At 72.1% G+C, this 45,463-nt stretch carries 33 protein-coding genes and 2 pseudogenes (1 of these 35 running past the window's edge); 22 read left to right on the forward strand and 13 right to left on the reverse strand.

Annotation, left to right across the window (positions count from 1 at the left end):
- A protein-coding gene (gene hflX, locus ACIRPP_RS29345; RefSeq protein ID WP_403648932.1) for a GTPase HflX crosses the window boundary here: on the forward strand, nucleotides 1–1,284 show its 3' portion. Its footprint begins 210 nt before the window's first position; the window shows 1,284 of its 1,494 coding nt (coding positions 211–1,494); its start codon lies beyond the left edge, outside the window; its stop codon occupies nucleotides 1,282–1,284.
- A 79-nt stretch (nucleotides 1,285–1,363) separates the two neighbouring features.
- Here hflX and ACIRPP_RS29350 read toward each other — a convergent pair whose 3' ends face one another.
- Nucleotides 1,364–2,575, reverse strand: coding sequence for a trypsin-like serine peptidase (locus ACIRPP_RS29350; protein WP_403648935.1), 1,212 nt, complete (start codon nucleotides 2,573–2,575; stop codon nucleotides 1,364–1,366).
- 185 nt (nucleotides 2,576–2,760) lie between these two features.
- Nucleotides 2,761–3,981 carry a trypsin-like serine peptidase gene (locus tag ACIRPP_RS29355; protein ID WP_403648939.1) on the reverse strand — a complete coding sequence of 407 codons (1,221 nt, stop codon included), beginning with the start codon at nucleotides 3,979–3,981 and terminating at the stop codon, nucleotides 2,761–2,763.
- 362 nt (nucleotides 3,982–4,343) lie between these two features.
- Here ACIRPP_RS29355 and ACIRPP_RS29360 point away from each other — a divergent pair, with 362 nt between their 5' ends.
- Complete coding sequence (locus tag ACIRPP_RS29360) at nucleotides 4,344–6,416, forward strand: ATP-dependent DNA helicase (RefSeq protein ID WP_403648942.1); 2,073 nt, start codon at nucleotides 4,344–4,346, stop codon at nucleotides 6,414–6,416.
- A gap of 230 nt (nucleotides 6,417–6,646) precedes the next feature.
- Here ACIRPP_RS29360 and lexA read toward each other — a convergent pair whose 3' ends face one another.
- Entirely contained in the window at nucleotides 6,647–7,426 is a 780-nt protein-coding gene (gene lexA, locus ACIRPP_RS29365) for a transcriptional repressor LexA (protein ID WP_164333153.1), read from the reverse strand.
- Nucleotides 7,427–8,032: 606 nt separating this feature from the next.
- Here lexA and nrdR point away from each other — a divergent pair.
- Both nrdR and ACIRPP_RS29375 read left to right on the forward strand, forming a co-directional pair.
- Nucleotides 8,033–8,608 carry a transcriptional regulator NrdR gene (gene nrdR, locus ACIRPP_RS29370; protein WP_403648945.1) on the forward strand — a complete coding sequence of 192 codons (576 nt, stop codon included), beginning with the start codon at nucleotides 8,033–8,035 and terminating at the stop codon, nucleotides 8,606–8,608.
- 167 nt (nucleotides 8,609–8,775) lie between these two features.
- A complete protein-coding gene (locus ACIRPP_RS29375; RefSeq protein ID WP_403648948.1) occupies nucleotides 8,776–11,676 on the forward strand; it encodes a vitamin B12-dependent ribonucleotide reductase in 2,901 nt (966 codons plus the stop codon).
- Between the two features lie 136 nt (nucleotides 11,677–11,812).
- Here the strand turns inward: ACIRPP_RS29375 and ACIRPP_RS29380 are convergent, their stop codons facing one another.
- Nucleotides 11,813–12,343, reverse strand: coding sequence for a TerD family protein (locus ACIRPP_RS29380; protein ID WP_403648951.1), 531 nt, complete (start codon nucleotides 12,341–12,343; stop codon nucleotides 11,813–11,815).
- 165 nt (nucleotides 12,344–12,508) lie between these two features.
- On the opposite strand from ACIRPP_RS29380, the gene ACIRPP_RS29385 reads away from it, so the two are divergent.
- From ACIRPP_RS29385 to ACIRPP_RS29395, 3 genes are all read left to right on the forward strand, one after another.
- A complete protein-coding gene (locus ACIRPP_RS29385) occupies nucleotides 12,509–13,114 on the forward strand; it encodes a YdbC family protein (protein WP_403648955.1) in 606 nt (201 codons plus the stop codon).
- A 129-nt stretch (nucleotides 13,115–13,243) separates the two neighbouring features.
- The gene (locus ACIRPP_RS29390; RefSeq protein ID WP_164333158.1) at nucleotides 13,244–13,903 is read left to right on the forward strand and encodes a histidine phosphatase family protein; all 660 of its coding nucleotides are present in this window, start codon (nucleotides 13,244–13,246) and stop codon (nucleotides 13,901–13,903) included.
- A 12-nt stretch (nucleotides 13,904–13,915) separates the two neighbouring features.
- Nucleotides 13,916–14,827, forward strand: a complete 912-nt coding sequence (locus ACIRPP_RS29395; RefSeq protein ID WP_403648958.1) for an ADP-ribosylglycohydrolase family protein — start codon at nucleotides 13,916–13,918, stop codon at nucleotides 14,825–14,827.
- A gap of 386 nt (nucleotides 14,828–15,213) precedes the next feature.
- Here ACIRPP_RS29395 and ACIRPP_RS29400 read toward each other — a convergent pair whose 3' ends face one another.
- Entirely contained in the window at nucleotides 15,214–16,761 is a 1,548-nt protein-coding gene (locus ACIRPP_RS29400; protein WP_403648961.1) for an MFS transporter, read from the reverse strand.
- A gap of 188 nt (nucleotides 16,762–16,949) precedes the next feature.
- Between ACIRPP_RS29400 and ACIRPP_RS29405 the strand changes: the two genes are divergently transcribed.
- From ACIRPP_RS29405 to ACIRPP_RS29415, 3 genes are all read left to right on the forward strand, one after another.
- Nucleotides 16,950–17,573 carry a TetR/AcrR family transcriptional regulator gene (locus ACIRPP_RS29405; protein WP_403648963.1) on the forward strand — a complete coding sequence of 208 codons (624 nt, stop codon included), beginning with the start codon at nucleotides 16,950–16,952 and terminating at the stop codon, nucleotides 17,571–17,573.
- 81 nt (nucleotides 17,574–17,654) lie between these two features.
- Nucleotides 17,655–18,356, forward strand: coding sequence for a ribonuclease HII (locus tag ACIRPP_RS29410; protein ID WP_164348344.1), 702 nt, complete (start codon nucleotides 17,655–17,657; stop codon nucleotides 18,354–18,356).
- A 68-nt stretch (nucleotides 18,357–18,424) separates the two neighbouring features.
- The gene (locus tag ACIRPP_RS29415) at nucleotides 18,425–19,054 is read left to right on the forward strand and encodes a hypothetical protein (protein ID WP_403648966.1); all 630 of its coding nucleotides are present in this window, start codon (nucleotides 18,425–18,427) and stop codon (nucleotides 19,052–19,054) included.
- A gap of 273 nt (nucleotides 19,055–19,327) precedes the next feature.
- Here the strand turns inward: ACIRPP_RS29415 and ACIRPP_RS29420 are convergent, their stop codons facing one another.
- Entirely contained in the window at nucleotides 19,328–19,942 is a 615-nt protein-coding gene (locus ACIRPP_RS29420) for a hypothetical protein (RefSeq protein WP_403648968.1), read from the reverse strand.
- 366 nt (nucleotides 19,943–20,308) lie between these two features.
- Nucleotides 20,309–22,474 (reverse strand): RecQ family ATP-dependent DNA helicase, encoded by a 2,166-nt coding sequence (locus ACIRPP_RS29425; RefSeq protein WP_403648970.1) that lies wholly within the window; start codon nucleotides 22,472–22,474, stop codon nucleotides 20,309–20,311.
- 197 nt (nucleotides 22,475–22,671) lie between these two features.
- On the opposite strand from ACIRPP_RS29425, the gene ACIRPP_RS29430 reads away from it, so the two are divergent.
- The 7 genes and pseudogenes from ACIRPP_RS29430 to ACIRPP_RS29460 all read left to right on the forward strand — a co-directional run bounded on the left by ACIRPP_RS29430 (nucleotide 22,672) and on the right by ACIRPP_RS29460 (nucleotide 32,641).
- Nucleotides 22,672–24,615, forward strand: a complete 1,944-nt coding sequence (locus ACIRPP_RS29430) for a DUF4192 domain-containing protein (protein WP_403648973.1) — start codon at nucleotides 22,672–22,674, stop codon at nucleotides 24,613–24,615.
- Nucleotides 24,616–25,199: 584 nt separating this feature from the next.
- Nucleotides 25,200–25,604 (forward strand): annotated as a pseudogene (locus ACIRPP_RS29435) (glycogen debranching protein); the annotation flags it as partial.
- A 130-nt stretch (nucleotides 25,605–25,734) separates the two neighbouring features.
- Nucleotides 25,735–26,493, forward strand: a complete 759-nt coding sequence (locus ACIRPP_RS29440; protein WP_403648976.1) for an NUDIX domain-containing protein — start codon at nucleotides 25,735–25,737, stop codon at nucleotides 26,491–26,493.
- Between the two features lie 94 nt (nucleotides 26,494–26,587).
- Nucleotides 26,588–28,672 carry an ATP-binding cassette domain-containing protein gene (locus ACIRPP_RS29445; RefSeq protein ID WP_403648979.1) on the forward strand — a complete coding sequence of 695 codons (2,085 nt, stop codon included), beginning with the start codon at nucleotides 26,588–26,590 and terminating at the stop codon, nucleotides 28,670–28,672.
- A gap of 163 nt (nucleotides 28,673–28,835) precedes the next feature.
- Complete coding sequence (locus tag ACIRPP_RS29450; protein ID WP_403648982.1) at nucleotides 28,836–29,726, forward strand: FadR/GntR family transcriptional regulator; 891 nt, start codon at nucleotides 28,836–28,838, stop codon at nucleotides 29,724–29,726.
- Nucleotides 29,727–30,128: 402 nt separating this feature from the next.
- On the forward strand, nucleotides 30,129–31,664 hold the full coding sequence (locus ACIRPP_RS29455) for an RNA polymerase sigma factor (RefSeq protein WP_403648985.1): 1,536 nt from the start codon (nucleotides 30,129–30,131) through the stop codon (nucleotides 31,662–31,664).
- Between the two features lie 149 nt (nucleotides 31,665–31,813).
- A complete protein-coding gene (locus tag ACIRPP_RS29460; RefSeq protein ID WP_403648988.1) occupies nucleotides 31,814–32,641 on the forward strand; it encodes a S1 family peptidase in 828 nt (275 codons plus the stop codon).
- A gap of 667 nt (nucleotides 32,642–33,308) precedes the next feature.
- Here the strand turns inward: ACIRPP_RS29460 and ACIRPP_RS29465 are convergent.
- A complete protein-coding gene (locus tag ACIRPP_RS29465) occupies nucleotides 33,309–33,539 on the reverse strand; it encodes a hypothetical protein (RefSeq protein WP_164336075.1) in 231 nt (76 codons plus the stop codon).
- A 441-nt stretch (nucleotides 33,540–33,980) separates the two neighbouring features.
- Between ACIRPP_RS29465 and ACIRPP_RS29470 the strand changes: the two genes are divergently transcribed.
- The 4 genes from ACIRPP_RS29470 (at nucleotide 33,981) to ACIRPP_RS29485 (ending at nucleotide 38,820) form a co-directional block, all read left to right on the forward strand.
- Nucleotides 33,981–36,104 (forward strand): type IIA DNA topoisomerase subunit B, encoded by a 2,124-nt coding sequence (locus ACIRPP_RS29470; RefSeq protein ID WP_403648991.1) that lies wholly within the window; start codon nucleotides 33,981–33,983, stop codon nucleotides 36,102–36,104.
- A 136-nt stretch (nucleotides 36,105–36,240) separates the two neighbouring features.
- Entirely contained in the window at nucleotides 36,241–36,522 is a 282-nt protein-coding gene (locus ACIRPP_RS29475) for a MarR family winged helix-turn-helix transcriptional regulator (protein WP_403648994.1), read from the forward strand.
- A gap of 154 nt (nucleotides 36,523–36,676) precedes the next feature.
- On the forward strand, nucleotides 36,677–37,228 hold the full coding sequence (locus tag ACIRPP_RS29480; protein WP_403648997.1) for a DUF485 domain-containing protein: 552 nt from the start codon (nucleotides 36,677–36,679) through the stop codon (nucleotides 37,226–37,228).
- Nucleotides 37,225–38,820 carry a cation acetate symporter gene (locus tag ACIRPP_RS29485; RefSeq protein WP_403649000.1) on the forward strand — a complete coding sequence of 532 codons (1,596 nt, stop codon included), beginning with the start codon at nucleotides 37,225–37,227 and terminating at the stop codon, nucleotides 38,818–38,820. The genes ACIRPP_RS29480 and ACIRPP_RS29485 overlap by 4 nt, the downstream gene beginning before the upstream one ends.
- Before the next feature lie 102 nt (nucleotides 38,821–38,922).
- On the opposite strand, the gene ACIRPP_RS29490 is transcribed toward ACIRPP_RS29485, so the two are convergent.
- The 5 genes and pseudogenes from ACIRPP_RS29490 to ACIRPP_RS29510 form a co-directional block, all read right to left on the reverse strand.
- Nucleotides 38,923–39,603: a response regulator gene (locus tag ACIRPP_RS29490; RefSeq protein WP_403649003.1), complete on the reverse strand. Its 681-nt coding sequence runs from the start codon at nucleotides 39,601–39,603 to the stop codon at nucleotides 38,923–38,925.
- Nucleotides 39,600–41,274 (reverse strand): annotated as a pseudogene (locus ACIRPP_RS29495) (ATP-binding protein). Before ACIRPP_RS29495 ends, ACIRPP_RS29490 begins: the two are co-directional and overlap by 4 nt.
- A 187-nt stretch (nucleotides 41,275–41,461) precedes the next feature.
- A complete protein-coding gene (locus ACIRPP_RS29500) occupies nucleotides 41,462–42,400 on the reverse strand; it encodes a sucrase ferredoxin (RefSeq protein WP_403649006.1) in 939 nt (312 codons plus the stop codon).
- 114 nt (nucleotides 42,401–42,514) lie between these two features.
- On the reverse strand, nucleotides 42,515–42,754 hold the full coding sequence (locus ACIRPP_RS29505) for a hypothetical protein (RefSeq protein WP_343242779.1): 240 nt from the start codon (nucleotides 42,752–42,754) through the stop codon (nucleotides 42,515–42,517).
- A 398-nt stretch (nucleotides 42,755–43,152) separates the two neighbouring features.
- A complete protein-coding gene (locus ACIRPP_RS29510; RefSeq protein WP_403649011.1) occupies nucleotides 43,153–43,737 on the reverse strand; it encodes a DUF6082 family protein in 585 nt (194 codons plus the stop codon).
- 317 nt (nucleotides 43,738–44,054) lie between these two features.
- On the opposite strand from ACIRPP_RS29510, the gene ACIRPP_RS29515 reads away from it, so the two are divergent.
- Nucleotides 44,055–45,167 (forward strand): CobW family GTP-binding protein, encoded by a 1,113-nt coding sequence (locus tag ACIRPP_RS29515; protein ID WP_403649014.1) that lies wholly within the window; start codon nucleotides 44,055–44,057, stop codon nucleotides 45,165–45,167.
- The last annotated feature ends 296 nt before the right edge of the window (nucleotides 45,168–45,463 follow it).

The following is a 45,463-nucleotide window of genomic DNA, read 5'->3' on the forward strand; positions in this document are numbered from 1 at the left end:
GTCGAGTACCGGCAGCTCCGCCTGGAGCGGGTCGTGCTCGTCGGTGTGTGGACCACGGGCACCGCACGGGAGGCGGAGAACTCCCTCGCGGAACTCGCCGCCCTCGCCGAGACGGCGGGCGCTCTCGTGCTCGACGGTGTGATCCAGCGCCGCGACAAGCCCGACGCGTCCACCTACATCGGTTCGGGCAAGGCCGAGGAACTGCGCGACGTCGTGCTCGAGACGGGCGCGGACACCGTCATCTGCGACGGTGAGCTCAGCCCCGGCCAGCTCATCCACCTCGAGGACGTCGTCAAGGTCAAGGTCATCGACCGCACGGCGCTCATCCTCGACATCTTCGCCCAGCACGCCAAGTCCCGGGAGGGCAAGGCGCAGGTCTCGCTCGCGCAGATGCAGTACATGCTGCCGCGGCTGCGCGGCTGGGGTCAGTCGCTGTCCCGCCAGATGGGCGGCGGCAAGGGCGGCGGCCTCGCCACCCGTGGTCCCGGTGAGACCAAGATCGAGACGGACCGGCGCCGCATCCGCGAGAAGATGGCGAAGATGCGCCGGGAGATCGCGGAGATGAAGACCGGCCGCGAGATCAAGCGGCAGGAACGCAAGCGCCACAAGGTGCCCTCGGTCGCCATCGCCGGCTACACCAACGCGGGCAAGTCCTCCCTGCTCAACCGTCTCACCGGAGCGGGCGTGCTGGTGGAGAACCAGCTGTTCGCGACGCTCGACCCGACCGTGCGCCGGGCCGAGACTCCGAGCGGACGGCTGTACACGCTGGCCGACACCGTCGGCTTCGTCCGGCACCTGCCCCACCACCTGGTCGAGGCGTTCCGCTCCACGATGGAGGAGGTCGGCGAGTCCGATCTGATCCTGCACGTGGTGGACGGTGCGCACCCCGCTCCGGAGGAGCAGCTGGCGGCCGTGCGCGAGGTGATCCGTGACGTCGGAGCCACCGACGTGCCCGAGATCGTCGTGATCAACAAGGCGGACGCCGCCGACCCGCTCACGCTCCAGCGGCTGCTGCGGGTGGAGAAGCGCTCCATCGCCGTCTCGGCCCGCACCGGCCAGGGCATCGAGCAGCTGCTGGCGCTCATCGACACCGAGCTGCCCCGCCCCTCGGTGGAGATCGAGGCGCTCGTGCCGTACACGCACGGCAAGCTGGTGGCCCGCGCCCACGACGAGGGCGAGGTGATCTCCGAGGAGCACACCCCGGAGGGCACCCTGCTCAAGCTGCGGGTGCACGAGGAGCTCGCGGCCGAACTCACGCCGTACGTGCCGGCTCCGGCCGGCTGACCCACCGGGCACACGCGAAGGCCCGCTCCCCGTCCTGCGGGGAGCGGGCCTTCGCCGTGTCAGGGGCCGGCGGTGCGGATCAGCTGCCGCCGTGGGTCCGGCTCATGCTCTGGTACAGCGCCTCGGCGTCCCGGCCGAGCTGCGGTCCCGCCAGCCAGGTGTTGTCGGTCGGGCCGATCGAGGTGTTGGAGACCAGCACCGTCCGGCCGTCACGGACCCGGAACCATCCGCCGCCCGAGGAACCGCCGGTCATGGTGCAGCCGATCCGGTACATCGTCGGCAGGTTCGCGGCGAGGGAGAACCGGCCCGGTGCGTCCAGGCACTTGAACATCCGCAGGCCGTTGTAGGGCGGCGCGGCCGGGTAGCCCCACGCCCCCATGCTGCCCGCCGCGGCGGCCGACGGCGCGGAGAAGTCCACCTCCAGGGCGGCGCCGACGGTCTCCTCCAGGGACTTGCCGCCCTGTTCCGGCTGTACGTGCAGCACGGCGTAGTCGTACGGCGCGCCGGCGCCGCCCGACTCCGATCCGCCCTGGATCCAGCCGTTGGAGGTCGCGGCCCAGTCGGCCCACCAGTTGCCGTAGGGGGCGATCTCGGACGGATTCGCGCCGCTCAGCTCGCTCTCGGACTTCCCCAGGTCGTTGTAGGCCGGGACGAAGACCAGGTTGCGGTACCAGCCGCCGTCGGCGCCGGCGTGCACACAGTGTCCTGCCGTCCACACCAGATTCGACTTGCCCGGGTGGTTGACGTCCTTGACGACCGTCCCGGAGCAGACGCTCGGGCCGTCGGGGGTGTCGAAGAAGACCTTGCCCACGGGGGCCGCGTGATCGTGGTACGGCGTCTTCTCGGCCTGCGCCCGGACCGGCGCGGGCTCCGGGTCACTGACGCCCTCGGCGGCCCGGGCGTCCTGGGTCGAGACGGTCTTGTCCGCCTCCTCCGCCGCGCGCATCCGCTCCGGCTCCCACAGGCCCTCGATCACCGGGTTGACGAAGTCCTCGGCCTCACTGAACCACTTGTCCCGGTCCCAGTCCTGCCAGCCGCCGTCCCTCCACCGGTCGACGTCGATGCCGTGCTCCTTGAGCCGGTCCGTGAGGTCGGACGGGAGGGACACCTTGCCGTCGGCGTCGTCCGCCGCCCGGGACGCGCCCGGACCGGCCCTGCCGCCCGCCTCGTCGCCGGACGAGCCGCCGCACGCGGTCGCCGTCAGGGCCAGAGCGGCGACCAGCCCGGCGGCGGCCAGGACGGTGCGCCGGCGCCCCGGCCCCCGGAACGCGGACATACGGAATGAACTCATGATGCGTGGACCCCCCGTTGAGACCGATGAATGCCGTGCCGATGCGTGCGGTGCCCGGGCCGGCGGGCCGCCGGTGCGTCCGCCGGAGCGGGCCGGGCGCGCGCGGGCTCAGTGCGCCGCGCGCGCCGTACCGCCCGTACCTGCCGTGCCCGCGTGCGCCGCGGCACGCGGGCACGGCAGCCGGGTCACTGCCCGGCGAACTTCTCGCTGACCGCGTCGTAGATGCCCTTGGCCTCATCACCCAGCCGCGGACCGGCCAGCCAGCCGGACGTCACCGGGCCGATGGAGGTGTTGGACACCAGCGCGGGCTTGCCGTCCGAACCGGTCGCGACCCAGCCGCCACCGGACGAACCGGCGGTCATGCTGCACCCGATGCGGTACATCGTCGGGTCCGACGCCTCGATGGACAGCCGTCCCGGCCGGTCCTGGCAGCGGTACAGCGTCTGGCCGTCGTACGGCGGCGCGGCCGGGTAGCCGATCGCGGTCACGCTCTTCATCTGCGGCACCGCGGGGGCCTTGAAGTCCACCGGCAGCGCCGAACCGACCGTCTCCTCCAGCGACTTGCCGTTGCCGCCCTTCTCCGGCGTCACATGGATCACGGCGAAGTCGTGCGCGGCACCGTCACCACCCGTGGAGCCGCCCTGCTCGATCCACTGGTCCGAGGTCTGGGCCCAGTCGCCCCACCAGACGCCGTACGGGGCGACCTCCTCCTTGGCGGCGCCCTCCAGCTCCTTGGTCGGCATGCCCGCGTCGTTGTAGGACGGCACGAACGCGATGTTGCGGTACCAGCCGCCCTTCTTGCCGGCGTGCACGCAGTGGCCGGCGGTCCACACCATGTTGGACTTGCCCGGGTTGGCCGGGTCCTTGACCACCGTCGCCGAGCACACCATCGTGCCCTCGGGGGAGTCGAAGAAGACCTTGCCCGCCGTGGGGGCGTTGGCGTGGTAGGACGGCGGCACGGCCTCCGCCTGCACCGGCTGCGGCGTCGGGTCGGTCACGCCCTGGTCACCGTCGAGGTCGCCCTCGTCGACCCCCTGGTCGGGCTCCTCCGCGTCCCGCATGCGGTCCGGGTCCCAGAGGTCCTCGATGATCGGGTTGATGAAGTCGTTGGCCTCGCGCAGCCAGTCGTCCTTGCTCCAGTCCTTCCAGGCGCCGTCCCGCCACTTGTCGACGTCGATCCCGTGTTCCTTCAGCCGGTCCCGGATGTCGTCCGGGATCCGCAGCTTGCCGTCGTCCGACGCGGCGGTCGCCGAGGGCTCGGCGCTCGCGTCCGCGTCCCCCGAGTCGCAGGCGGTGGCGGTGAGGACGAGCGCCGCCGCGAGCGCCACCGCGGACAGGACGGGGGAGGTTCTGCGGCGCGGCCTCCCCCCTCCGCGGACGGTGGACGACGGCCGTATGGATCGCATGATCTGATTCCCCCTGGTGTGGACGAACGTGGCGCGCAGGCCGTGTGCCCGGCCCCGGACCCGGACGGGCCCCGGCCGGACCGACGGTCCTGGGACGGCACCACACACTATGCGGTTGCTGTGGGGGACTTCCGACGGAACGGCAACGGTTCCGTCACGGCAAGGATCTTGGGGCAACCCGTGATCCCCGGGGCGGTCACGGGCTGGAACGTGGGCAGGCCGTGGGCGACGTCCGCACCCGGACCGGGCAGGCCGCGGTGCCGTCGTGCCGGGGCCGGGGTGGCAGCCGTCGACGTGACCGCACCGCTCGGCACGGGCGTGACCGCCCGTTTGTCAGTGCCGGGCCGTAGGGTGGTCGCGCTATGACGAAGCCCTCACTCCCCGAACTCCTGCATGCCGCCGTCACCGCCGTCGGCGGCACGGAGCGCCCCGGCCAGGTGACCATGGCCGAATCCGTCGCCGAGGCGATCGACGACAACTCCCATCTGCTGGTCCAGGCCGGCACCGGCACCGGTAAGTCACTCGGCTACCTGGTGCCCGCGCTCGCGCACGGGATGGGGATCCCGTCGGCCGAGGGCTGGGGGAGAGTGGTCGTGGCCACGGCCACCCTGGCCCTCCAGCGGCAGCTCGTGGAGCGGGACCTGCCGCGCACGGTGGAGGCACTGCACCCGCTGCTGCGCCGCCGCCCCGAGTTCGCCATGCTCAAGGGCCGGTCGAACTACCTCTGCCTGCACCGGCTCCACGAGGGCATGCCGCAGGACGAGGAGGAGGGACTCTTCGACCAGTTCGAGGCCGCCGCCCCGACCAGCAGACTGGGGCAGGACCTGCTGCGGCTGCGCGACTGGTCCGACGACACGGAGACCGGCGACCGCGACGACCTCACCCCCGGCGTGTCCGACCGGGCCTGGTCCCAGGTGTCGGTGTCGTCCCGGGAGTGCCTGGGCGCCACCAAGTGCGCCTACGGGGCGGAGTGCTTCGCCGAGATGGCCCGGGAGCGCGCCAAACTGGCCGAGGTCGTCGTCACCAACCACGCCCTCCTCGCGATCGACGCGATCGAGGGCGCCCCGGTCCTGCCGCAGCACGAGGTGCTGATCGTCGACGAGGCCCACGAACTGGTGTCCCGGGTGACCGGCGTGGCCACCGGTGAGCTCACCCCGGGCCAGGTGAACCGTGCCGTGCGCCGCGCCGCGAAGCTGGTCAACGAGAAGGCTGCCGACCAGCTCCAGACCGCCGCCGAGGGCTTCGAGCGGCTGATGGAACTGGCACTCCCGGGCCGGCTGGAGGAGATCCCCGAGGACCTCGGCTACGCGCTGATGGCGCTGCGCGACGCCTGCCGGACGGTGATCTCCGCGATCGGCGGCACCCGGGACAAGTCCGTGCAGGACGAGGACGCGGTCCGCAAGCAGGCCCTGGCCTCGGTGGAGAGCGTGCACGACGTCGCGGAGCGCATCACCAACGGGTCCGAATGGGACGTCGTCTGGTACGAGCGCCACGAGCCGCGCGGCGGCAGCTCCTACCGCCAGGCCGGTGCCTCCCTGCGCGTCGCGCCGATGTCCGTCTCCGGGCTGCTGCGGGAGAAGCTCTTCACGGACCGCTCGGTGATCCTCACCTCCGCGACCCTGAAACTGGGGGGCGACTTCAACGGCGTGGCGGCCTCGCTGGGCCTCGGCCCCGAGGGCAGTACCGGCGACGACCTGCCGGAGTGGAAGGGCGTCGACGTCGGCTCGCCGTTCGACTATCCGCGGCAGGGCATCCTGTACGTCGCCCGGCACCTGGCGCGCCCGGCCCGTGACGGCGACCGCGCCGACATGCTCGACGAGCTCACCGAGCTGATCCAGGCGGCGGGTGGCCGCACCCTCGGGCTGTTCTCCTCGATGCGGGCCGCCCAGCTCGCCGCCGAGGAGCTGCGGTCCCGAATCCCCGAGTTCCCCATCCTCCTCCAGGGCGAGGAGACGCTCGGCGAGCTGATCAAGAACTTTGCGGCCGACCCCCGGACCTGTCTCTTCGGCACGCTGTCGCTGTGGCAGGGGGTCGATGTGCCGGGGCCGAGCTGCCAGCTCGTGGTGATGGACAAGATCCCCTTCCCGCGGCCGGACGACCCCTTGATGAGCGCCCGGCAGAAGGCCGTGGAGGAGGCGGGCGGCAACGGCTTCATGGCGGTGGCGGCGACGCACGCCGCGCTGCTGATGGCCCAGGGCGCGGGCCGCCTCGTCCGGGCCTCGGGGGACCGGGGTGTCGTGGCGGTGCTGGACCAGCGGCTGGCGACGGCGCGCTACGGGAGCTATCTGAAGGCGTCACTGCCCGACTTCTGGTACACCCCGGACCGTCATCAGGTCAGGAAGTCGCTGGCCGCGATCGACGCGGCCGCTCGGCGGACCGAGGCGGAGACGGGTACGGAGCCGGGCGCGGCCCCGGAGGCGGGGACCGAGGCGTAGTGATCGCGGGTTAGCCTGTCGCGGGCCCGCGACAGGCTAACCCGCGATCAAGGGACGTTCCGGCACCGGGGTCGGCCCGGGCGGGGGCCTGGTCGTCGAACGCCGACGGTGCACCTGGGATGGAAGCCGGGGAGCCGGGACAGAGCAGGACCCCGGAACCGGCGCAGGGGTCCCGGGGCCCGGTCGGGGGCGGGGCGGCGGCGATGACGCCGGCCGGGCCCCGCGCAGGCTCAGACGCGCCGGAGAACGGCCACCACCTTGCCGAGGATGGTCGCGTCGTCGCCGGGGATCGGCTCGTACGCCGCGTTGTGCGGCAGCAGCCAGACGTGGCCGTCCTCGCGCTTGAAGCGCTTGACGGTGGCCTCGCCGTCGAGCATGGCGGCGACGATGTCGCCGTTCTCCGCCACGGGCTGGCGTCGGACCGTGACCCAGTCGCCGTCACAGATGGCGGCCTCGATCATCGAGTCACCGACGACCTTGAGGACGAACAGTTCACCGTCGCCGACGAGCTGCCGGGGGAGGGGGAACACGTCCTCGACGGACTCCTCGGCGAGGATCGGTCCACCGGCGGCGATGCGTCCGACCAGCGGCACGTAGGACGCGGCCGGCTTGCCGGTGGTGTCCGTGGGCTGGACGGAGGCCGCCTGGTCGGAGCCGCGCACCTCGTAGGCGCGGGGGCGGTGCGGGTCGCGGCGCAGGAAGCCCTTGCGCTCCAGGGCCATCAGCTGATGGGCCACGGAGGAGGTGCTGGAGAGGCCGACCGCCTGGCCGATCTCACGCATGGACGGCGGATAGCCGCGCCGCTGCACGGAGTCCCTGATGACTTCGATGACCCGGCGCTGGCGGTCGGTGAGCCCGGAGCTGTCCGCCCGGATGCCGGGAGGCCGGCCCGGCAGGGAGCGCTTGTGCGTCTCGGGATTCGCGGCTTCGTTCATCACATGCACCGGCTCGGGCCGGCCCTGGGGGCGGTCCTGGGCAGTGATGGTGGCACTGTCTGCGGTGGTGGTCACGTCGGCCCCTCTCGATGGTCTCCCTGCAGCACAACGGTAGTTGCTTTCGAAAGGTTGCGCCAAACACACGTTCGAGTGAAAAATCGCGAATTGTGGCACGCGATTTCGGGTCGAGGTGTATTGGCTGCCGCGCTGCCTGTCGGACAAACGGGATCATTGTTGTACTCTCACCGCCCAGGTGGTGACCCCGTCCCGCCCGGCGTGGCCCCAGTCTGCCATCTGGCCCCCCGCCGCCCGGGGAGCGGGCCCCTCTCTCTTCAGGAGTCGCACGAGTCTCTCCAGGAGCCGCACGAGCCCTCCAGGGATCCCACGACACCTTCAGAAATCGCACGGCCCCTCCTCCGGGGGACCGCGCCGCGTTCCCCCGTGTGCGGAGCGCGACAAGGGGCACACGTGTGCTGCCGTGGGGGCGGAAGGCGAAACGCGTGCACGGCGTGTATGTATGAGCCAATCCCCACATCTAGTGGTTGGATTGCTCCAGCGGCCCAGAAGTTGTGGTCCCCCGGGTCTTCGGAGCCTCGGAGATCGCCTATGCTGGAGTCGCTTCGTGGGGCCCGAGTGGCCCGGCGAGGCCATTGTGTCTGCTGTGAGGAGGGTTGGGATTTCATGCACTGCCCCTTCTGCAGGCACCCCGACAGCCGTGTCGTCGACAGCCGTACGACGGACGACGGCACGTCCATCCGCAGGCGCCGCCAGTGCCCCGACTGCTCCCGTCGTTTCACGACCGTGGAGACGTGCTCGCTCATGGTGGTCAAGCGGTCCGGGGTCACCGAACCCTTCAGCCGCACCAAGGTCATCAACGGCGTGCGCAAGGCGTGCCAGGGACGGCCGGTCACCGAGGACGCGCTGGCCCAGCTCGGCCAGCGGGTCGAGGAGGCGGTGCGCGCCACCGGAAGCGCCGAGCTGACCACCCACGACGTGGGACTGGCCATACTCGGCCCGTTGCAGGAGCTCGACCTCGTCGCCTACCTGCGGTTCGCCTCCGTCTACCGGGCCTTCGACTCGCTCGAGGACTTCGAGGCGGCGATCGCGGAACTCAGGCAGGCGGAACATCCCGCCGGGGACGGCGGGGACGGCGGGGACGGCGGTGACCGCGAGGGAGCGGTCACGGGGAGCCAGGAAGACGACAGCGGGTCCGGCGGGACCGGCGAGGTCCCCCGGCCCGCCCACGCCACCGGCTGACGGCAGGGCCGGGCCCGGGACGTCGGCCCCGGGGACCGGCCGGTCGGCGGCGGGGGAGAAGAACCGGTTGCGGGCGAGGCGAGTGGTGCCCGCAGCACCAGACAGAACACCGTGCCACGGGAACATCGGGGCACTTCAGGGCGTTTTCGCCCGTACAGGGAGGCGGCATGACAGAGACGGCGAGCGGTCCGGCACGGAGTTCCCGCGCCAAGAACGCGAAGACCAGCAAGGGGCTGCGGGTCGAGCGCGTTCACACCACCCCCGGCGTCCACCCCTACGACGAGGTGGCCTGGGAGCGCCGTGACGTCGTGATGACCAACTGGCGCGACGGCTCGGTGAACTTCGAGCAGCGCGGCGTGGAGTTCCCCGACTTCTGGTCGGTGAACGCGGTCAACATCGTCACCAGCAAGTACTTCCGCGGGGCCGTGGGCACCCCGCAGCGCGAGACCAGCCTCAAGCAGCTGATCGACCGCATCGTGAAGACGTACCGGAAGGCCGGCGAGGACCACAAGTACTTCGCCTCGCCCGCCGACGCGGAGATCTTCGAGCACGAACTGGCCTACGCCCTCCTGCACCAGATCTTCAGCTTCAACAGCCCCGTCTGGTTCAACGTGGGCACGCCGCAGCCCCAGCAGGTGTCCGCCTGCTTCATCCTGTCCGTCGACGACTCCATGGAGTCGATCCTCGACTGGTACAAGGAAGAGGGCATGATCTTCAAGGGCGGCTCCGGCGCCGGCCTGAACCTCTCCCGGATCCGTTCCTCCAAGGAACTGCTGTCCTCCGGCGGCAACGCCTCCGGGCCGGTCTCCTTCATGCGCGGCGCCGACGCCTCCGCCGGCACCATCAAGTCCGGTGGCGCCACCCGCCGCGCCGCCAAGATGGTCGTCCTCGACGTGGACCACCCGGACATCGAGGACTTCATCGAGACCAAGGTCAAGGAGGAGGAGAAGATCCGCGTCCTGCGGGACGCCGGCTTCGACATGGACCTGGGCGGCGACGACATCACGTCCGTCCAGTACCAGAACGCCAACAACTCGGTCCGCGTGAACGACGAGTTCATGAAGGCCGTCGAGGCGGGCGGCCGCTTCGGCCTCCGCGCCCGGATGACCGGTGAGGTCATCGAGGACGTCGACGCCAAGGCGCTCTTCCGCAAGATCGCTGAAGCCGCCTGGGCCTGCGCCGACCCCGGCATCCAGTACGACGACACGATCAACAACTGGCACACCTGCCCCGAGTCCGGCCGGATCACCGCGTCGAACCCGTGCAGCGAGTACATGCACCTGGACAACACGTCCTGCAACCTCGCCTCGCTGAACCTGATGAAGTTCCTCAAGGACGACGGCAAGGGCAACCAGTCCTTCGAGACCGAGCGCTTCCAGAAGGTCGTCGAGCTGGTCATCACCGCGATGGACATCTCGATCTGCTTCGCCGACTTCCCGACCCGGAAGATCGGCGAGAACACGCGCGCGTTCCGTCAGCTCGGCATCGGCTACGCCAACCTCGGCGCCCTGCTGATGGCCACCGGCCACGCCTACGACTCCGACGGCGGCCGCTCCCTCGCCGGCTCCATCACCTCCCTGATGACCGGCACCGCCTACCGGCGCTCCGCCGAACTCGCCGCGGTCGTCGGCCCCTACGACGGCTACGCCCGCAACGCGGACGCCCACAAGCGCGTCATGAAGCAGCACTCCGACGCCAACGGCACCGCCGTCCGCATGGACGACCTGGACACCCCGGTGTGGGCCGCCGCGACCGAGGCCTGGCAGGACGTCCTGCGCCTCGGCGAGAAGAACGGCTTCCGCAACTCGCAGGCGTCCGTGCTCGCCCCGACCGGCACCATCGGCCTGGCGATGTCCTGCGACACCACCGGTGTCGAGCCGGACCTCGCGCTGGTCAAGTTCAAGAAGCTGGTCGGCGGCGGCTCGATGCAGATCGTCAACGGCACCGTGCCGCAGGCCCTGCGCCGCCTGGGCTACCAGGAGGAGCAGATCGAGGCGATCGTCGCCCACATCGCCGACAACGGCAATGTGATCGACGCCCCCGGTCTCAAGCAGGAGCACTACGAGGTGTTCGACTGCGCCATGGGCGAGCGTGCCATCTCCCCGATGGGCCACGTCCGCATGATGGCCGCGATCCAGCCGTGGATCTCCGGCGCCATCTCCAAGACGGTCAACATGCCGGAGTCGGCGACCGTCGAAGAGGTCGAGGAGATCTACTACGAGGCCTGGAAGCTGGGCGTCAAGGCGCTCGCGATCTACCGCGACAACTGCAAGGTCGGCCAGCCGCTCTCGGCCAAGACCAAGGAGGCGGAGAAGGCGGAGATCACCGAGAAGACCGAGGACACGATCCGTGCCGCGGTCGAGAAGGTGGTCGAGTACCGCCCGGTCCGCAAGCGGCTGCCGAAGGGCCGCCCCGGCATCACCACGTCGTTCACCGTGGGTGGCGCCGAGGGCTACATGACCGCCAATTCCTACCCGGACGACGGTCTCGGTGAGGTCTTCCTGAAGATGTCCAAGCAGGGCTCGACCCTCGCGGGCATGATGGACGCCTTCTCCATCGCGGTCTCCGTCGGTCTCCAGTACGGCGTGCCGCTGGAGACGTACGTCTCGAAGTTCACCAACATGCGCTTCGAGCCGGCCGGTATGACGGACGACCCGGACGTGCGGATGGCGCAGTCGATCGTCGACTACATCTTCCGCCGCCTGGCGCTGGACTTCCTGCCCTTCGAGACGCGCTCCGCGCTCGGCATCCACTCCGCCGAGGAGCGCCAGCGCCACCTGGAGACGGGGTCCTACGAGCAGTCCCTCGACGACGACGAGGTCGACGTCGAAGGTCTGGCCCAGTCGGCCCCCCGCGCCCAGGAGCTGAAGTCGGTCGCCCTGCCGAAGGCCGAGGCCGAGGCGGCCAAGCCGGCCCCGCAGCAGGCCCACACCAGCGCCGAGCTGGTGGAGATGCAGCTGGGCATCCAGGCCGACGCCCCGCTGTGCTTCTCCTGCGGCACGAAGATGCAGCGCGCCGGTTCCTGCTACATCTGCGAGGGCTGCGGCTCGACCAGCGGCTGCAGCTGACGTCGGGCGCCGCTGAGGCGTGACCGACCGAAAGGGGCGGTGGAGCCGATGACACGGCTCCACCGCCCCTCGGCGTGGACACGGGCTCCGTCGAGGCGGACCCGCGGGCTTGGTCACAGCCCGTCCGCGGCCATGGTCATGGCCTGCGGGCCGCTCCCATGACGCGGGCGAAGGCCACGGGGTCCTCGTCGAACCCACGGAGGGCGAAGTCCGCCACCCAGGGGCCGGTGCCCTCCCGGCGGAACTCGGCGACCACGGCCGCCGTGGCGTCGGGTACGCCCGAGAAATCGGTCTCGGCGAGCACGGTGTACCCCTCGCGGATACGCAGGCCGGGACGGATCACCCGGGCGAAGGTCCGGCGGCTCTGCTGCTGGATCACGATGCCGACGACGACCCGCGCGTACTGCTCGTGCACCCGGTCCAGTTCCACGGTCATGATCTCGTCGTAGCCGAGACCCTGGCCGTCCGTGCTGTCCCGGTCGACGGTGATGGTGCCGTCGGGAGAGCGGCTGTCGGGGTGCACCACGTAGGCCGGATCGCCGTACGGATCACCGGCTGGGTAGGGGGCGGCGATGATGTCCAGGTCCGTGGCGGGCTCCCCCGACGGACTGGGGTCCCACTTCAGTGAGATCTCGATCCTGCCGTGGCCCTTGTTGAGGCTGCTCACCGGTCTCCCTTCCCCGTGACCGTCCGCCCGCCGACCAGAACGCCGTCCCAACCGCCGGGCGGGCGCGGTGGGTTGTCCATCCTGCCACGCAGGGCGGTGCGCGTGCCCGTCACCAGTCCGTACGAGCGTGACCAAGGCCACGCGCGCGGGCCTTACCATGGCGCGGTGCTGGTCAAGTGGATTCGCTGCACCGTGGTGGACCGCCGCGGGTTCGAGCGGGGGCAGCGGAAGTGGGCGGGGCTTCTGGGGGAGCCGGGATTTCGCGGGCAGGGCGGAGGCTGGAGCCGGGTTCGACCGGATGTGGCGCACGTGTTCTCCTTCTGGGAGAGCCGTGCCTTCTACGACTCCTTCATGGCGCGCTCCCACGACCGGCTCGCCACGGCCCAGTCGGGCACGTTCAAGGACGCCCAGGTCAGACTCTTCGACTACCGCTTCGACGTGAAGACCGGCTTCGAACCGCGCTTCACGGACGCCGACCTGTTGCGCGTGGCGCTGTGCCGCGTCCATGAGGAGCGGGCGGAGCACTACGTGCTGATGCAGGAGAAGGTGTGGAACCCGGCCATGGCGGGATCGCCCGGCATGATCCGCGGCATGTTCGGTGAGGCGCCCGGCAACGAGTTCCTGGTGCTGTCGATGTGGCGCTCGGCCGCCGAGCACGGCAAGTACCGCACCGAGCGGGTGGAGCGGCTCGCCCTGCGGGCGCAGACGGAGGCGGACGTGGCCGCCCTGACCGGGGATGTCGTGGACATGGAGCCGACCTGGACGGTGTGACGTCCGGGGCGTTCCGGACGCCCCGGGGGCGCGGGCGGGTGTGATCCGTCGTGCAGGAAGTGTGTGACCTGCGCGGTATGAGGTCACTCGGGTGCTCGCCCGGAAGTCACCCGATCTAGGGTCTTGAGCATGGCACGACCACGGCGCATCGTCCTCGTCCGGCACGGTGAATCAACGGGCAATGCTGACGACTCCGTCTACGAGCGCGAACCCGACCACGCGCTGGCCCTCACCGAGAAGGGCCGGCGCCAGGCGCAGGAGACGGGTAAGCGCTTGCGCGACGTCTTCGACGGCGAGCGGGTCAGCGTGTACGTCTCCCCGTACCGGCGCACCCACCAGACCCTGCAGAACTTCGGGCTCGACCCGGCACTCATACGCGTGCGGGAGGAGCCCCGGCTGCGCGAGCAGGACTGGGGCAACTGGCAGAACCGCGACGACGTGCGCCTGCAGAAGGCCTACCGGGACGCCTACGGCCACTTCTACTACCGCTTCGCCCAGGGCGAGTCCGGGGCCGACGTCTACGACCGGGTCGGCGGCTTCCTGGAGAGCCTGTTCCGCAGCTTCGAGGACCCGCAGCACCCGCCGAACGTGCTGATCGTGACACACGGCCTGGCGATGCGGCTGTTCTGCATGCGCTGGTTCCACTGGACGGTGGCGGAGTTCGAGTCGCTGTCCAACCCGGGGAACGCGGAGATGCGCATGCTCGTTCTGGGGGAGAACGGCAAGTACACCCTCGACCGGCCCTTTGAACGGTGGCGGGACCCCGAGCCGTACGGGATCACCGGATAGGGTGGCTGGGCGATGACCGCTGACTCCTCTCCCGCCGTGCGCCTGGAGCGCACCCTCGCCAGCCTGCGCGGACTGTCGGTCGGAGACGCACTGGGCGCTCAGTTCTCCGTGCCGGCGAACTACCCCCTGCTCAAGAGCCGGACCCTGCCGCCGGCCCCCTGGCGGTGGACCGACGACACCGAGATGGCCTGCTCCGTCGTCGCCGTCCTCGCCTCGCACCAGCGGATCGACCAGGACGCCCTGGCCCACTCCTTCGCCGCGCGGCACGACGCCGACCGGGACTACGGCCGGACGGCGAGCCGGCTGCTGCGCCTGGTCCGCGAGGGTGCCGACTGGCGTGAGCCGGCCGCCGCGCTGTTCAACGGTCACGGCTCCTGGGGCAACGGCGCCGCGATGCGGATCGCCCCGCTGGGCGCCTGGTACGCGGACGACCCGGAGCAGGCCACCCACCAGGCGGAGATCTCCGCCTACCCGACCCACCAGCACCGGGAGGCCGTGGTCGGCGCCATGGCGGTCGCCGCCGCGGCGGCCCTCGTCTCCGGGGCTGGAGCGCCGCCGGGAGCGCAGGCCCTGCTGGACGGGGTGATCGGGCTGGTGCCGGCCCGCAGTGCGGTCGGCGCGGGGCTGCGCCGCGCCCGGGACATGCTCGACTACGACGACGCGGCCACCGTCGCCGCCGTCCTCGGCTGCGGCCGGCGCACGACGGCCCACGACACGGTGCCCTTCGCGCTCTGGTCGGCCGCCCGTTCCCTGGGCGACTACGAGCAGGCGTTCTGGACGACCGCGCAGGTCGGCGGCGACGTCGACACCACGTGCGCCATCGTGGGCGGTGTGGTCGCCGCCGGGAAGGCGGGAGCACCGCCGGCCGAATGGGCGGACCACGCCGAGGCGCTGCCGGACTGGCTGCACATCGCGACCTCCTGACACTCCGTACCCGCCGGGAACTCTGTGTGACCGGCCGGACGTTGTGGGGACAGCCGCCGCCGTACGCATCGTGTGGACGGGGGCGGACGACGGTGACGGGTACGGGGGATTCCGGGGTGGTGGAGATGCTGTTCGGTGTGGCGCACGCCCGGCACGTCGCGCATGCTCTGCCCGCCCCCGACGCCCCCGACGCCCCCCACGCCCCATATGCCTCACATGCCCCGCCCGCCTCGCACGCCGTGCACGCCCCGCTCGGTCCGTCGGCCGTTCCCGGCGGCGTGCGATGGTCCGGGCATCCGGTGCGACGCGGCGGACCCGGCGGCCCGCCGGCCTCCGTGAGGGAGGCCGGGGACCTGCCGGGCCCGGCGGCTCGTGGCGGGGGCGTATCAGCCGATGCCTGGCCCGGCCGACCCGGACAGGGCCTCCAGGTCGCTCCTGCGGACGCGGATGACGAACCATGCGGTGGCCAGGGCCAGCACGGCCATCGCCGCGGCGGGCACGAAGGCCGCCGAGATGCCCTGGCTGAGCACTTCGTGGCCCCAGGGCGCCGGAAGCTGCTGCGTCCGGGCGAACTCCGCCTGCTGTTCCGGCGTCGCCTCGGCGAGGAAGCGCGGAATCTGCTCTTTCGCCTCGTCCCGGCTCGCCGTGCCGAACACCGTCGTGAGGAGGGCCAGGCCGACGGAACCGCCCACCTGCTGAGTGGCGTTGAGCAGTCCGGATGCCGCTCCCGCCTCGTGCTGGGCCACACCCGAGACCGCGGTGAGCGTCAGGGTCACGAAGTTCAGGCCCATACCGAGGCCGAAGACGAGCATCGGTCCGAGGATGCCGCCGGCGTAGGAGCTGTCGGAGGTGATCAGGGTCAGCCAGGCCAGCCCGAGCGCCGCCAGCGTCGACCCGACGAGCATGAACGGCTTGGGCCCGAACAAGGGCAGGAAGCGCTGCGACAGTCCCGCCCCGACCGCGATCACCACGGTGACCGGCAGGAAGGCCAGGCCGGCTGCGATCGGGCTGTAGCCGAGCACGTTCTGGACGAAGAGCACGATGTAGAAGAACATGCCGAACATCGCCGCGGAGAGGCTGAGCATGATCACATACGTGCCCGAGCGGTTGCGGTCGGCGAACATCCGCAGCGGGGTGATCGGTTCCCTGGCCCGGGACTCGATGAGCGCGAAGGCCACCAGCAGGATGCCGGCCACGACGAAGGAGCCGATCGTCAGGCCGTCCTGCCAGCCCTCGTCGGCCGCCCGGATGAAGCCGTAGACGAGCGAGGCCATACCGGCGGTCGAGGTGACGGCGCCGGGGATGTCGAAGCGGCCGGTCTGGCGTTCCGATTCGTTGATGTACAGCGGCGCAAGCACGGCGATCAGCACACCGATCGGCACGTTGACGAACAGCACCCACCGCCAGTCGAGCCACTCGGTCAGCATGCCGCCGGCGAGCAGGCCGATGGCACCGCCGCCGGCGGAGACGGCGGCGAAGACGCCGAAGGCCCGGTTTCGCTCCGGCCCCTCGGGAAAGGTGGTGGTGACGAGCGCCAGCGCGGTGGGCGAGGCGATGGCACCGCCCGCACCCTGGAGGACGCGGGCGACCAGCAGCTGCCAGGGCTCCTGGGCGAGCCCGCCGAGCAGGGAGGCGAAGGTGAACAGCAGGATGCCGGTCATGAAGACGCGGCGGCGGCCCAGGATGTCCCCCGCCCGGCCGCCGAGCAGCAGCAGGCCGCCGAAGGTGAGTGTGTAGGCGCTGACCACCCAGGTCAGATCGGTGGTGCTGAATTCGAGCGCGGTCTGGATGTGCGGCAGCGCGATGTTCACAATCGTCACATCGAGTACCACCATCAATTGGCAGGCCGCGATGACGGTGAGCGCGATGCCGGGGTGTCCGCCCCGGCGGGCCGCACCCGGCTTCCGGTCCTGGAGCAATGGAGAGGTTGTCACTATGGGTCCCCCACACGTGGTTCAGTGAACGCTTGCGTTCACTGTTGAGTTCAACCGTAGGAGTTCCCCGACAGTGAACGCAAGCGTTCACTCGATGCGTCGTCGTCCGGCATGTCCCCCGTTGAGGCCGCGCGGCACGCCCCCCATCCCCGGAATGCCCGCTTCCACTGCTCGTTGGAGAGAGTCAGATGGACACTTCGAGCTGGGCCGATGCCCAGCCCCGGACCACCGGTTCCCGTCGCCGCGGCGCGGTCCTGGAACGCGCGATCCTCGACGCCGCCGTGGACCAGCTCAGTACGGTCGGATGGAACGGCCTCACCATGGAGGGTGTCGCCGCAGGCGCCCAGACCGGCAAGGCCGCCGTCTACCGGCGCTGGCCCTCCAAGGAGGACCTGGTGGCGGACGCCCTGCGGGCCGGTCTGCCGCCCCTCGGTGAGGTGCCGGACCTCGGGAGCGTGCGGGACGACCTGCTGGCGCTCTGCATCCGCACGCGTGACGCGATGTTCTCCCGGCCCGGGTACGCCCTGCGCGCGGTCATTCACGAATGCGACACCTCGCAGGCCGACCGCTTCCACGCCGTGATCGTCGAAGGGCTCGTCGAGCCGACGCTCAAGATGCTGCGCGAGGTGATCGAGCGGGGAATCCAGCGGGGAGAGGTCCGCCCCGACGCGGCCAACGGCTATGTGTGCGACGCCATTCCGGCGATGATGATGTACCGCACCAAGATGTGCGCGAGTGAATGGGCGGACCGCGATCTGGAGGAGATGATCGACCAGTTGATGGTTCCGCTGCTTCGCCCGGACGCTTCCTGACCGGCCGGCGGAAGGGCCCGCGGGCCGGAAGGGGAGCCGGGGTGTCGCGGCGCGCGGCGGGCGGCGTACGCTAAGGGCGCCATGCCGTACGAACCACCCACCCACACCGTCGAGCGCTCACTCCGCGCCACAACCGGGGCGAAGATCATTGCAGGTGTCGACGAGGTGGGGCGCGGCGCGTGGGCCGGGCCGGTCACCGTCTGCGCGGCGATCACCGGTCTGCGCCGGCCCCCCGAAGGGCTCACCGACTCCAAGCTCCTCACCGTCAAGCGGCGTACGGAACTCGCCGAGACGCTGCGGACCTGGGTCACGTCGTACGCCCTCGGGCACGCGTCGCCCGAGGAGATAGACGACATGGGGATGACCGCCGCCCTGCGCCTGGCGGCGGTCCGCGCACTGGACTCGCTGCCGGTGCGCCCCGACGCGGTGATCCTGGACGGCAAGCACAACTACCTCGGCTCGCCCTGGAAGGTCCGCACGGTCATCAAGGGCGACCAGTCGTGCGTGGCGGTCGCGGCGGCCTCGGTGATCGCCAAGGTTCAGCGCGACAAAATGATGGCCGAACTGGGCACCGACCATGCAGACTTCGGTTTTGCGGACAACGCCGGGTATCCGTCGCCCGTGCACAAGGCCGCTCTGGAGGTCCGGGGGCCCACCCCGTACCACCGGATGTCGTGGGCGTATCTTGATGCGCTGCCCCAGTGGCGGCACCTCAAGAAGGTCCGCACCTGGACGGACGGAAGCGTTCCGGCGATCGACGGTCAGCTCGGCTTCGAGTTCTGACCGTTCCGTTCGCACTCATGTGCCACCCGGCGGCGCGAACCGTGCCAACGTTTGATAAAAAACAGCCCATGCCTCTCATTCCCGAGGAGCCTCAGATTCACGAGAGTGCCCAGGGTCCCCGCGTCACGCCGTCCAGCGGCCGCACCGCGCCGACCCCCCGCCCCGTACCCGGTCCCCGCCCCGCGGCTCCGCCGCGTCCCGGCCGCCCCGGACCGCACCGGTCCGCACCGCCGGCGCAGCGCACGGCGGCTGCCCCGACCCCCTCGGCCAAGCCGGGCCCTTCCGGCCCGGCCGCCCCCGCAACGGCCACCGCGCAGGTCCAGTTGATCCCGGCTTCCCCGCAGGGGGCGCTCGACGCCGCCGAGGAGGCCGTGGACCTGCTGCTGGACTCGGGCCGCGCCCCCGGTGACGTGCTGGTGATCACCACTGGCGAGCCGCACCCGTGGGCCACCCACGAACTGTCCTTCGGTGCGGCCTCCTACTGGGCGCAGCACGACGCGGGCGACGACGTCTTCTACGCGGACGCCGCCGTCGCGGACCGGGCCGGTTCCCGGCCCGTCGTCGTGGTCGCCGTCAACGGCGGCCCGGAGTCCGCGGCCGTGGCCGCCCTGTCGGCCGCCCACGCCAAGTCCGGCGCCCTGCTGATCGTCTGCGGCGACCCGCAGCGCATCAACTCGGTGCTGGGCGCGGGGGTCTGAGCGACGCGACACCCCGGCGGCCACCGACGCCGGGGCACGCGGGTTCCGCAGGACAAGGCCGCGGTGGGGGACTTGGCCCGCCCACGCGCCGTGGCGGGACTGCGGGTGCCCCCACCGGAGCCCGCGCGCGCTTCCACCGGCGTGCGGCAGCCCTTGCGGAACTGCCTGTGCCCCCACCGGGGTCCGGCAGCCCTGACGTCGTGGTGTCACGCGCCCGGCTGTCGGGCGCAGCCCGTCGCGGCTGCCCCGAACGTCGCAGGGCCCGGAGGTACGTCAGCGCGCGGCTGCCCGGCGCAGGACCTCCGAGGCGACGCCGCCGGTGCGAGGGATGCGGGGAGGCGCCTCGGACAGGGCTACCGGCTCGGGTGCCGAACCGGCGCTGGGGCGGCGGCCGCCCCGGCCCTCACCGAGGACCTGCCAGCCGTCACGCGTCAGCGTGATGTACGCGCCGCAGCGCAGCCCGTGCAGGGTGCAGGCGTCCCGCAGGCCCCACATCCACGCACCGTCCTCCTCGGTCCACCGCGCGTCCCCCTCCCTGCAGTACAGGAGCACGGCCGTGCGCACCGGCGTCCGGCGGCGCAGGTCGTGCGGGATGACCCGGCGCAACTGGGCGAGCAGGGCGTTGCGGAACACCCAGCCGTCCGCCGGGGCCGGACGACGGGTGAACGACGCGCTCGCGCAGAGCCGTTCGTCGTGGTCCAGCACGGCGACGACCGCGGTCGACGGTCCGGGACAGTGGCGGGCGTGCAGCCCGCTGACGACCTCACGCGGATTGCGCAGCAGCGGGATGCCCGCGGCGGCCCACTCCGCGGGTTCGAGCACTCGGTGAGCGCAAGCGGCGGTCGCCGACAGCGATGCCGCCGAGGACGGGGCGAATCCGAAGGTCACGGTCCTCCCTTCGGCTACGCCCACGAGAGGGCGGTGACGGATTCGGGGGAGCGCGCACGCAACAGCGCCCTACCTGAGCGGCAGACGGGCCGTGCGGGTGCGGACCTCAATTCTTCCTGCCGAACCGGAGCGCGGCAACGAGCAATTGGGGCAGGCGACCGTTATCGGACGATGCACGGCTAATATCCCCGCCCGCTGTCCTCCCGAATCCCGCCGGGAGCATCCGGTCCCGGCACGTGCGTACACCCCACGGGTGCGGGCCGTCGGGGGCCGTGCACGGAGCGTCCCCGAGGACGGGCGGCGGCCGGCCGGACCCGGCCGCCGGGACGCCCCCGACCCCGCGCGTGGCCCCCGGGACCGGCGGGATCACCCCTGCACGGCCAGGACCAGCGGCAGCACCCCGGACGCCCCCGCCCGCCGCAGCAGACGCGCGGCGACCGCGAGGGTCCAGCCCGTCTCCGTGTAGTCGTCCACGAGGAGGACCGGGCCCTCCTCCTTCGCCAGGGCGGCGGCCAGCGCGGGCGGCACCGCCAGCGCCCCGTCGAGGGCCTTCAGCCGCTGGGCGCTGTTGCTGCGGGACGCCGGGAACGCCTCGCCGGTGTACTCCAGCGAGCCCAGCAACGGCAGCCGCCCGATCTCCGCGATACGCGACCCCAAGGACCGGATCAGCACCGGGCGGGTGCGGGAGGCCATGGTGACCACGCCGACCGGACGCGCGACGGCGTCCGCACCGCCCGACGCCCACCCCCCGGGGCCCCTCGCCCAGTCGGCCAGCACTCCGACCACCGCCTTGGCCACGTCGTCCGGGACCGGCCCGTCCGGCGCGCCGGACGCGAACATCGGCCGCAGCCGGTTGCCCCAGCCGATGTCCGACAGGCGGCCCAACGCACGCCCCTGAGCAGCGAGTTCCCCGGCGGGAATGCGCCCCTTGAGGTCCATGCCGATGGCCGGCAGCCCGGTGGGCCACATGCGCCGCGGCTCCACCTCGACACCGGCGCGGCCGAGGTCCGTGCGAGCCGCCTCCAGCGCCGCGGTGGACGCCTCGGCCGAGTGGCGGGCGCCCGCGCAGTTGTCGCAGCGGCCACAGGGCTTGGCGGCCTCGTCGTCCAGCTGGCGCTGCAGGAACTCCATCCGGCAGCCGGTGGTCGACGCGTACTCCCGCATCGCCTGCTGTTCGGCCTTGCGCTGCCGCGCCACCCACGCGTACCGCTCCGCGTCGTACGTCCACGGCTGCCCGGTGGCGGTCCATCCGCCCTTGACCCTCCGTACCGCGCCGTCCACGTCGAGGACCTTGAGCATGGTCTCCAGACGGGAACGCCGCAGCTCCACGAGGGGTTCGAGAGCGGGCAGCGACATGGGCCGGCCGGCGTCCGCGAGGATGTCCAGCGTGCGGCGGACCAGTTCCTCCGAGGGGAAGGCGAGGGAGGCGAAGTACTCCCAGATCGCCTCGTCCTCCTGGCCCGGCAGCAGCAGGACCTCGGCGTGCCGCACCCCGCGGCCGGCGCGGCCGACCTGCTGGTAGTAGGAGATGGGCGAGGAGGGCGAGCCGAGGTGCACCACGAAACCGAGGTCGGGTTTGTCGAAGCCCATGCCGAGTGCGGAGGTGGCGACCAGCGCCTTCACCTTGTTGGCGAGCAGATCCTCCTCGGCCTGCTGCCGTTCGGCGTTCTCCGTCTTGCCGGTGTAGGCCGAGACCGTGTGGCCGCGCTGCCGCAGGAAGGCGGTGACCTCCTCCGCGGCCGCCACGGTGAGGGTGTAGACGATGCCGGAACCCGGCAGGTCGTCGAGGTGATCGGCGAGCCAGGCCATCCGGTGGGCCGCGTCCGGCAGCCGCAGCACGTGCAGGCTCAGGCTGTCGCGGTCCAGCGGGCCGCGCAGCACGAGCGCGTCGGTCGAACCCCCCGTACCCAGTTGTTCCGCCACGTCGGCGGTCACCCTGGCGTTGGCCGTCGCGGTGGTCGCGAGCACGGGCACACCCGCGGGCAGGTCCGCGAGCATGGTGCGCAGGCGGCGGTAGTCCGGACGGAAGTCGTGACCCCAGTCGGAGATGCAGTGGGCCTCATCCACGACCAGCAGCCCCGTCGCGGCGGCCAGTTCGGGCAGGACCCGGTCACGGAAGTCCGGGTTGTTCAGCCGCTCGGGGCTCACCAGGAGAACGTCGACGGTGCCCGCGCCGATCTCGTCCTGGACGGTGTCCCACTCCTCGATGTTCGACGAGTTGATGGTGCGGGCCCGGATGCCGGCCCTGGCGGCGGCCTCGACCTGGTTGCGCATCAGCGCGAGCAGCGGGGAGACGATGACCGTGGGGCCGCTGCCCTGGGCACGCAGCAGTGACGTGGCCACGAAGTAGACCGCGGACTTGCCCCATCCGGTGCGCTGTACGACGAGCGCCCGGCGCTTCTCCGCGACCAGAGCCTCGATGGCCCGCCACTGGTCCTCGCGAAGCCGGGCCTCGCCCGAGTCGTCCCCGACGAGACGGGCGAGAACCGTGTCGGCGGCCGCCCGGAGATCCGCGTTGCTCGTGTGCTCCATGCCCCCATACAACAGGACGGCACCGACAGACGGGCCGGTGAGCGGCGCGGAGGCGCCGGCGGAGGTGTCTTGTGGCGTGCCCTCTGCCTTACGAGGTCGCCCCACGACGTTCCCCCGACGTCCCCCCCCTGACGTGCCCCTGACCGGAGTTATCCACAGGGCCAGCGGGAGGGTGTGATCCGCGAGATCGTCTCCGCATGACGAACCACAGCGAAGCGACCGGATCCCCCGAAAACGGCGACCGGGCCGACCACGGCCTCGAGGAGGCGCTGGAGCGCAGCGGCGTCGCCGGACCCGCGGATTCCGCCGCGCCCACGCCGGCGCACCCCGACCGGGACGGCGACCGGCCTCCCCCTCGCCCCGCGCCGGACATTTCCTGCACCACGTCGTACCGGAGCCACGGCGACACCCAGCAGGTCACCCTCCGCAGCCCCGCCGAACTCGCCGACGCGCTGCCCTACCTCCTCGGGTACCGGCCCGAGGACAGCATCGTCCTGGTCGCCCTGCACGACAAGGACGGGCAGGGCCGGTTCGGCGGCCGGGCCCGGCTGGGCATCCCCGCCAACCGGGACGACTGGCCGGCCGCCGCCCGGCAGCTGGCCCAGGGCCTGATCAACGCAAGCGCACGCCGGAGCGCCCGGCCCGAGCAGATGATCCTCTTCCTCTGCCGGGAACCGGACAGGGGCGGGACCGGCAGGCAGGTCAAGGAACATCTCACGCCCCTGGCCCACGCGCTGCGTGTGGAGTGCGGCGCCCTCGACGTCCCGGTGGTGGAGGCGCTGTGCGTCTCCGACGGCCGGTACTGGTCGTACTGCTGCGACAACCAGGAATGCTGTCCGGCGGCCGGCACCCCCATGGGCCTCGCCGGCACGTCGGTGCTGGCCGCCGCGGCCACCTACGCCGGACTCCAGGTCCGGGGCACCCTGCGCGAACTCCGTGCCAGGCTGCTGCCGAGGGAGGGCTCCGCCACCGTCGACCAGGAGGCCGCCCTCGGCGCCGCCGGTCTGGAGCTGGTGCCCAGGATCCTCGACGAGGCGGGCCGCGCGGCGGTGGCCGACGAGACCCTGCGCCTCGCCGAGCGGGTCCTGCGCCGCCTCGCAGCCACCCCGACCGTCTCCGGCGCCCTTCCGTCCGACCTGCGCGACGACGACCTGATCCGACACGACGAGGCCGCGACCCTGATCCTCGGACTGCAGGACCGCACGACCCGCGACCGCGCGGCCGAGTGGATGGAGGGCGACGACGCGGCCCCCGCCCTCCGCCTGTGGCGAGCGCTCGCGCGCCGCTGCAGCGGACCGTACGGCGAGCATGCCGCGGCTCCGCTCACCCTGGCCGGCTGGGTCGCGTGGTCCACCGGCGACGAGCTCGAGGCGCGGGAGGCCCTCGCCATGGCCCTCGGCGCGGACCCCGACTACCTCTTCGCCCGGCTGCTGCACCAGGCGTGCAACGAGGGACTCGACCCGGAGTCGGTCCGGCGCTGCCTGCGCTCCGAACGGTCGAGCCGGACCGGGGGCGGTGACGGCGCCGGGGCCGGTTCCGGTGCGGGAGAACGTGACGGTGACGGCGGGCGGGGCAGCGATGGGGCTGTCGCGTCGGGGCGACCGGTAGGGGCTGGTGGACCCGCTGAGAGGGCGCGTGGCGTCCGGGTTGTGGGAGGCGATGGAGCCGCTCAAGGCGTGGGTGGCGTGGGTGACGCGGTTGGTGCGGGTAGTGCGACTGGAGCCGGTGGTGCTGCGGCTCCCACGTCCTCCGGGCCCTCCGATCCCTCCGGGTCCGAAGGTCCCGCGACCCCCGGGCGCGAGGGTCTCCGGGTCCGGGACACCTCGTCGCGCCGTCGGAGCCGTGCTCGGGTGCCGGGCCCCGGCGGCGCGTCGCCCCGCCGGTCGCGTACCGACGGCCGTCGGCCGAGCGCGCGGATTCCCCGCCAGCGGATCCCCGCGACTGCCACGCACCCGGGCGGAGGTGCTCGGCGGGCCTCCCGCCCGGGTGGCGCGGCCGACGGCGGTACGCGTCCGGCGGGGGCACGCCCCGGCGGGCCGGGCCCGGGCGGCCCGCGCCGACCCGCCGCCGGTGCCTGCGGAGGGGGCACACCGTCCGGCAGGCCGTGGAGCGACACCGAGGGTGCGGAAGGGGAGGACTGAGGGGTGAGCACGGGGGCCCACCGCTGCCGGGGCGCGGTCCCGGGCGTCACCTCGCGGCGCGCGTGACCCGGGACGGGCGGGGGCGTTCACGTGGGATGGGTGGCAGCGCGTCCGCAGCGGGCGCGATGCCGATCCGCCGCCGGGCCGGCCGGAGCCCGTTCTCGGCGGCCGCGCCGAAGGCTCGTCGAGCGCAAAGAAGCCCGTCCATGCACGAGCCGTCTCCGCCGCCCGCCCCGGTGCCCCCGCGGGCCCCGGCACCTCCGGCCGGCCCGCCTCCGGCCGCCCCGGTGGACGACGACCACCGCTCCGTCGCCGAGCCGGCGGGACAGCCGGGTGACGGCCGCTCCGTTGCCAAGCGTGCCGGGCAGCCGGGTGACGGCCGTCCGTTGCGGAGCGTGCGGGGCAGCCGGGCGGCCACCCGGGGTCCGTGGTGTTGGACAACGGCCAGCAGGACCCCGGGGCGGGACGCCCCACGAGCGGTGGGCGACGTTGCGCGTCCGCGCCACCGCCACCGGGCAGGCCGAGCTGGGCCCTGGGCGCCCCGGGTACGGCGTCGGACACGGACACACGCGCACCCTCCCAGTTCCGCCCTGGCCGTGGCGGGCCTCGCCGCCGCGGGCCACGAGACGGAGGTGACGTCGCTGCTGCGGGGCGTCCTGGCGGCGGCCGAGGCGTTCGATCACCGGCTGCCAGTGATGTACGCCGGGGAGCAGCGGACGGAGGGGAGCGCGCCGCTGCCGCACCCGGCGGCCTGCCGCACCGCCGCCACGCCAGCGGCCGCCGTGGTGCTGCCGCTGACCACCGCGGCCGGCATCCGCCCTGACGCCCCCGCCGGGGCGGTGTCCCTGCACCCGATGCGCAGCGCCCCGCGCGGGGAGCTGCGCCTCACCGGGCTGCGCGTCGCCGGCGCATCCTTCTCCCTATGGGTCGGCCGACTCGGTGTCGCCGTCGTCGAGGAGGCCGCCGACGGCTTGCAGCTGGGCGTGTGACCTGCCGCGACACCCTTCGGCGAGGCGAGCGGAACAGGATCGGGTGACCGTTCATGACCGACGTCGATCAGGCGTCGCCGGGGTCGGCGAAGGGAGTGCTTATCGTCAGGAAGACGACTATGATCACGGCATGCCCTACGACCCGTCAGCCTTTCCGCCCTTCGCCGTCACCGTGGACCTGGTCGTGCTGACCGTGCGCCGCCATTCACTGTGCGCGCTGGCGGTCCGTAGGGGCGAGCCTCCCTTCCAGGGGCGCTGGGCCCTCCCCGGCGGGTTCGTGCGCGCCGACGAGGACCTGGCCCAGGCGGCGGCGCGCGAACTGGCCGAGGAGACCGGCCTGCGGGTGCACGACCCCGGTGTTCCGGTCCAGGACAACGGCGCCCACCTCGAACAACTCGCCACGTACGGCGACCCCAAGCGTGATCCCCGGATGCGGGTCGTCAGCGTCGCGCACCTCGCCCTCGCCCCCGACCTGCCCGCACCCCGGGCCGGCGGCGACGCCAGCAACGCCCGCTGGGCACCGGTCGAGGAACTGCTGCTGCTCGGCGGCTACGGCAGGGACGACGAGCAGGTGACACCCCTCGCCTTCGATCACGCGCAGATCCTGGCGGACGGCGTGGAGCGGGCCCGCTCCAAGATCGAATACTCGTCCCTGGCCACGGCGTTCTGCCCGCCCGAGTTCACCGTGGGCGAGCTGCGCAGGGTGTACGAGGCGGTCTGGGGCGTGGCCCTCGACCCGCGCAACTTCCACCGCAAGGTCACGGGCACCCCGGGATTCCTCGTCCCCACCGGCGGCACCACGACCCGCCAGGGAGGACGGCCCGCCCAGCTCTTCCGGGCCGGTGGAGCGACCCTGCTCAACCCGCCGATGCTGCGCCCCGAGGTGTGACACCGGCCGGTTCGGCCGGCCACCCCGATCCCCTCGGGCCCGGAGTGCCCCGTGGTGCCCGGAAAACCCGATATGGCGCGCTATCTTGCTTCGGGTGATCGAGGCCATCGGACTGACCAGCAACCCCCGCAAAGAGCTTCCGCCCGCCGTCGACAACGTCTCCTTCGAGGCGCACGCGGGCCGCGTCACCGCGCTGCTCGGAGCACCGGGCGCGGGCAAGACCACGGCACTCAGACTCCTGCTCGGACTGCAACGCGGCCGGGGCGTGGCCCACTTCAGGGGACGCCCGCTGCACCGCATCACCCAGCCCGCACGTGAGGTCGGCGTGCTGCTGGGCGACGTACCGGGTCACCCCGCCCGTACGGCCCGCGGACATCTGCGCATGCTGTGCGCCGCCGTCGGTGCGCCGGCCGGGCGGGCCGACGAAGTCCTCGAAGCGGTCGGCCTGGTGAGCCTGCGCGACGAACGCCTCGGCACCCTCTCCCGAGGTGCGGACCGTCGCCTCGGCCTGGCCTGCGCCCTGCTGGCCGACCCGCACACGCTGGTGCTCGACCAGCCCACCCGTGGACTCCCCCCACGCGAACACCGTTGGCTGCACGCCCTGCTCCGCGCCCACGCCGACCAGGGCGGCACCGTCCTCTGCGCGACCGCCGACCCCAAGGAAGCGGCCCGGATCGGGGACCACGTGGTCACCCTCGACGGGGGAAGAGTCGTCGCCGACCAGGACGGCGCGGAGTTCTCCCGTACCCGGTTGCGCCCCCGCGTGGCCGTCCGGAGCCCTCATGCCGCCCGACTCTCGGCACTCCTCAGCAAGGAGGCCCGTACCGCCCGCCGTTCTGTGGAGGTCGTGCAAGAAGGCGGCAACCGCCTCTGCGTCTACGGCAGTACGTGCGCCGACGTCGGCGAGATCGCGTTCCGCCACGGCATCGTCGTGCACCAACTGGCCGACGAGGTCGGTGACATGGGCCCGGGGGCCGGGAACGATCACCCCACCGGCCCTACCACCCCCACCACCCCTGCCACCGCCACCGCGCCCACCACCCTCACGGGCCACACTGCTCACACCGCCCCCGCCTCCACGTCTCCCCCCGACCCGGCACCCGGGCCCGAGACCGCCCCCACCCCCGGCGGCGAGCTCCTCCTCGCCCCCTCGACCGCCCCGACCGCGGAGCTGAAGCCGACCGCGGAGCCGAGACCGACCGCGGATCCGAAGCCGACCGCGGATCCGGAAGCAGACCCGGAGCCGGACCCGGCCGACGGAGCACACCAGCCCCCAGCGCCCCCGGCAACGCCAACCGCCCCCCATCGCGCCCCCGCCGGGCCCGCCGACACGGCCCCCACGGCCCCCTCCCCCACGGCGCATACGGCATCCGTGCAGCTTCCGCCGCCGCTCTCCGTCCGCACCGCTCCCGCGCCCCTGCGCCCCCTGCGCTACGAACTCCGCCGTGCCGCAGGCACCGGCACCGCCCTGCGCGTGGCCGTGGCGGTGATCGTCGTCTCCGCGCTCACGGCCGTCCTGCTGGCCCGTATCGGCCACACCCCGCAGCCGCGGCTGCTGGCCGCGTGGCCGAGGGAGCTGCCCCTGCCGCCCGCGGCGATCGGGGCGGGGCTGCTCGGGGCGCTGGCCTTCGGTGAGGAGTTCCGTCACCCGGTGCTGGCGGCGGACCGTGGCACCGTGTCCCGGCGGCTGGGCCTGCTGACGGCCAAGCTGTTCGTCGCCTCGGTCTCCGCGGTGCTGCTGGCGGTGCTGACCGTCGGCTGCGACGCCCAGGTGCTGTATCTCGTCCACGGGCGGGAGATCGCCGAGGTCCCGCCCGCCGACTGGCTGCCGCTGGGTGCGAGTTGGCTGGGCCTGGTGACCGGCTGTGCCTGGGCCGGCGTCCTGGGGGCGGGCCTGTTCCGCTCCGCCAGCGCCGGGCTCGCCGTCGTGCTCGCGGTGCCCCTCCTCGTGGAGCCCGTTGTGGAGTGGGTGACGCGGGGCACGCAAGTACGAACCGCGGTCGGGTTTCCGCAGCGGCTGCGCGAGGTGCTGCCGCTCCGCTGGCCCTTCGGGGGAGAGCGTTATCTGGAGGGGGTGCTGCGGATGGTCGGCCAACCCGTGGGTGGGGCGCTGACGTTGTCCGTGATGGCTCTGGCCTGCGCGTTCCTGCTGAGCACGCGGCGCCGCAGAGTCCGATGACGACTGTCCCTGTCGCTGCTGTTACGGCCGTGCGCACAACTCCCCGTGGAAAGCCCATTTCTTTCCGATAAGGCGTCAATTGCGACGGGGTGAGCGATCACCCTTTCGTGTGCTTTTCACCAAAGCCCTCAAGGGAGTTGGGAGCAGCGCCGAAAAAGGATGCGTGAGTACCGTTGCGCACACCATGATGACCGCCGCCCGCACCGCCGACACCGGCCTCGCGAACCCGGGCGAACTCGACCGCTACCCCTTCGCGGAGGCCCCCGCGACCGACCGTATGGGGCGGCCCCCTGTCTTCGAAGGCGCGGATCCGGAACTGGCCCGGGTGGGCCGTCGCGCCGCGGGCAGCCGCGGGCGTGGGCTGCACGGCCAACTCGTCCAGCAGCTCGGACAGATGATCGTTTCGGGAGATCTGGGGGCCGACCGCCCGCTCGTCCCCGAGGAGATCGGCCAGCGTTTCGAGGTCTCCCGCACCGTCGTCCGGGAGTCGCTGCGGGTGCTGGAGGCCAAGGGTCTCGTCAGCGCCCGCCCGAACGTGGGCACGCGGGTGCGCCCGGTCAGCGACTGGAACCTTCTTGATCCGGACATCATCGAGTGGCGGGCCTTCGGGCCGCAGCGCGACGACCAGCGCCGCGAGCTCAGCGAGCTGCGGTGGACGATCGAGCCCCTGGCCGCCCGCCTGGCCGCCGGGCACGGGCGCGACGACGTGCAGCAGCGCCTCACCGACATGGTGGAGATCATGGGCCACGCCATGGGGCAGGGTGACGCGCTCACGTTCGCCCGGGCCGACTCCGAGTTCCACTCGCTGCTGATCCAGCTCGCCGGCAACCGCATGCTGGAGCACCTGTCCGGCATCGTGTCCGCCGCGTTGCACGTCTCCGGCGGCCCGGTCACGGGTTGTGAGCGGCCCACCGAGGCGTCACTGGGGCACCACGGCCGCATCGTCGACGCCCTCGCCGGCGGTGACGGCGCCGCGGCCGAGGTGGCCATGCGGCAGCTCCTCACCGTCCACCCCGAAGTGGAACGCGTGGTGCCCGCTCCCCGCGAGCACTGATCGCGGTCAGCAGCGGACGGCGGAGCCCGGCCCGCCATCCCCCTCCTGTGGCAGGGCCAGGCCGGCCGTCCTCCGTCGGACCCCGCGGGGTCCGACGGAGCGGCGGACGACGACGGGGTGAGACCACACCGTCTCCCCTTTGTGTCCATGTTTGTCTGCATATGACCGTTCTTGCATGTTTATGGTGTGTGACTCGGGCCACGCGGAATGGACGTAACGCTCCTGGGCAGAACGCGATGACCTAGTTGGTGGCAGTCATGGAGGGAATACGGACGCCGATGACGGCGCTGTGCTCTCCCGGCACCCACCCGCACCGTCGGCCCAATCCCCAAGTCGGCGGTCGGCTCCGGTCCGACGTGGACGGGGCCGGAAGCCGTTTTCCAACGTTCCGAGAGGTTGTTCGTGTCGGCCAGCACATCCCGTACGCTCCCGCCGGAGATCGCCGAGTCCGTCTCTGTCATGGCGCTCATCGAGCGGGGAAAGGCTGAGGGGCAGATCGCCGGCGATGACGTGCGTCGGGCCTTCGAAGCTGACCAGATTCCGGCCACTCAGTGGAAGAACGTACTGCGCAGCCTCAACCAGATCCTCGAGGAAGAGGGTGTGACGCTGATGGTCAGTGCCGCAGAGCCCAAGCGCACCCGCAAGAGCGTCGCAGCGAAGAGCCCCGCCAAGCGCACCGCCACCAAGACGGTCGCGGCGAAGTCGGCGACCACTCGGAAGGCCACCGCCACCGCCGCCACCCCGGCGGCACCCGCCGCGGACGAGGCCGGCGAGGAGGAGGTCCCCGCCAAGAAGGCCGCGGCCAAGAAGACCACCGCGAAGAAGACGGCCGCGAAGAAGACCGCGGCCAAGAAGACCACCGCCAAGAAGACGGCGGCCAAGAAGGACACCGCGGAGTCGGGTGAGGAGGAAGTCCTCGAAGAGGCCAAGCCCGCGACGGAGGAGCCCGAGGGCACCGAGAGCGCCGGCTTCGTGCTGTCCGACGAGGACGAGGACGACGCGCCCGCCCAGCAGGTCGCCGCCGCCGGTGCCACCGCCGACCCGGTCAAGGACTACCTCAAGCAGATCGGCAAGGTCCCGCTGCTCAACGCCGAGCAGGAGGTCGAGCTCGCCAAGCGCATCGAGGCGGGCCTGTTCGCCGAGGACAAGCTGGCCAACTCCGACAAGCTGGCGCCCAAGCTGAAGCGCGAGCTGGAGATCATCGCCGAGGACGGCCGCCGCGCCAAGAACCACCTGCTGGAGGCCAACCTCCGCCTGGTGGTCTCGCTGGCCAAGCGCTACACCGGCCGCGGCATGCTGTTCCTGGACCTGATCCAGGAGGGCAACCTCGGTCTGATCCGCGCGGTGGAGAAGTTCGACTACACCAAGGGCTACAAGTTCTCCACGTATGCCACCTGGTGGATCCGGCAGGCGATCACGCGCGCCATGGCCGACCAGGCCCGCACCATCCGTATCCCGGTGCACATGGTCGAGGTCATCAACAAGCTGGCGCGTGTCCAGCGCCAGATGCTCCAGGACCTGGGCCGCGAGCCCACCCCGGAGGAGCTGGCCAAGGAACTCGACATGACCCCGGAGAAGGTCATCGAGGTCCAGAAGTACGGCCGCGAGCCCATCTCCCTGCACACCCCGCTGGGCGAGGACGGCGACAGCGAGTTCGGTGACCTCATCGAGGACTCCGAAGCCGTCGTGCCGGCCGACGCGGTCAGCTTCACGCTGCTGCAGGAGCAGCTGCACTCCGTCCTGGACACCCTGTCCGAGCGCGAGGCGGGCGTCGTCTCCATGCGCTTCGGTCTCACCGACGGTCAGCCGAAGACCCTCGACGAGATCGGCAAGGTGTACGGCGTCACGCGCGAGCGCATCCGCCAGATCGAGTCGAAGACCATGTCGAAGCTGCGTCACCCGTCGCGCTCCCAGGTGCTGCGCGACTACCTCGACTAGACCGCGGCCGACTCAGGCACACGACACACCGACGAAGGCCCGGCCCCCGCACGCGGGGGCCGGGCCATTCGCCCTGTCCCGCGGGTGCGGCTCCCCTCACCGTGGATCACGCTGGGTGTTCAACATCCACCCCAGTGTGAGGAGTGCGCATGCGTCGTCGCCTTGCCCGGGCCCTGTCCCGGCCACTGGTTCTCGCGGCCGCGGCAGCCGCGATACCGCTGACATCGGCCGCTCCGGCGGCCGCCGACACCATCGTCGTCGGCGGTTTCCCGGTCGATGTGTCGGAGGGTCCCTGGACCGTCGCGCTGTCCAGCCGTGACCGGTTCGGGGGTACCCGGGGGGGACAGTTCTGCGGGGGAGTGGCCGTCGGACGGACCACCGTGCTCACCGCGGCGCACTGCATGGACAAGGAGGTGCTGGGGGCCCCACCGGACGGGGTGCGCGACCTCAAGGTCATCGCCGGGCGCACGGACCTGCTCTCCGAGGAGGGCAAGGAGATCGCGGTCCGGTCCACCTGGGTGAATCCGGGCTACGACGCCCGCACCAACTCGGGCGACTTCGCCGTGCTCAGTCTGGCCGAGGCGCTGCCCGAGGACTCGGTGATCGGGATGGCCGCCACCGGAGACCCCGCCTACCGGGCGGACACGCCCGCCACCGTCTACGGCTGGGGGGACATGACGGGAGGCGGCTCCTACGCGGGCAGCCTGCGCGCGGCGCGGGTCCGTGTCCTGCCCGACCGGCTCTGCCAGGCCGCGTACCCGGGCGACGCCGACGGCACCTACCGGGCCGACACGATGCTGTGCGCGGGCGAGGTCGCCGGCGGGCGGGACGCCTGCCAGGGGGACAGCGGCGGGCCGCTGGTGGCCCAGGGGCGGCTGATCGGCCTGGTGTCGTGGGGAAGCGGCTGCGGCTGGGCCGGCAGCCCGGGCGTGTACACGCGCGTCTCCGACGTCCTGCGGACGCTCGGCTGGGGCTGAGACGCCCGACGCCGCGGCTCGGCCGGCCCTGCTGCTCAGCGCCGCCTGACGTAGGCCGGAGATGCCTGCTCCCGGGGGCCGTACGGGGTGCACTCCGCGTCGGGGCAATGCCGACGTGCCGGAGTGCTGGAGCCTGGAGTGCTGGAGCGGGGGCCGTCGCTTGAGGGCCCCCTGCAGGGCTGGACGTCCCGGCTAAGGCCCACGAGGCCCGGAACGCGTGGGAAGCGCCCTGGCGTGGCGCTGCACGCCCCGTACGGCGCCTGTTCGAGGCGCGGCGAGGAGCTGAGGAGCTGTGGACGGCGCCCGCACACGGGACGGGCGGCAGCCGGAGCGGGTCCTGCTGCACGGCCGGACGGGCCGATGGATCGATCAGGCCGTCACGGGATCGACGCGGCCTCAGGCCCCCGCACCAGAGCAGTCCACGGCGGCGGGCAGCCGGGACGGGACGCGGGCAACCGCGCCCGAACCGTGTGCCTCGGAGCGCCCCAGGCCTCGGGCAGCACAGGCACAGGCAGAGGCCGGCCGGACACGGGCCGGCGGCCGGAGCAGGTGAGCCGGGCAGAGCCCGGCAGCGCACCCGGGTATGAGCCGGGCGGCCACCTCCGTGGGGGAGGTGGCCGCCCGAGGGCCGGCCTGTGCCGGTCTGGCTCGTCGTGGTGCGCGAGTGTCAGCGCTCTTCGGCGGAAGCGGTCGCCGAAGGGGACGTCAGACGCTCGGTCTCGTCCTGTATCTCAGCGGCGATCTTCTTGAGTTCCGGCTCGAACTTGCGGCCGTGGTGGGCGCAGAAGAGCAGTTCTCCGCCGCTGAGCAGGACGACGCGCAGGTATGCCTGGGCGCCGCAGCGGTCGCAGCGATCGGCGGCCGTCAGCGGGCTCGCGGGGGTCAGAACAGTAGTCACGTCGCCTCTTCTCTAGCTCGACGAGCTGTCGTACCAGGGTCAACATCCAACCAGGCCCAAAACGTTCCCGCTCGGGGCTTCTTCTCGAAAAAATCTTTCCGAGAGGTCGGCTGTTGCCGGTTGGCGGCGAATGTGCCGTATTGCGTGTCTGATGTGTCGTACGGATTCGCGTCGTCTTCGGGTGGTCGGCCCTCCCGGCTGGGTTGCCGGTCGTTCATGAGGACGTGCCCGGAGCCTAAATGGTTCATGCCTCGAAGGGAACGTGATGTGTGCTTCACCCCATCGAGGGATCGAACAGGTATGCGACTCTGGACTAGGGTGTCCGGGGACGAGGGTGGCGTGACAACGGCTCTATCAGGCCTCGGTACCCTCTCACCGGTGACTGAAGCGCCGCCCTTACCCATAAGGGCGCCATCTGAAATTCAGCGAGGAGCGAACCGCGTGACCGCCGAGACGTCCGTGCCGTCCACAGCTCTGCTGGCAGGAGCAGACCGCGACGGTTCCAATTACACCGCTCGGCATCTGCTCGTCCTCGAGGGGCTCGAAGCCGTCCGTAAACGGCCCGGCATGTACATCGGGTCGACCGACAGTCGCGGTCTGCTGCACTGCCTGTGGGAGATCATCGACAATTCAGTGGACGAGGCCCTCGGCGGCTACTGCGACCACATCGACGTGATCCTCCACGACGACGGTTCGGTGGAGGTCCGGGACAACGGCCGGGGCATTCCCGTCGACGTCGAGCCGAAGACCGGTCTGTCCGGTGTCGAGGTCGTCCTGACCAAGCTGCACGCCGGCGGCAAGTTCGGCGGGGGCTCCTACGCGGCCTCCGGCGGTCTGCACGGCGTCGGCGCCTCCGTCGTCAACGCGCTGTCCGCCCGCCTGGACGTGGAGGTGGACCGCGGCGGGCACACCCACGCGATCAGCTTCCGGCGCGGTGTTCCCGGCGTGTTCAGCGGGTCGGGACCGGACGCGAAGTTCGAGGCCGGCAGCGGACTGCGCAAGATCAAGAAGATCCCCAAGACCCGCAGCGGCACGCGCGTGCGCTACTGGGCCGACCGGCAGATCTTCCTCAAGGACGCCAAGCTCTCCCTGGAGACGCTGCACCAGCGGGCTCGGCAGACCGCGTTCCTGGTGCCGGGCCTGACCATCGTCGTCCGGGACGAGTACGGCCTCGGCGACGGCGGAAGCAAGGGTGAGGAGTCCTTCCGCTTCGACGGCGGCATCAGCGAGTTCTGCGAGTTCCTGGCCTCCGACAGGCCCGTCTGCGACACCCTCCGGTTCAGCGGCCAGGGCACGTTCAAAGAAACGGTCCCCGTCCTGGACGAGCGCGGCCAGATGACGCCCACCGAGGTGACCCGGGAGCTCGGCGTCGACGTCGCCCTGCGCTGGGGGACCGGCTACGACACGACCGTCCGGTCGTTCGTCAACATCATCGCCACCCCCAAGGGCGGCACCCACGTCGCCGGTTTCGAGACGGCCGTGGCCAGGACCATGAACGAGGTGCTGCGCGCCAAGAAGCTGCTGCGCGTCGCCGAGGACGACATCGTCAAGGACGATGCCCTGGAGGGCCTCACCGCGGTCGTCACCGTCCGGCTGGCCGAGCCGCAGTTCGAGGGGCAGACCAAGGAGGTCCTCGGCACCTCGGCCGCCCGGCGCATCGTGAACAACGTGGTCTCCAAGGAGCTCAAGGCGTTCCTGACCTCCAGCAAGCGGGACGCGGCCCAGCAGGCCCGTGTCGTCATGGAGAAGGCGGTGGCCGCGGCCCGTACCCGGATCGCCGCCCGCCAGCACAAGGACGCCCAGCGCCGCAAGACGGCCCTGGAGACCTCCTCGCTGCCCGCCAAGCTGGCCGACTGCCGCAGCGACGACGTCGAGCGCAGCGAGCTGTTCATCGTCGAGGGCGACTCCGCGCTCGGCACGGCCAAGCTGGCCCGGAACTCCGAGTTCCAGGCACTCCTGCCGATCCGCGGCAAGATCCTCAACGTCCAGAAGTCGTCCGTGACGGACATGCTCAAGAACGCCGAGTGCGGGGCGATCATCCAGGTCATAGGAGCCGGGTCGGGACGGACCTTCGACATCGACACCGCCCGCTACGGCAAGATCATCATGATGACGGACGCCGATGTGGACGGCTCCCACATCCGCACCCTGCTCCTGACGCTGTTCCACCGCTACATGCGGCCCATGGTCGAATCGGGCCGGGTGTTCGCCGCCGTGCCGCCGCTGCACCGGATCGAGCTCGTCCAGCCCAAGAAGGGCCAGGACAAGTACGTCTACACGTACTCGGACCGGGAGCTGCGCGACAAGCTCATGGAGTTCCAGAGCAAGGGCATCCGCTACAAGGACTCCATCCAGCGCTACAAGGGCCTCGGCGAGATGGACGCCGACCAGCTGGCCGAGACCACCATGGACCCGCGTCACCGCACCCTGCGCCGGATCAACCTCACCGACCTGGAGGCGGCCGAGCAGGTCTTCGACCTGCTCATGGGCAATGACGTGGCGCCGCGCAAGGAGTTCATCTCCAGCTCGGCGGCGACCCTGGACCGTTCCCGCATCGACGCCTAGCTAGGGTCTTTGTTCTGGATCAGGCCGGATCAGCACACCTGGGCCGTACGCGAGCCCGGCACCGCCGTGCGACGGCGTCCGCCCCCTGCGGGAAGTCCCGCAGGGGGCGGACGGCCGTCGGGGCTTGTGGTGCGCTGTGGAGAAGGCCGGCTACATCCGGCGCACCGCCGACCCCGACGACCGCCGGCGCGTCCACGTGGTCATGGAGGAGACGGCCCAGGAGCGCATCCTGGAGGTGTACGGGCCCTTCCACCAGCGTCTGGCCGCCCTCTTCGGTGACTACGACGCCGACGAGATCGCCGTGCTGACGGACTGGTTCACCCGGGCCCGCGCCCTGTTCGACGACGCGCTGGACGACATCCGGGAGACGGTGGTGACCTCCCCGCCGGCCGGCGGACCCCGCCCTCACCGAAGGTGACGACGACGCGTTCTGCCGCCCCGTGGCGCGTCGCGGACCGGGGTGGCGTCCCGGACGCGCCCGCCGGTGCTGCCCCTGCGTCGGGGTCACCTGATGGGGTGAAGTGATTCGGGAAGAAGAGTCGGGGATCTTCCCGTTCTGTCCATCCTTGGGCATGCAGCAGAACAACGACCGCCCGCGCCGTGCCGGGGGTGGTCATCACAGTGCCGTCGGTCCCGCCGGCGGACCCCGCCAGACACCGCCCGACGAGGCCGGCGACCTGAGGTACACCGACCCCTGGTACGACGCGCTCGCCTCGGGCTGGGGCGAGTCAGCCGGCACCGGACCCGCCACGGTGCCCGCCCCGCCGGCCCGCCGGGAGCCCCGGGCCGCGGCCGACGCGGACGTGTACCTCGAAGTACAGCGCAGCGCGGCCTTCCAGGAGGTGCGCAGCCGCTACCGCCGCTTCGTGATCCCGGGCGCCGCCGCCTTCTTCGCCTGGTACGTGGCGTACGTGGTGACCGCCACCAGCGCCCCGCACCTGATGGCACGGCCCGTGGCCGGAGCCGTGAACGTCGGGATGCTCGCGGGGCTCGGACAGTTCCTCACCACCTTCCTGCTGACCTGGGCCTACACCCGGCACGCGCGGCTGCGCCGGGACCGCGCGGCACTCGACCTGCGCTGGGAGACCCAGGAACTCGCGCGCGGCCGGGGCGGTGCGGCATGACGGGTGATCACCAGACGCCGGCACTGCTGCTGTTCAGCGGGTTCGTCGCGGTCACGCTGGCCATCACCACCTGGGTGAGCCGCCACCGGCACGGATCGCCGGAGGAGTACTACGCCGGCGGCCGCCTCTTCTCGCCGATGGAAAATGGTTTTGCCATCGCGGGCGACTACATGTCGGCCGCCTCCTTCCTCGGCATCTCCGGTCTCATCGCCCTCTACGGCTACGACGGCATGCTCTACTCCGTCGGCTTCCTGGTGGCCTGGCTGGTGGTCCTCCTGCTGGTGGCGGAACTGGTCCGCAACTGCGGCCGGTTCACGCTCGCCGACGTCGTCGCCGCGCGCATGCGGGAACGGCCGGTGCGCATCGCGGCGGGAACCTCCTCGGTCGCCGTGTCCGTGCTGTACCTGGTGGCGCAGATGGTGGGCGCGGGCACGCTCGTCGCGCTGCTGCTCGGCGGTTCCGGCACGGCGGCACAGTCGTGGGCCGTGATCGGCGTCGGAGCACTCATGGTGATCTACGTGTCCCTGGGAGGGATGCGGGCCACCACCTGGATCCAGATCGTCAAGGCGGTCCTGCTGCTCGGCGGCACCATCGCGCTGACCGTGCTCGTCCTGCTGCGCTTCCACGGGGACTTCAACCGGCTGCTCCTCACGGCCGCCGAACGCAGCGGCCACGGCGAGGCGTTCCTCGCGCCGGGACTCGCCTACGGCAGTGACCTGACCGCCCGCTTCGACTTCATCAGCCTCGGCCTGGCCCTGGTGCTGGGCACGGCCGGTCTGCCGCACATCCTGTCCCGGTTCTACACCGTGCCCACGGCGCGGGCGGCCCGCCGCTCGGTCGTGTGGTCCATCGGCCTCATCGGCGGCTTCTACCTGATGACGATCGTGCTCGGGTTCGGCGCCGCCGCCCTCGTCGGCAGCGACACGGTGCGCGCCTCCAACGCCTCGGGGAACACGGCGGTCCCCCTGCTGGCGCTCGACCTGGGCGGCGGAGCCGGTTCCACGGGCGGCACCGTGCTGTTCGCGGTCGTCGCCGCCGTCGCGTTCGCCACGATTCTCGCCGTGGTCGCGGGCATCACGCTCGCCTCCTCCGCGTCCGTCGCCCACGACCTCTACGCCTCGCTGCGGCGACGCCGCTGCGGGAAGCCGTACAGCGAGGTGGCCGTCGCGCGCATCGCGGCCGTCGGGATCGGTGTCGTCGCGATCGCCCTCGGACTGCTGGCCCGCGACCTCAACGTGGCCTTCCTGGTGGGCCTCGCCTTCGCCGTGGCCGCCTCGGCCAACCTGCCGGTGCTGCTCTACTCCCTGTTCTGGCGCGGCTTCACCACCCGTGGCGCCGTCTGGGCGGTCTACGGCGGACTGATCCCGGCCGTGCTGCTGGTCCTGGTGTCGCCGGTGGTGTCCGGCAGCCCCGAATCACTCTTCCCCGGCGTCGACTTCCAGGTGTTCCCGCTGCAGAACCCCGGCCTGGTGTCCATCCCGCTGGGCTTCCTCGCGGGCTGGCTCGGCACGGTCACGTCCGGCGACACACCGGACGAGGCCCGGCACGCGGAGACCGAGGTGCGGTCCCTGACCGGAGCGGGCGCCGTGTAGCGGCACCCGCGCGCGCCACGGCGCGGGCCGAGACGGACGGCGCCGGGACGCGTATGCAGGGGAGGGCACGGTTCCTTCCCCCGCCCCCACGGGCCGTGCCTCTCAGGCGCGGGCCGCCCACGCGTAACGGTGTTCCGGGCGGCCCGCGTCCCCGTACTTCAGGGTCAGCGTGGCCCGTCCCGTGCGCTCCAGCAGCTTCAGGTAGCGCTGGGCGGTCTGGCGGCTCACTCCGGTGCGTTCGGCGATCTCCAGGGCGGACAGCGGCCGCTCGGCGTGCATCAGGCACTGGCGCACCAGTTCCGCAGTGGCGGGGGAGTGTCCTTTGGGCAGACTCGGCTCGCCGGTCGCCGACAGGGCCCCGAACATGCGGTCCACCTCGGCCTGTTCGGCCTCGCCCCCGCCGTCCAGGGTGCGGCGCAGAGCCGCGTACGCCTCCAGCTTCGACCGCAGCCCGGCGAACGCGAACGGCTTGACCAGGTACTGCAGCGCACCGTGCCGCATCGCCGCCTGCACGGTGGACACGTCGCGCGCCGCCGTCACCATGATCACATCGGTCTGGTGTCCCCGCCGGCGCATCTCCCGCACCACCGCGAGACCCGTGCCGTCGGGCAGGTAGTGGTCCATGAGGACGAGGTCCGGCGCCGGCACCGCATCCAGGCCGCGCAACGCCTCGGCCGCGCCGTGGGCCAGGCCGGCCACATGGAAGCCGGGCACCTTCTCCACGTAGGCCGCGTTGACCCGGGCCACCCGGACGTCGTCGTCCACGACCAGCACCTCGATCATCGCGCCTCCTCCTCGCTCGGTCCGGGCACGGCAGCCGCCCCGGTCGGGGCGGGCTCCGTGCCCGCCCCGTCGAGGGCCTCGGGCAGGACGACGGTGAACTCCGCCCCGCCGCCCGGCGCCTCGCCCACGGTGGCACTGCCGCCCTGCCGCTCCGCGAGCGTGCGCACCAGGGACAGCCCGATACCGCGCTCACGGTGCGCCGGCGGCTCCTTGGTGGACCAGCCCTCGGTGAAGACCATCTCGCGCTGCTCTGGCGGCACACCGGGGCCGGTGTCCCGCACCACCAGCACTGCCGTACGCCCCTCGGCGCGCAGCTCGGCCTCCACCCGCGCGTGCGGCGTGCCGGCCACGGCGTCCAGGGCGTTGTCGACCAGATTGCCGAGCACGGTGACCGGCCCGCCGGGATCGATCAGCCGGTCCGGGAGCCACGTCCGGTCCGACACGCCCAGCGCCACGCCCCGCTCGGCCGCGACCGTGGCCTTGCCGACCAGCAGCGCCGCGAGCAGCGGGTCCCTGACCCGCTCGGTGACCTGCTCCGCCGTGGCCCGGTGGGCGCCTACGACCTCGGCCACGAACTCGACGGCCTCGTCGTACAGCTCCAGCTCCAGCAGCCCCAGCAGGGTGTGCATCCGGTTGGCGTGCTCGTGGTCCTGGGCCCGCAGCGCGTCGATCAGACCACGGGTGGAGTCCAGTTCCCGGCGGCCGGTCCAGCTCGGTGCGGTCACGGAAGGTGGCCACGGCGCCGCCGTCGTCCGTCGGCATGCGGTTGGCGACCAGGACCCGCTGTCCGCGGACGGTCAGCAGATCGGCGCCGTCCGCCCGACCGGACAGGATGTCGGCGGTGCGCCCCGGGCCCAGTGCCTCGTCGGGGGAACGGCCCACCGCCTCGTCGCCGAGGCCGAGCAGGCGCCGCGCCTCGTCGTTCAGGAGCCGGACATGTCCCGCTCGGTCCAGGGCGACGACCCCCTCCCGGATGCCGTGCAGCATGGCCTCGCGCTCGGCGAGCAGCGCCGCGATGTCGGAGAAGGCCAGGTCCCGGGTCTGCCGCTGCACCCGGCGCGAGATGAGCCAGGCCGCGAGGGCGCCCACGGCCAGCGCGCCGCCCGCGTAGGCGAGGAGGCCGGGAATGGCGTGGATCAGCCGCGCGCGGACGCTGTCGTAGGCGATGCCCACCGACACCGCCCCCACGATCCGGCCGTCGTCGTCGCGCAGCGGCACCTTGCCGCGGGCCGAGCGGCCCAGGGTGCCGTCGTCGATCTCCATGACCTCGTGCCCCGCCAGGGCTTCGCCGGGGTCGGTGGAGACATGGCCGCCGATCCGCCGCGGGTCGGTGTGGGACCAGCGCACCCCGTGCCGGTCCAGCACGACGACGTATTCGGCGCCGGTGGCCTCCCGGATCCGTTCGGCCTCCCGCTGGACCGGCCCGTCGGGCGAGGCGGCCGTGGTCCGCAGGTCGTCGGCGATCCGCGACTGCTGGGCGGTGGTCTGCGCGATCGCCAGGGCCCGCCGCATCGCCTGGTCGTCCAGCTGCTCGCCGAGGGGCGCCAGGAACAGGCCGGTCGCCAGCACAGCGACACCCGCGGCGATCGCCAGCTGCATCAACAGCACCTGCGAGAACATCCGCCGCGGCAGACGGAGGCGTCGGCGGTGCGCGGGGGGAGTGGAGCTCATACCCAGACGGTACGTGGGCAGCCGCACGGTTCCCCACGGGTGTGGCGGGCGCCTCGCGGCACCACGCGGTGGGCGGCTCATCCGTTCGCCGCCGGACACCACGCGGTGGGCGGCTCTCCCGTTCGCCGCCGGACACCACGCGGTCGGCGGCTCATCCGTTCGCCGCAGAATCGCCCGGTCGTGGCCCTCAGCAGGCCAGGGACGTCACCGTCACCTCGCGGATCGCCGTCGCGTCCATGCGCGCGGGCGATCCGAGGACGGAGCCGCAGCTCTCCGGACGCGGCGGTGAGGAAGCGCCCTGGCGCACCTCCACCCACCACTGGCGGCCGTCCGCGTGGGCGACGGTGACCTCCCAGCGCGGCGCCGTGCCCTGCGTCCGTACGACGCTCAGCGCGTCCGCCCCGTACACGCCCTCCGCCGCGCGCACGGCCAGCTCGGCGGCCTGTCCGGGACGCTCCCAGGCGGAACTGCCCCGGCACCCCTCGACCACGATCCGGCCCTCCTGCACGCCGTGCAGGACCTCCTTGACGGCGTGGGCCTCGGCCCTGCCGTAGGCGTAGCCGTACGGGAGGACGAGCACGGTCGGGGAGAAACGGTGACCGCCCAGATGCGTCACCTCCCACACGCCGTCGACGCCGGAGGCGGCCAGCTCGGCGGCGAGGGGCCGCCCGAGGAGGGCGCAGCAGCGGTCGCGCTTGCCGTTGGTGCAGACGAGGGCCAGGGGGTCGCCGTCGTGCGGTTGTCCGCCCAGCGCCGTGTCGAAGGTGGTGTGCTCTCCCCGGCCGAGTGCGGCGAAGTCGAGGTCGAGCAGGTGCCCGGGGTCCGTGATCGTGGCGGTGTGCAGCCACACCCGGCCCGGGACGGTGTGGGCGGCGTACACCCGGCGGGCGGTGCCGGCGTGGCGGTCGGCGTGACGTCCGGTGCGCCGGATGAGCGCGATGCGCACCCCGGTGCCCTTTGCGGCGGCTTCCAGGGCGCGGCCCAGTGCGGGGTCGAGGTGGCTCGAGGTGAGCGCCTTCGCACCCCAGGGGCCGGGCTGCTCCAGCAGCAGCCAGGTCCTCGCGGTGGCCGCGGTTCCCGCGAGAGGCTCGTCGAGCTCCCGGGAGGCGGTTGAGCACGTACTCACACAGGTGAGCCTAACCTGACTTGGCCGGAGCATGCCTCCCGACCCACGGCCCCGTGCTCCGGTCGGCGGGGGACGGCCTGCGTCGTCCGGAAAAGACGCAGGCCTTTTCGCGCCTCAGGCGTCGGGAATGTCGGCCTTTGCTCGGATCAGGGTTTCGCGGCTGATCACCACGATGTTCTCGTATTCTGCTCGTCCGGCGTCCGGCGGAAGCTGGGGATCGAGGCGTGCCGTGGATTCGGTGCCGATCACGGCGAAATTACCGTCGGACAACTCGAAGATGTCCGGGCAGTTCTGTCCGGTCTGGCATCCCCGAGCCTGGGGAGAAGGCCCGATCCGACGGACGATGTGACTCACGTGCAGTCCCTCCGAAATCCGAGGCTGCACCCTTCGGGAGCCGTGCCTGACCGGACCTCGTGGTGCAGCACAGCTGCCGCACCGTTGAGCAGGTGCGGACTACTAGTAGCGTCTCGCGCGGTTGCTGGCAACGAGGTTGGGACATCTGGGGCCGGCGGTGTTGTCCGGCGCCGGGGCCCGGTCCGGTGGGCCGTTTGCGGCCGGGAACGGCGGCAGGGCCGGGGCTGGGAGGCCGGTGGTCCGGCAGTGAACGTCACGGCCGCCGGCGGGTGCTGTCAAGCGGCGCCCGCCGACGACGCCCGAAGGGGTGCGTCCGCTCGGGGGTCCGACGGGTGTTCGTGAGCACGCGGCCCGGTCACGTCGCGGGGGGCATGCCGCGCGGGGCCTCGTCGCGGGTGTCAGGCCGCGTCCGGCGGTGTCTCGGGCGGCAGTTCCCCGACGACCCACCATTCGTCCGTGTCCGACTCCTCCAGTTGTTGCAGGAGCCCGTCGACGAGTTTTCCGAGTTCGGCCTCCTCGCTGGAAGCCTCCAGGGTTTCCCTGTGGTGCGCGGTGGCCCGCCAGTAAGCGCGGCAGACGGCATTCTGGAACATGCCGCGGACCGAACCGTGGAACTGTTCACGGCTCAGTATTCCCATGCGGTAGTTGAAAACCATGCTGGTGTACATGGCATTGGCGTACAGGAATTGGCGCTGTGTCTCCTGGGGGACGGCCGGACTATAGGTGTCGAGCACCTCCAGCAGGGCGGCGTTCCCGGGGTCCATGGCCTTGCTCAGCAGTTCCCAGTGCAGGCGGTGCTGGTGGGCCAGGGCCGTCGTCCTCCGGGCTTCCTCGGTCGCCTGTGCCAGGCGTTGGAGTCGCTCACCGAGCGAGCAGGTGATCCGGTCGTGGGCGGTCCGGGCCGTGACGGCCCCGGCCAGAAAGCCCACTCCGGCCGCGACCAAAGGAAGAAACCTTCCTGCCACGACTTTCCGTGTGGCCATGTCAAATACCCCCGATCAGGCCGCCGTCCGCCGGTCGTCGGCTGGCGTGGGTGGATGCGAAGGGACCGGCGAGCGGTGGGCGGCGCGTGCCGCCTCCCAGGGTGCCGAGCGGCTCTGATCGGCGGGAAGGCGGAGAGGAAGGCGCACGGAGGGAACGGAGGGTCGCACACATCGGCGCCATGCCCGGCATCTGCCCCGCGCACGCCGTCGACAATCGTGCGGTCCGCGCCCGGCGGAGTCGCTCGTATCCTGGGCGCCGGTCGAGTCGTCGGACGTACGCCGGGGCGCATACCGGCGCACGGAGAGGTGGAGAGCGCGTGGCGGAGCGGAACAGCGAGCGGCGGATTCCGGTGGTCATTCTGGCCGGATTCCTCGGTTCCGGGAAGACGACCCTGCTCAACCACGTCCTGCACCACAGCGGCGGCAGCCGGATCGGGGCGATCGTCAACGACTTCGGGGCCATCGAGATCGACGCGATGGCCGTCGCCGGTGCCCTCGGGGACTCGACCGTCTCGCTGGGCAACGGATGTCTGTGCTGCGCCGTCGACGCCAGTGAGCTGGACGTGTACCTCGAACGGCTCGCCCAGCCCTCCGCCGGCCTCGACGCCGTCGTCATCGAGGCCAGCGGTCTGGCCGAACCCCAGGAACTGGTGCGGATGGTGCTCGCCAGCGAGCACCCGGGCATCGTGTACGGAGGGCTCGTCGAGGTGGTGGACGCCGCCGAGTTCGACGACACCCGGGCCCGGCACCCCGAGATCGACCGGCACCTCGCCCTCGCCGACCTCGTCGTGGTCAACAAGACCGACCGCGCGGCCGATCCGGACGGGGTGATCGCCCGCGTCCGCACCCTCGTCGACGGGGCGGCCGTCGTGCCCGCCGCCCACGCGCGGATCGACCCGGAGCTCCTCTTCGACTGCCGGCCGGGCGAGGAGCGCCTCGGCCAGCTGTCCTTCGACGACCTGCGACTGCACGACCACGAAGGCGAGGAGGAGCAGTCCTCCGGGCAGCACGCAGGGCATCTGCACGCCGCCTACGACAGCGTCTCCCACGTGTCCGGGCGGCCCACCGACCCGCGGGCGCTCATGCGGTTCCTCGACAGCCGGCCCGAGGGCCTGTTCCGCATCAAGGGCTACGTCGACTTCGGACCGTACGACGTCCACAACCGCTACGCCGTGCACGCGGTCGGGCGGTTCCTGCGGTTCCGGCCCGAGCCGTGGGCGCCGGGCGAGGAGCGGCTCACACAGCTCGTGCTCATCGGGTCCGGCATCGACGCACCCGCCCTGCGCAAGGAACTGGAGGCCTGCGCGAGCGACACCCCGCAGGCCGACGAACGCGGCATGTGGGGTGTGCTGCGGTACGTGGACGGCACCGAGGACGACGACCCCGACGCCCACGCGGACCCTGATCCGCAGGCGCCCGCACAGGCGTAGCACCGGCCCGGACGGCCCGCACCCACCCGCCGGTCCCGGGGCGGCGGTGCGCGGGACGGGCGCGGCGCCGAACAGCCGGACCCCGCCCCCGACTCCTGGGGACGGGGTCCGGAGGGGCACCCTTCCAGGGGGCCTGGACCGGCCCCAGGAGATGTGGACCCGGCCCCAGGAAACCTGGACCGGCCCTGGGGCCTCTCGTTTGGATCACGCCGGGCTCGCGGGCCCCGGCACCGCGCCTCGCCGCGTTGTCGTCGGTTGTCAGGGCTCCGCCCTGCCGCCCTCCTCCGCCTTGCGAG

The sequence above is a fragment of the Streptomyces sp. NPDC101219 genome (assembly GCF_044767675.1).
In the GTDB taxonomy this organism is placed as follows: Bacteria; Actinomycetota; Actinomycetes; order Streptomycetales; family Streptomycetaceae; genus Streptomyces.

Bases quoted from the DNA above. Each gene is read 5' to 3' on its own strand.
- ACIRPP_RS29440 (WP_403648976.1), top strand. From the start codon at position 25,735: ATGCCCTACGACCCGTCAGCCTTTCCGCCCTTCGCCGTCACCGTGGAC.
- ACIRPP_RS29480 (WP_403648997.1), top strand. From the start codon at position 36,677: ATGCAGCAGAACAACGACCGCCCGCGCCGTGCCGGGGGTGGTCATCAC.
- ACIRPP_RS29425 (WP_403648970.1), bottom strand. From the start codon at position 22,474: ATGGAGCACACGAGCAACGCGGATCTCCGGGCGGCCGCCGACACGGTT.
- ACIRPP_RS29460 (WP_403648988.1), top strand. From the start codon at position 31,814: ATGCGTCGTCGCCTTGCCCGGGCCCTGTCCCGGCCACTGGTTCTCGCG.
- nrdR (WP_403648945.1), top strand. From the start codon at position 8,033: ATGCACTGCCCCTTCTGCAGGCACCCCGACAGCCGTGTCGTCGACAGC.
- ACIRPP_RS29410 (WP_164348344.1), top strand. From the start codon at position 17,655: ATGCCGTACGAACCACCCACCCACACCGTCGAGCGCTCACTCCGCGCC.
- ACIRPP_RS29360 (WP_403648942.1), top strand. From the start codon at position 4,344: ATGACGAAGCCCTCACTCCCCGAACTCCTGCATGCCGCCGTCACCGCC.
- ACIRPP_RS29395 (WP_403648958.1), top strand. From the start codon at position 13,916: ATGACCGCTGACTCCTCTCCCGCCGTGCGCCTGGAGCGCACCCTCGCC.
- ACIRPP_RS29405 (WP_403648963.1), top strand. From the start codon at position 16,950: ATGGACACTTCGAGCTGGGCCGATGCCCAGCCCCGGACCACCGGTTCC.
- ACIRPP_RS29355 (WP_403648939.1), bottom strand. From the start codon at position 3,981: ATGCGATCCATACGGCCGTCGTCCACCGTCCGCGGAGGGGGGAGGCCG.
- ACIRPP_RS29510 (WP_403649011.1), bottom strand. From the start codon at position 43,737: ATGGCCACACGGAAAGTCGTGGCAGGAAGGTTTCTTCCTTTGGTCGCG.
- ACIRPP_RS29350 (WP_403648935.1), bottom strand. From the start codon at position 2,575: ATGAGTTCATTCCGTATGTCCGCGTTCCGGGGGCCGGGGCGCCGGCGC.
- ACIRPP_RS29390 (WP_164333158.1), top strand. From the start codon at position 13,244: ATGGCACGACCACGGCGCATCGTCCTCGTCCGGCACGGTGAATCAACG.
- ACIRPP_RS29375 (WP_403648948.1), top strand. From the start codon at position 8,776: ATGACAGAGACGGCGAGCGGTCCGGCACGGAGTTCCCGCGCCAAGAAC.
- ACIRPP_RS29490 (WP_403649003.1), bottom strand. From the start codon at position 39,603: ATGATCGAGGTGCTGGTCGTGGACGACGACGTCCGGGTGGCCCGGGTC.
- ACIRPP_RS29430 (WP_403648973.1), top strand. From the start codon at position 22,672: ATGACGAACCACAGCGAAGCGACCGGATCCCCCGAAAACGGCGACCGG.
- ACIRPP_RS29415 (WP_403648966.1), top strand. From the start codon at position 18,425: ATGCCTCTCATTCCCGAGGAGCCTCAGATTCACGAGAGTGCCCAGGGT.
- ACIRPP_RS29485 (WP_403649000.1), top strand. From the start codon at position 37,225: ATGACGGGTGATCACCAGACGCCGGCACTGCTGCTGTTCAGCGGGTTC.